Annotated in this window: 65 protein-coding genes, 5 tRNA genes, 1 other RNA gene and 1 pseudogene; 29 read left to right on the forward strand and 43 right to left on the reverse strand. The window is 43.7% G+C overall.

Annotated features, from left to right (window positions below; genetic code table 11):
- Position 1 precedes the first annotated feature (1 nt).
- From AYW75_RS16225 to AYW75_RS16250, 6 genes are all read right to left on the reverse strand, one after another.
- Positions 2–77, reverse strand: a tRNA-Lys gene (locus AYW75_RS16225).
- 17 nt (positions 78–94) lie between these two features.
- A tRNA-His gene (locus AYW75_RS16230) sits at positions 95–170 on the reverse strand.
- A gap of 27 nt (positions 171–197) precedes the next feature.
- Positions 198–274, reverse strand: a tRNA-Pro gene (locus tag AYW75_RS16235).
- Positions 275–276: 2 nt separating this feature from the next.
- Positions 277–352 (reverse strand) — tRNA-Asn (locus AYW75_RS16240).
- Between the two features lie 44 nt (positions 353–396).
- A tRNA-Ser gene (locus tag AYW75_RS16245) sits at positions 397–487 on the reverse strand.
- Positions 488–539: 52 nt separating this feature from the next.
- Positions 540–1,610, reverse strand: a complete 1,071-nt coding sequence (locus AYW75_RS16250) for a polysaccharide deacetylase family protein (RefSeq protein WP_082856569.1) — start codon at positions 1,608–1,610, stop codon at positions 540–542.
- A gap of 305 nt (positions 1,611–1,915) precedes the next feature.
- On the opposite strand from AYW75_RS16250, the gene tdh reads away from it, so the two are divergent.
- From tdh to AYW75_RS16265, 3 genes are all read left to right on the forward strand, one after another.
- A complete protein-coding gene (gene tdh / locus AYW75_RS16255; RefSeq protein ID WP_067101757.1) occupies positions 1,916–2,950 on the forward strand; it encodes an L-threonine 3-dehydrogenase in 1,035 nt (344 codons plus the stop codon).
- A gap of 90 nt (positions 2,951–3,040) precedes the next feature.
- Positions 3,041–3,844 carry an NAD(+) diphosphatase gene (gene nudC / locus AYW75_RS16260; RefSeq protein ID WP_067101760.1) on the forward strand — a complete coding sequence of 268 codons (804 nt, stop codon included), beginning with the start codon at positions 3,041–3,043 and terminating at the stop codon, positions 3,842–3,844.
- A gap of 56 nt (positions 3,845–3,900) precedes the next feature.
- Complete coding sequence (locus AYW75_RS16265) at positions 3,901–4,989, forward strand: zinc-binding metallopeptidase family protein (RefSeq protein ID WP_067101763.1); 1,089 nt, start codon at positions 3,901–3,903, stop codon at positions 4,987–4,989.
- Positions 4,990–5,056: 67 nt separating this feature from the next.
- Here AYW75_RS16265 and ppnN read toward each other — a convergent pair whose 3' ends face one another.
- The 3 genes from ppnN to AYW75_RS16280 all read right to left on the reverse strand — a co-directional run bounded on the left by ppnN (position 5,057) and on the right by AYW75_RS16280 (position 9,083).
- A complete protein-coding gene (ppnN, locus tag AYW75_RS16270) occupies positions 5,057–6,430 on the reverse strand; it encodes a nucleotide 5'-monophosphate nucleosidase PpnN (RefSeq protein ID WP_067101766.1) in 1,374 nt (457 codons plus the stop codon).
- 134 nt (positions 6,431–6,564) lie between these two features.
- On the reverse strand, positions 6,565–7,044 hold the full coding sequence (locus AYW75_RS16275; protein WP_067101769.1) for a peroxiredoxin: 480 nt from the start codon (positions 7,042–7,044) through the stop codon (positions 6,565–6,567).
- Positions 7,045–7,106: 62 nt separating this feature from the next.
- Positions 7,107–9,083, reverse strand: coding sequence for a methyl-accepting chemotaxis protein (locus AYW75_RS16280; RefSeq protein ID WP_067101772.1), 1,977 nt, complete (start codon positions 9,081–9,083; stop codon positions 7,107–7,109).
- A 445-nt stretch (positions 9,084–9,528) separates the two neighbouring features.
- Here AYW75_RS16280 and AYW75_RS16285 point away from each other — a divergent pair, with 445 nt between their 5' ends.
- Positions 9,529–9,939 (forward strand): PilZ domain-containing protein, encoded by a 411-nt coding sequence (locus AYW75_RS16285; RefSeq protein ID WP_067101776.1) that lies wholly within the window; start codon positions 9,529–9,531, stop codon positions 9,937–9,939.
- A gap of 8 nt (positions 9,940–9,947) precedes the next feature.
- On the forward strand, positions 9,948–10,469 hold the full coding sequence (locus AYW75_RS16290) for a DUF501 domain-containing protein (RefSeq protein ID WP_067101779.1): 522 nt from the start codon (positions 9,948–9,950) through the stop codon (positions 10,467–10,469).
- Positions 10,470–10,526: 57 nt separating this feature from the next.
- On the opposite strand, the gene AYW75_RS16295 is transcribed toward AYW75_RS16290, so the two are convergent.
- Complete coding sequence (locus tag AYW75_RS16295) at positions 10,527–10,811, reverse strand: hypothetical protein (protein WP_082856576.1); 285 nt, start codon at positions 10,809–10,811, stop codon at positions 10,527–10,529.
- A gap of 182 nt (positions 10,812–10,993) precedes the next feature.
- Between AYW75_RS16295 and AYW75_RS16300 the strand changes: the two genes are divergently transcribed.
- The gene (locus tag AYW75_RS16300) at positions 10,994–11,761 is read left to right on the forward strand and encodes a TSUP family transporter (RefSeq protein ID WP_082856570.1); all 768 of its coding nucleotides are present in this window, start codon (positions 10,994–10,996) and stop codon (positions 11,759–11,761) included.
- Here AYW75_RS16300 and AYW75_RS16305 read toward each other — a convergent pair.
- The 4 genes from AYW75_RS16305 to AYW75_RS16320 all read right to left on the reverse strand — a co-directional run bounded on the left by AYW75_RS16305 (position 11,753) and on the right by AYW75_RS16320 (position 15,588).
- Complete coding sequence (locus AYW75_RS16305; protein ID WP_067101785.1) at positions 11,753–12,673, reverse strand: LysR substrate-binding domain-containing protein; 921 nt, start codon at positions 12,671–12,673, stop codon at positions 11,753–11,755. The two genes, AYW75_RS16300 and AYW75_RS16305, sit on opposite strands and share 9 nt — an antisense overlap.
- A gap of 344 nt (positions 12,674–13,017) precedes the next feature.
- Positions 13,018–14,388 carry a glyceraldehyde-3-phosphate dehydrogenase gene (locus AYW75_RS16310; protein ID WP_067101788.1) on the reverse strand — a complete coding sequence of 457 codons (1,371 nt, stop codon included), beginning with the start codon at positions 14,386–14,388 and terminating at the stop codon, positions 13,018–13,020.
- 262 nt (positions 14,389–14,650) lie between these two features.
- Positions 14,651–14,983: a DUF3392 domain-containing protein gene (locus tag AYW75_RS16315; protein ID WP_067101791.1), complete on the reverse strand. Its 333-nt coding sequence runs from the start codon at positions 14,981–14,983 to the stop codon at positions 14,651–14,653.
- 5 nt (positions 14,984–14,988) lie between these two features.
- Positions 14,989–15,588, reverse strand: a complete 600-nt coding sequence (locus tag AYW75_RS16320; RefSeq protein WP_156490875.1) for a uridine kinase — start codon at positions 15,586–15,588, stop codon at positions 14,989–14,991.
- A 125-nt stretch (positions 15,589–15,713) separates the two neighbouring features.
- Here AYW75_RS16320 and AYW75_RS16325 point away from each other — a divergent pair, with 125 nt between their 5' ends.
- Positions 15,714–16,322, forward strand: a complete 609-nt coding sequence (locus tag AYW75_RS16325) for a uridine kinase family protein (RefSeq protein WP_067101794.1) — start codon at positions 15,714–15,716, stop codon at positions 16,320–16,322.
- A gap of 33 nt (positions 16,323–16,355) precedes the next feature.
- Here the strand turns inward: AYW75_RS16325 and dnaJ are convergent, their stop codons facing one another.
- The 3 genes from dnaJ to grpE form a co-directional block, all read right to left on the reverse strand.
- Complete coding sequence (gene dnaJ, locus AYW75_RS16330) at positions 16,356–17,492, reverse strand: molecular chaperone DnaJ (RefSeq protein WP_067033511.1); 1,137 nt, start codon at positions 17,490–17,492, stop codon at positions 16,356–16,358.
- Between the two features lie 116 nt (positions 17,493–17,608).
- Complete coding sequence (gene dnaK, locus AYW75_RS16335) at positions 17,609–19,525, reverse strand: molecular chaperone DnaK (protein WP_067101797.1); 1,917 nt, start codon at positions 19,523–19,525, stop codon at positions 17,609–17,611.
- 103 nt (positions 19,526–19,628) lie between these two features.
- Positions 19,629–20,189 carry a nucleotide exchange factor GrpE gene (gene grpE / locus AYW75_RS16340; protein ID WP_067101800.1) on the reverse strand — a complete coding sequence of 187 codons (561 nt, stop codon included), beginning with the start codon at positions 20,187–20,189 and terminating at the stop codon, positions 19,629–19,631.
- A gap of 207 nt (positions 20,190–20,396) precedes the next feature.
- On the opposite strand from grpE, the gene recN reads away from it, so the two are divergent.
- Positions 20,397–22,067: a DNA repair protein RecN gene (gene recN / locus AYW75_RS16345; RefSeq protein WP_067101803.1), complete on the forward strand. Its 1,671-nt coding sequence runs from the start codon at positions 20,397–20,399 to the stop codon at positions 22,065–22,067.
- Between the two features lie 18 nt (positions 22,068–22,085).
- On the opposite strand, the gene fur is transcribed toward recN, so the two are convergent.
- Complete coding sequence (gene fur, locus AYW75_RS16350; RefSeq protein WP_067101806.1) at positions 22,086–22,496, reverse strand: ferric iron uptake transcriptional regulator; 411 nt, start codon at positions 22,494–22,496, stop codon at positions 22,086–22,088.
- 70 nt (positions 22,497–22,566) lie between these two features.
- Here fur and AYW75_RS16355 point away from each other — a divergent pair, with 70 nt between their 5' ends.
- The gene (locus AYW75_RS16355; protein ID WP_067101809.1) at positions 22,567–22,884 is read left to right on the forward strand and encodes an outer membrane protein assembly factor BamE; all 318 of its coding nucleotides are present in this window, start codon (positions 22,567–22,569) and stop codon (positions 22,882–22,884) included.
- Between the two features lie 5 nt (positions 22,885–22,889).
- On the opposite strand, the gene AYW75_RS16360 is transcribed toward AYW75_RS16355, so the two are convergent.
- The 3 genes from AYW75_RS16360 to AYW75_RS16370 are packed head-to-tail and all read right to left on the reverse strand — an operon-like array spanning position 22,890 to position 24,961.
- Positions 22,890–23,180 carry an RnfH family protein gene (locus AYW75_RS16360; RefSeq protein WP_067101812.1) on the reverse strand — a complete coding sequence of 97 codons (291 nt, stop codon included), beginning with the start codon at positions 23,178–23,180 and terminating at the stop codon, positions 22,890–22,892.
- A complete protein-coding gene (locus AYW75_RS16365; protein ID WP_082856571.1) occupies positions 23,173–23,601 on the reverse strand; it encodes a type II toxin-antitoxin system RatA family toxin in 429 nt (142 codons plus the stop codon). The genes AYW75_RS16360 and AYW75_RS16365 overlap by 8 nt, the downstream gene beginning before the upstream one ends.
- A 1-nt stretch (position 23,602) precedes the next feature.
- Complete coding sequence (locus tag AYW75_RS16370; RefSeq protein WP_067101815.1) at positions 23,603–24,961, reverse strand: sodium-dependent transporter; 1,359 nt, start codon at positions 24,959–24,961, stop codon at positions 23,603–23,605.
- Positions 24,962–25,119: 158 nt separating this feature from the next.
- Here AYW75_RS16370 and smpB point away from each other — a divergent pair, with 158 nt between their 5' ends.
- A complete protein-coding gene (gene smpB / locus AYW75_RS16375) occupies positions 25,120–25,599 on the forward strand; it encodes an SsrA-binding protein SmpB (RefSeq protein ID WP_067101817.1) in 480 nt (159 codons plus the stop codon).
- Between the two features lie 71 nt (positions 25,600–25,670).
- Positions 25,671–26,033, forward strand: a transfer-messenger RNA (tmRNA) gene (gene ssrA / locus AYW75_RS16380).
- A gap of 103 nt (positions 26,034–26,136) precedes the next feature.
- On the opposite strand, the gene AYW75_RS18820 is transcribed toward ssrA, so the two are convergent.
- The 19 genes from AYW75_RS18820 to AYW75_RS16455 all read right to left on the reverse strand — a co-directional run bounded on the left by AYW75_RS18820 (position 26,137) and on the right by AYW75_RS16455 (position 36,160).
- Entirely contained in the window at positions 26,137–26,274 is a 138-nt protein-coding gene (locus AYW75_RS18820) for a hypothetical protein (RefSeq protein ID WP_156490876.1), read from the reverse strand.
- Positions 26,274–26,396, reverse strand: a complete 123-nt coding sequence (locus AYW75_RS19150) for a hypothetical protein (RefSeq protein WP_269447798.1) — start codon at positions 26,394–26,396, stop codon at positions 26,274–26,276. The genes AYW75_RS18820 and AYW75_RS19150 overlap by 1 nt, the downstream gene beginning before the upstream one ends.
- Entirely contained in the window at positions 26,397–26,543 is a 147-nt protein-coding gene (locus AYW75_RS18825; RefSeq protein WP_156490877.1) for a hypothetical protein, read from the reverse strand.
- 8 nt (positions 26,544–26,551) lie between these two features.
- Entirely contained in the window at positions 26,552–27,391 is an 840-nt protein-coding gene (locus AYW75_RS16385; protein WP_067101820.1) for a lytic transglycosylase domain-containing protein, read from the reverse strand.
- On the reverse strand, positions 27,372–27,836 hold the full coding sequence (locus tag AYW75_RS16390; protein ID WP_067101822.1) for a hypothetical protein: 465 nt from the start codon (positions 27,834–27,836) through the stop codon (positions 27,372–27,374). The genes AYW75_RS16385 and AYW75_RS16390 overlap by 20 nt, the downstream gene beginning before the upstream one ends.
- Positions 27,837–27,838: 2 nt before the next feature.
- Positions 27,839–28,609, reverse strand: a complete 771-nt coding sequence (locus AYW75_RS16395; RefSeq protein ID WP_067101825.1) for a hypothetical protein — start codon at positions 28,607–28,609, stop codon at positions 27,839–27,841.
- Positions 28,609–29,427, reverse strand: a complete 819-nt coding sequence (locus AYW75_RS16400) for a hypothetical protein (protein ID WP_067101828.1) — start codon at positions 29,425–29,427, stop codon at positions 28,609–28,611. The genes AYW75_RS16395 and AYW75_RS16400 overlap by 1 nt, the downstream gene beginning before the upstream one ends.
- Complete coding sequence (locus AYW75_RS16405; protein ID WP_067101831.1) at positions 29,427–30,095, reverse strand: hypothetical protein; 669 nt, start codon at positions 30,093–30,095, stop codon at positions 29,427–29,429. Before AYW75_RS16405 ends, AYW75_RS16400 begins: the two co-directional genes overlap by 1 nt.
- Positions 30,096–30,097: 2 nt before the next feature.
- The gene (locus AYW75_RS16410; protein ID WP_156490878.1) at positions 30,098–30,343 is read right to left on the reverse strand and encodes a hypothetical protein; all 246 of its coding nucleotides are present in this window, start codon (positions 30,341–30,343) and stop codon (positions 30,098–30,100) included.
- The gene (locus AYW75_RS16415) at positions 30,340–30,681 is read right to left on the reverse strand and encodes a hypothetical protein (RefSeq protein WP_067101837.1); all 342 of its coding nucleotides are present in this window, start codon (positions 30,679–30,681) and stop codon (positions 30,340–30,342) included. Before AYW75_RS16415 ends, AYW75_RS16410 begins: the two co-directional genes overlap by 4 nt.
- A 10-nt stretch (positions 30,682–30,691) precedes the next feature.
- Positions 30,692–31,555: a major capsid protein P2 gene (locus AYW75_RS16420; RefSeq protein ID WP_067101840.1), complete on the reverse strand. Its 864-nt coding sequence runs from the start codon at positions 31,553–31,555 to the stop codon at positions 30,692–30,694.
- Entirely contained in the window at positions 31,555–31,719 is a 165-nt protein-coding gene (locus tag AYW75_RS18830; protein WP_156490879.1) for a hypothetical protein, read from the reverse strand. Before AYW75_RS18830 ends, AYW75_RS16420 begins: the two co-directional genes overlap by 1 nt.
- 133 nt (positions 31,720–31,852) lie before the next feature.
- Positions 31,853–32,545: an ATP-binding protein gene (locus AYW75_RS16425; RefSeq protein ID WP_067101842.1), complete on the reverse strand. Its 693-nt coding sequence runs from the start codon at positions 32,543–32,545 to the stop codon at positions 31,853–31,855.
- Positions 32,542–33,030, reverse strand: a complete 489-nt coding sequence (locus AYW75_RS16430; protein ID WP_067101845.1) for a hypothetical protein — start codon at positions 33,028–33,030, stop codon at positions 32,542–32,544. The genes AYW75_RS16425 and AYW75_RS16430 overlap by 4 nt, the downstream gene beginning before the upstream one ends.
- Complete coding sequence (locus AYW75_RS16435) at positions 33,027–33,464, reverse strand: hypothetical protein (RefSeq protein WP_067101848.1); 438 nt, start codon at positions 33,462–33,464, stop codon at positions 33,027–33,029. The genes AYW75_RS16430 and AYW75_RS16435 overlap by 4 nt, the downstream gene beginning before the upstream one ends.
- Positions 33,457–33,675 carry a hypothetical protein gene (locus tag AYW75_RS16440; protein WP_067101851.1) on the reverse strand — a complete coding sequence of 73 codons (219 nt, stop codon included), beginning with the start codon at positions 33,673–33,675 and terminating at the stop codon, positions 33,457–33,459. Before AYW75_RS16440 ends, AYW75_RS16435 begins: the two co-directional genes overlap by 8 nt.
- 14 nt (positions 33,676–33,689) lie before the next feature.
- A complete protein-coding gene (locus AYW75_RS16445; protein WP_067101854.1) occupies positions 33,690–35,438 on the reverse strand; it encodes a replication endonuclease in 1,749 nt (582 codons plus the stop codon).
- A 9-nt stretch (positions 35,439–35,447) separates the two neighbouring features.
- Entirely contained in the window at positions 35,448–35,837 is a 390-nt protein-coding gene (locus AYW75_RS16450; protein ID WP_156490880.1) for a hypothetical protein, read from the reverse strand.
- A gap of 11 nt (positions 35,838–35,848) precedes the next feature.
- On the reverse strand, positions 35,849–36,160 hold the full coding sequence (locus AYW75_RS16455; RefSeq protein WP_067101860.1) for a hypothetical protein: 312 nt from the start codon (positions 36,158–36,160) through the stop codon (positions 35,849–35,851).
- A gap of 149 nt (positions 36,161–36,309) precedes the next feature.
- Between AYW75_RS16455 and AYW75_RS16460 the strand changes: the two genes are divergently transcribed.
- From AYW75_RS16460 to AYW75_RS18685, 5 genes are all read left to right on the forward strand, one after another.
- Positions 36,310–36,975: a S24 family peptidase gene (locus tag AYW75_RS16460; RefSeq protein WP_082856573.1), complete on the forward strand. Its 666-nt coding sequence runs from the start codon at positions 36,310–36,312 to the stop codon at positions 36,973–36,975.
- Positions 36,976–36,986: 11 nt separating this feature from the next.
- Positions 36,987–37,763, forward strand: coding sequence for a hypothetical protein (locus AYW75_RS16465; protein WP_067101862.1), 777 nt, complete (start codon positions 36,987–36,989; stop codon positions 37,761–37,763).
- Complete coding sequence (locus tag AYW75_RS16470; RefSeq protein ID WP_067101865.1) at positions 37,753–38,760, forward strand: phage integrase; 1,008 nt, start codon at positions 37,753–37,755, stop codon at positions 38,758–38,760. Before AYW75_RS16465 ends, AYW75_RS16470 begins: the two co-directional genes overlap by 11 nt.
- 5 nt (positions 38,761–38,765) lie before the next feature.
- Positions 38,766–39,554 (forward strand): hypothetical protein, encoded by a 789-nt coding sequence (locus tag AYW75_RS16475; RefSeq protein WP_067101868.1) that lies wholly within the window; start codon positions 38,766–38,768, stop codon positions 39,552–39,554.
- 225 nt (positions 39,555–39,779) lie between these two features.
- Complete coding sequence (locus tag AYW75_RS18685; RefSeq protein ID WP_197478972.1) at positions 39,780–41,480, forward strand: site-specific integrase; 1,701 nt, start codon at positions 39,780–39,782, stop codon at positions 41,478–41,480.
- A 513-nt stretch (positions 41,481–41,993) separates the two neighbouring features.
- Here AYW75_RS18685 and AYW75_RS16490 read toward each other — a convergent pair.
- Positions 41,994–42,236: a helix-turn-helix domain-containing protein gene (locus AYW75_RS16490; RefSeq protein WP_067101873.1), complete on the reverse strand. Its 243-nt coding sequence runs from the start codon at positions 42,234–42,236 to the stop codon at positions 41,994–41,996.
- A 106-nt stretch (positions 42,237–42,342) separates the two neighbouring features.
- On the opposite strand from AYW75_RS16490, the gene AYW75_RS16495 reads away from it, so the two are divergent.
- From AYW75_RS16495 to AYW75_RS16520, 6 genes are all read left to right on the forward strand, one after another.
- Positions 42,343–43,161, forward strand: a complete 819-nt coding sequence (locus tag AYW75_RS16495; protein ID WP_067101876.1) for a hypothetical protein — start codon at positions 42,343–42,345, stop codon at positions 43,159–43,161.
- Between the two features lie 134 nt (positions 43,162–43,295).
- A complete protein-coding gene (locus tag AYW75_RS16500) occupies positions 43,296–43,865 on the forward strand; it encodes a recombinase family protein (RefSeq protein WP_067101879.1) in 570 nt (189 codons plus the stop codon).
- A 100-nt stretch (positions 43,866–43,965) separates the two neighbouring features.
- Positions 43,966–44,505 (forward strand): hypothetical protein, encoded by a 540-nt coding sequence (locus tag AYW75_RS16505; protein WP_197478973.1) that lies wholly within the window; start codon positions 43,966–43,968, stop codon positions 44,503–44,505.
- Positions 44,506–44,644: 139 nt separating this feature from the next.
- Positions 44,645–44,845 carry a hypothetical protein gene (locus tag AYW75_RS16510; protein ID WP_067101884.1) on the forward strand — a complete coding sequence of 67 codons (201 nt, stop codon included), beginning with the start codon at positions 44,645–44,647 and terminating at the stop codon, positions 44,843–44,845.
- Between the two features lie 461 nt (positions 44,846–45,306).
- Complete coding sequence (locus tag AYW75_RS18920) at positions 45,307–45,645, forward strand: HNH endonuclease family protein (RefSeq protein ID WP_197478974.1); 339 nt, start codon at positions 45,307–45,309, stop codon at positions 45,643–45,645.
- Positions 45,646–45,743: 98 nt separating this feature from the next.
- Complete coding sequence (locus tag AYW75_RS16520) at positions 45,744–46,724, forward strand: hypothetical protein (RefSeq protein ID WP_067101889.1); 981 nt, start codon at positions 45,744–45,746, stop codon at positions 46,722–46,724.
- Between the two features lie 560 nt (positions 46,725–47,284).
- On the opposite strand, the gene AYW75_RS16530 is transcribed toward AYW75_RS16520, so the two are convergent.
- Together AYW75_RS16530 and AYW75_RS16535 are read right to left on the reverse strand one after the other, a co-directional pair.
- A complete protein-coding gene (locus AYW75_RS16530) occupies positions 47,285–47,998 on the reverse strand; it encodes a hypothetical protein (RefSeq protein WP_067101895.1) in 714 nt (237 codons plus the stop codon).
- Between the two features lie 206 nt (positions 47,999–48,204).
- Positions 48,205–49,254 (reverse strand): hypothetical protein, encoded by a 1,050-nt coding sequence (locus tag AYW75_RS16535; protein ID WP_067101898.1) that lies wholly within the window; start codon positions 49,252–49,254, stop codon positions 48,205–48,207.
- Between the two features lie 545 nt (positions 49,255–49,799).
- Between AYW75_RS16535 and AYW75_RS16545 the strand changes: the two genes are divergently transcribed.
- The 7 genes and pseudogenes from AYW75_RS16545 (at position 49,800) to AYW75_RS19245 (ending at position 55,773) form a co-directional block, all read left to right on the forward strand.
- Positions 49,800–50,012: a DUF1656 domain-containing protein gene (locus AYW75_RS16545; RefSeq protein WP_067101903.1), complete on the forward strand. Its 213-nt coding sequence runs from the start codon at positions 49,800–49,802 to the stop codon at positions 50,010–50,012.
- Positions 50,009–50,869, forward strand: coding sequence for an efflux RND transporter periplasmic adaptor subunit (locus AYW75_RS16550; protein ID WP_067101906.1), 861 nt, complete (start codon positions 50,009–50,011; stop codon positions 50,867–50,869). The genes AYW75_RS16545 and AYW75_RS16550 overlap by 4 nt, the downstream gene beginning before the upstream one ends.
- A gap of 10 nt (positions 50,870–50,879) precedes the next feature.
- Entirely contained in the window at positions 50,880–52,934 is a 2,055-nt protein-coding gene (locus tag AYW75_RS16555; RefSeq protein WP_067101909.1) for an FUSC family protein, read from the forward strand.
- Between the two features lie 106 nt (positions 52,935–53,040).
- Positions 53,041–53,688 carry a hypothetical protein gene (locus tag AYW75_RS16560; RefSeq protein ID WP_067101910.1) on the forward strand — a complete coding sequence of 216 codons (648 nt, stop codon included), beginning with the start codon at positions 53,041–53,043 and terminating at the stop codon, positions 53,686–53,688.
- A gap of 197 nt (positions 53,689–53,885) precedes the next feature.
- Positions 53,886–54,497 (forward strand): Yip1 family protein, encoded by a 612-nt coding sequence (locus AYW75_RS16565; protein WP_082856575.1) that lies wholly within the window; start codon positions 53,886–53,888, stop codon positions 54,495–54,497.
- 442 nt (positions 54,498–54,939) lie between these two features.
- Positions 54,940–55,359: pseudogene (locus AYW75_RS19240) on the forward strand (methyl-accepting chemotaxis protein); the annotation flags it as partial.
- Positions 55,360–55,395: 36 nt separating this feature from the next.
- A complete protein-coding gene (locus tag AYW75_RS19245) occupies positions 55,396–55,773 on the forward strand; it encodes a CZB domain-containing protein (protein WP_231886235.1) in 378 nt (125 codons plus the stop codon).
- The last annotated feature ends 117 nt before the right edge of the window (positions 55,774–55,890 follow it).

Genomic DNA, 55,890 nt, shown 5'->3' on the forward strand with positions numbered 1-55,890 from the left:
TTGGTGGGTCGTACTGGATTCGAACCAGTGACCAATTGATTAAAAGTCAACTGCTCTACCAACTGAGCTAACGACCCAAACTATGTTTGGCAAATGGGGTGGACGATGGGGCTCGAACCCACGACCGCCGGAATCACAATCCGGAGCTCTACCAACTGAGCTACGCCCACCATATTGCCATTTCATTTTAAAATTAGTGGTCGGAGTAGAGGGATTCGAACCCCCGACATCCTGCTCCCAAAGCAGGCGCGCTACCAGACTGCGCTATACTCCGAATGGCTCCCTGAACTGGACTCGAACCAGTGACCTAATGATTAACAGTCATTTGCTCTACCAACTGAGCTATCAGGGAATTACTAATTTTTAACTCGCTACAAACCAAATCCAAATAGGAAATGGCGGAGGAGGAGAGATTCGAACTCTCGGAAGACTATTAATCTTCGCCGGTTTTCAAGACCGGTGCATTCAACCGCTCTGCCACCCCTCCGTTGCGAGCGAGGTGTATATTACGGATTCTGAATTTCTGTGCAACTCTTTTTTTAACTTTTTTTAACTTTTTCCGTCACATAAGACTGATCGGCGGCGGCGCGGATCCAAACATTGGAAAACCAATAATAATGTCGTCCCGTTTTATCAGGCATCGTACAGTTAATGCGACCACGTCCGATAGGAAATGCACTCTTCGCCATTACGGTAAGCGTTGTCTCATCCTGCCATGTCAATGAAGCCTTACCCTGCCCTGACACATAGCACGATAATTCCTTTAGGCGATAATTCCCTTCTTTAAAGTTCAACGTCATTGAAACAGGATTACTGCTGGCAAAATCGCCGCCATCTTGGTAAGACACCAAAGGCATCGGTTGCGCATTAAGCTTCGTTTTCAAAGTAGACAGTTTGGCATATTTGCCAGCGGCAGGGAAACGCGGCAAGTTGGTAAAATCTGAATCTTTATTAACAACACCTGATTGCTGCCCAAAGGCAATCATTCCCTGTTGTGCCACTTGCTCACGAATCTCTTGATTGGATTCACCGTAAGGATAAACCAACATCTTTGGAGAATGGCCAAGCTTTTCAATCAGCAGCCTCTCAACAGTATTGACCTCTTCTGTCATGCGCTGTCGCCACTGAGCTGTTGATTCCCCTGCTTCCAGACGCAACATATATGGGTGATTGACCGTGTGATTGGCAAACACTCCACCATACTTTTCCATCTCTCTCATCTGCTCCCATGTTAAAAAACTACGATGTTTGTTTTCAATTGGGCCAGTGTTAATAAACACCGTAAAAGGGAATTCATGTTGCTTTAAGACAGGAAAACCATTTTGATAAATATTGCGATACGCATCATCAAACGTAATAGCGACTGCCTTGTCAGGCAACACTACGCCTTTCCTTATATTTGTCAGCGCTTGTGCCAAGTCCAAAACTTGAAAGCCTGCTTCTTTCAAGTAATCCATGTGCTCTCGAAACTCGGCGGGTGACACAGAGGTTGAACGAGGCGTCGAAGCATCAACATGGTGATACTGAAGGATTGGCAGATAATCCTGAGACAGCGCCGCTCCACTGAAGAGAAAAACCGCACAGGAAATCAACGATTTTTTAAACGTCATAGCAAACCTTAACAAATATTTTAGTTACTAACATTGTACGCGATTCAACCAATCACGAACAGCAACCCCTTTATTCCGCTTGTAGACTACATTTATTAAAAAGAAAGGAGTAGCAGCTCGATCAAACAATGTCAACCGCAATAAAAGATGATGTATTAGTGGTTGGTTTTTCCTATCCTATTGTCCCCAAGGGACAAGCTCGCATTCGTAGGCAAATTTCTGCCCCTCAAAAAATGACCTAATTGAGGCAACCTAAGCCTTTCACAAAGTCGCCCAGCAGTTAAAAATGTTGTAAGGAATACACTTTGAGAACACTTACAAAAAAGTATGCAGAAAAAGGCATTTGGCTTACTACCACTGAGCAACCTCATTACGATCAAAATGAGGTACTTATCAAAATCCATAAAACCGCGATCTGTGGCACAGACATTCACATATTCAATTGGAACGACTGGGCGCAAGAAACCATTCCCATAGGAATGACTATCGGCCATGAGTTTTATGGCACGATTGCTGAAGTAGGCTCTGCGGTGACGGGCTTAAATGTTGGTGATCGCGTTTCAGGAGAAGGCCACATTACCTGCGGTCAATGCCGAAACTGCCGAGCTGGTCAGCGCCATTTATGCAAAAGCACACAAGGAGTAGGGGTCAATCGACCAGGGGCATTTGCTGAATACTTAAGCATTCCTGCCGCTAATGTATTCAAAATTCCGGATAATATCACTGATGACGTCGCCGCGATTTTAGACCCTCTCGGCAACGCAACCCATACAGCACTAACCTTTGACCTTATTGGCGAAGACGTATTGATCACAGGTGCTGGCCCAATTGGAGTTATGGCCGCCGCAATTGCAAAACACGTAGGCGCACGCAACATAGTTGTCAGTGACATCAACGATTTCCGCCTTAAACTTGCGCAACAGCTTGGTGCCACGCGTGTCGTCAACGTCCAACAAGAATCGATAGCAGATGTCATTACAGAATTAAAGCTAGGTGAAGGCTTCTCCGTAGGTTTAGAAATGTCCGGCAACGGCAGTGCATTCGACACGATGCTGAAACATATGTCTCATGGCGGCAATGTTGCCATGCTTGGTATTCCTGAGCACAATACTCAAATTGATTGGAACCACGTAATCTTTAAAGGACTAACTATTAAAGGCATTTACGGACGCAAGATTTACGACACATGGTACAAAATGACCGCTATGCTTCAATCAGGTCTCGAAATCACACCTATTATTACTCATCATTTCACACTAGAAGAGTATCAAAAAGGCTTTGATATGATGCTTTCTGGCCAGTCTGGAAAAGTGATTATTGATTGGCAAATGTCGGTTTAATGTGGATTCTTTGTAATACAGTTGCACCCTCTTTAAGCTCAGAGTAGCGTAGCATATCGTAATAGAATTTTTTGCTGAAACGAGCCTGACATGCTAGAAATTGGAACCAAAAACCACCCAAGCCCTCACGGCAATGCGCGCTATATATTAATTGCTAAACAGAAAGTGTTAACGCTCGATAAGCACTTTCTATTCAACCTTTCAGACTTTCATCCAAGCTCTGACATGCGCAGCGTTTTCATCGGCCAATATGAAGGTATCGATATCTTTGTTTGTCGTTTTCCTCACCCACCAAAAGGGTTTACCGAAAATGGCCTACGAGATATGCTCTTTGACAGCAACGAGCAAGAGTTTGATTTACTCAGTCGCGCTCACCAACTGGCCACATGGGATGCTGATCATCAATTTTGTGGTCGTTGCGGCACACCTTTAATAAAGAAACATGAGAAAGAACACGCTAAGCTTTGCCAGCAATGCAATATTCGCCACTATCCAAGAATCTCACCTTGTATTATTGTCTCAATACGCAAAGGTAATGAACTACTATTAGCACGCTCCTTTGTTATGCCTGAAGGCCGCTACAGCAACATCGCAGGTTTTGTGGAAGCAGGGGAAAGCCTTGAACAGGCCGTGCAACGCGAAGTCTTAGAAGAAGTCGGTATCAAAGTTAAAAACATCCGGTACCAAGGAAGCCAGCCGTGGTCTTTTCCGCATCAACTTATGGTTGGTTTTTTTGCCGAATACGAATCCGGAGAAATCGTTCTCGCACCAGATGAGATCGCAGAAGCGGGTTGGTGGCGCTACGATGAATTACCAAACACTCCAAATCCAACCAGTATTTCCGGTCAATTAATCTTGACCCATACGAATATCATAGCCAATGAGTCAGCTTAGCTGACTCATTCTTTCATTAGAAGCAGCCTTCGGGCTTATGACAGGTAATACTCTGAATGAAACTTTTTAATTGCCAACAATGCTCGCAAACGCTTTTATTTGAAAATAACTTATGTGAAAACTGCCAATCAGAACTTGGTTTTTTACCTGAGCTGATGACATTAAGCGCTCTTACCCCTTTAGAAAGTGGCTTTAACGCCTTAGCGGATGATTCCGACAGTGTCTGGCATTACTGCCAAAACAAACAACACAATGTCTGTAATTGGATGGTTAAAGAGCAAGATGAACTCTGCGAAGCCTGTGACTTAAACCGTCACATCCCTAATTTAGGAAATCACGAACAACAACAAGCATGGCAAGAACTGGAATCTGCTAAACATCGTTTAGTGTATTCACTGTTGCGCTTGAACTTACCAGTTGTTAGCAAAAAAGATGCGCCTGAAGAAGGCCTTTCCTTTGACTTTATTTCAGAAGAAAACGTAGTCCCAGAAGATGCCCAAACCACCACTGGACACGCTTTAGGTCAAGTCACAATCAATGCTGCTGAAGCAGACAGCGTTGATCGCGAACAAATGCGTAAGGATATGAATGAGCCTTATCGGACATTGATCGGTCACTTACGCCATGAAGTAGGCCATTATTATTGGGACCATTTGATCGCTGAAAATGGCACTATCCTGAAAAGCTGTCGCCAGATGTTTGGTGATGAGCGAGCAGACTACGGCGAAGCTTTAGAAAAACACTATGAAACACCTGTAGCTAATTGGCAGGAGAACTTTGTCAGCAGCTACGCGTCTTCACATCCTTGGGAAGATTGGGCGGAAACATGGGCGCATTATTTTCATATACTGGATACGCTTGAAACGGCTTACGAATTTGGCATTCAAATACAACCAGTGCATGGTACACATCCATCTTTAGCCACTCAGATTACTCTAGACCCGTATCAGCATCAAAACTTTGATGAGCTTCTCAATCAGTATTTACCTCTGACGTTTGCGGCCAACAATCTTAACCGCAGCATGGGCCAACCTGATTTGTACCCATTTGTTATTGTCCCTAAAGTACGCGAAAAGCTTGGCTTTATTCACCAGCTGCTAAAACAGAATCAAGCCAACGCACTCAATGTCTCGCCTGATAAGTAATAGCCAAAATAAAGTCCAAAAAAAATGCCGCATTTAATGCGGCATTTTTGGTTCATATTCTGAGTTATTAGTCAGTAATGACTTTATAACAAGGTACGTAAGCGGTACCTGGAAGTTTCATTCGTTGTTGTTTCACGAACGCCTCTAATAACGCATCCAGCTTCTTCATCAGGCTCTTATCACCGTGAATCTCAAATGGACCATGCTCTTTAATGCTGGCAACACCTTGTGGCTTAACGTTGCCCGCAACAATTGCTGAGAACGCTCGGCGCAAATCTGCTGCCAACAGGTGCGTTTCTTGCCCAAAAAACAAGTTCAAACTGGCTACGTTTTCATGGTCCGGTTCGAAGGTGCGCTGGAACTCATCAGGTATGTGTAGTTTCCAGTTATAGTAGAATGCATCTTGATGTGCTTTACGATACAAACGCACTTCTTCCATACCTGCTTTCATTATGCGCGCCACTTTAACGCCATCATCAATGACAATTTGATATAGCGATTGGGCTTTTTCACCCAATACAGCACCAATAAACTCATTAATTTGTTCAAAATACGCAGCACTTTCTTTTGGACCAGTCAGAACCAACGGAAACGGAATGCCTTCATTTTTTGGGTGTAATAAGATACCAAGAATATACAGAATTTCTTCCGCCGTACCTGCACCACCTGGGAATACAACAATACCATGCCCCGTTCGTACAAAGGCTTCTAAACGTTTTTCAATGTCTGGCATGATCACCAGTTGATTAACGATTGGGTTCGGTGATTCCGCCGCAATAATACCCGGTTCGGTTAAACCAAGATAAACCCCATTTTGAATACGTTGTTTCGCATGGGCTATAGCCGCCCCTTTCATAGGACCTTTCATGGCACCAGGGCCACAACCGGTACAAATATTCAATTCACGTAGGCCTAATTCATGACCAACATATTTGGTGTAATCGTATTCGTGTCGAGCAATTGAATGCCCACCCCAACACACCACCATATCTGGATCTTGAATACGACGGAATACATTAGCATTACGCAGTAATTCAAATACCACGTTGGTGATTTTATCAGACGACGCATCGTTCAAGCCGCGTGCCACATTGTATTCATGGTAAGTAAATATAATGTCTCGTAACACGCTAAACAGCATTTCACGTACACTGCTAATCATTTTTCCGTCTACAAAAGCACTGCCTGGAGCATTGGTAAGCTCCAGTTTTACTCCACGCTCTTGCTGAATAATACGAATTTCAAAGTCTTTGAAAACAGACATCACTTCCGCGGGGTCGTCAGAATCGCTACCACAATTCAAAATAGCCAGTGCACAACGTCGAAATAACTCATGCAAATCACCACTGTCTTCCGACATACGAGCAATTTCTTCTTGGGATAACATTTCCAAAGCGCCTTTGGGGGATACCAGCGCGTCAACGCGATCTTCATTAATCATGATCGCTCTCCTTCTCTATGTGCTTGTCTTATAACTATATTGATCCTAGAAAATAAAAAAGCAAGTGAATTTATTCGATTAATTTGTAAAACAAATAAACATAAAAAAAGCCGCTAATGCGGCTTTCTTAATTGTTACAACTGATTAAGCACATGTTCTGCAGCACTTATTTCAAATGCTCCCGGCTCTTCAAGCCACATCTGCTGGACAATGCCATCTTCCACTAACATAGCATAACGTCGACTGCGTATACCCATTTTAGCTTTCGCCACATCGACCTCTAACCCTAATTTTTTGGTGAACTCCGCCAAACCGTCTGAGGCCATGATAATACGATTTGCATCATGAGCCTTACCCCAAGCATCCATCACAAAAACATCGTTAACAGATACACATACGATGTCATCAATATCACGTCCTTTAAAGGCTTCGTAATGCTCGACAAAGCCAGGTAAATGCTTCGCACTACAGGTTGGCGTAAACGCACCTGGGACAGCAAAAATAATGACCTTCTTATCTTTTAATAAGGCTGTCAAATCGACCTCTTGGGGAACGCCTTCCGACATCACCAATAAATTGCCGTGAGGCAACACATCACCAACTTTTACACACATGACTGTATTCCTACCCAGTATTATTAGCCCATCATAGCGCGAATAACTCCCAACAACGACCTTTAGGTTGTTTTGAACTGTCCCACTAAAGTTCTCTGATTTTGTGCTAACTCATTCATATGCTGACAATTATTTTGCCCTGCTAACGCCTCTTCCATAGCACCTTCAGAGCTGCTAGAGATTTCGTGAACACTGCGATTAATTTCTTGAGCAACATGCGACTGCTGCTCTGCTGACGTGGCAATCTGCATACTTAAGTCTCGAATTTCGACAATATACCCACGTAACTCAGACAATGAATCTCCCACACTTTGTGCTTCTAGCATGCTATCTCGAGCATGTTGGCAACTTTGATCCATGGTGCTTACTGTTGCTTTTACTCCACCTTGCAACTCAGCAATAACTCGCTGAATCTCTTCTGTAGAGGTATGTGTTCTGTTCGCCAGTGTTCGAACTTCATCAGCCACCACAGCAAATCCTCGGCCTTGTTCGCCCGCACGAGCCGCCTCAATGGCAGCATTCAATGCCAATAGATTGGTTTGCTCTGCGATGTCCTGTATTACTTCTAAAATTGAGCCGATATTCTGAGAATACTGCTCTACTTTCAACACCACTTGTGATGAAGATTCTAACTGAGCGACTAACTGTTCAACCTGAGAAATGTTGGTTGTCATTCGCTGTAAACTCGCGCCAGCACTGTCATCTACCTGCTGCACTTTTTCTAAAGATACCTCAGCATGATGAGCTACCTCACGAACAGTTGCAGACATTTCATCCATAGCCGTGGCAACAGACGTGGTTTTATCATTTTGCTCTTTCATAATCGATTGAGTATGGGAAGTGGATTGATAAACCGTATCAGCAGAGCTAACTACTTGGTCAGATGCTTGATCAATCTGCTTAATTACACCACTAAGCTTATCCACTAGGCTGTTCACCCAATACGAAAGTTGACCGAATTCATCTTTACTGGTCACCATAACCCGCTGGCTTAAGTCGCCATTGGCAATTTGATCTAATACTTTTAGTATCTTCGCTAGTGGCTTACGAATACTGATACTAACCCAATAAGCAATAAGTACCGCTATCACCACTGAAATAGCCACGACTAAGTAGGAAATTTGTTTAGCCGTATCAGAGGCTTCAAAGGCATTTCCTTTTGCTTGTTCACGTAATTGTCCAACTGAAGCAATCAGCTGAGCTTGCTCCTCTTGCATTGCTTGTAAGGAACTCAATAACAGTGCAGCCGCCTTTTCAGAGTCCGCTTGTATAAGATTGTACTCGTAAAACTCTTTGACGACGCCGTCATCTGACTCAAAGGCTTGTCGTATTTTATTAATGTTATCGTTGATCATATCGTCATTTAATTTGCCGATGACCTTGTCGACAGGGGCAAACGCTTTCCCCATCTCTTTACGAATATCCTCTAAAGCCGCCACACTGGTGGAATCAAAGTAGTCCCCAATCAACAAATGCAGACTTTCCATTTGTGTTTTAACAAGCCCCGCAGCAAACGCCTGTTCATCAGTTTCTGGATAACTAGCAAGAGACTCTAGGTCTTCAATGGCGTAACTCAGTTCATCCTTAAGGTCGAGCTTTTTATCTGCCATGGCTCGATCAAGCTCAACCATTCGGTTGTGATCAGCGACAGCTGTATCAGCAACAGAGAAAAAGCTCGTAGAAAGTTGTTCAATTTCAGACACTGAAGTCAAAACATCTGGAAAACTAGAAACCTGCTGTTTGAGAGACTCCGCTTCCATTTTGAAGTTCATTTTACCTGCTTGGTACTGATCGTAAGCACTTTCTAACATAGTGTCCGACGAAGCAATTAAGTATTGCAACGCAGCACTGCTGGTTTGCGCTAACGTCGCACTAACCTGCGTACTGCTGTCAGAAATGGACGCAATTTCTCCTGTGACTGTCTCAATTTTACTTTGCACTGAATTCAAGCCACTCACACCGGACCATGCCACAATAACGAGCAACAGTAGGAGCACTACAAACCCAAGCAGCACTCGCTGCACCACTGATAACGACATAGACGCCTCCAATTCCACCTAAAACAACTTTTTAGTGTAGGCCAAACACTACAATATTTTTATTGAATGCCCTTTTAATAAAAATACTGCCTGTTCTTTCCAGAAGGTGCAAGCCCTGTTCCAACTTTACACAAGACAAAAAATGCATCGCAAAACAAAAGAAACTCCAAAACTGGAGTGTTTTATGCATAAATCCTATTAATAAGTATCACTGAAATAAAGATTCTCTTGACCAAAAATACGACCAAGAAGCGGGATTTTTTGTTTTGAAGGAAAAAAAACTTGGCCAATTGAATCTAATAGTTAAAACTTATGTATTGAGTGAAATTTATCCTAAATTTCGTCTGTACAGTCAGGGTAAAAAGCGTACAATTCGCTTTCTTTTTAAACCATCTGGCTGTCCGGCCGATAGACTGATTAACTAAACATAAACTGGCTTGTTGCGATGGAATTTGTTGCACATCCGAAAGACTTACCCTTAGATATCCAAATTATCGAGGATCAGTCTTTTCCTACTGTTGGTACTGATCGGCTTGGCTTCGTAGGGATTACCTACTTGGCGCCATATGCCTTTCATGCAGGCACATCTGTGCGTATCACTTTACAAGAAATAGACCCTCACTTCTGTGTGGCAGGGCGTATTGTCTGGTGTGATAAAGAGCAGGACGAATATCGTATTGCTATTGAGTTCCCTAACAACGAAGATTGTTATAGTGTTCGCATGATTGAACAACTCTCGCAAATCGAACATTATCGCCGACAAGCTAAACATCAAGGCCGACGCTTAAACTATAACGAAGCCGCTGCTGAATGGATCCAACAATTCGCCGCTAGCTTCCCATCATTTACTCTTTAAAGTACCCAATGACAAATCCCCTATCTCAAGCTGACATCGACATCATCACTCAGCAGCTAGGCCGCACTCCAAGCGGTATTCGTAAAGTTGCTCACTATTCACCAAACGGCGTACCGCAAGTTCTTGAAATGGAAACTTGGGTATTTGATCAACCTTTCCCAACTCTATTTTGGTTGTCTAGCAGCGCCATTGACAAAGCGCTTGCACGCATCGAAAGTCAAGGTGTTGTGAAAGAATTAGAGCAGCGCATTAGAGATGATGAAGAACTTCGCGTGGCATACCATAAATCACATGAAGATTATGTTAACCGTCGTTGGCAAGCGATGAGCGATGACCATAAGCGCATCATTGAAGAAAGAGGCTTTACCCATTTATTTGAAACACTGGGCATCGGTGGTATTAAAAACTGGGATCAGATTCGCTGCTTGCACATGCAATACGCACACCACCTAGCGGGTGAAAACATCATCGGAAAAATTCTTGATGAAGAATATTGTATTCGCGAAATAGCAGATACCGAAGGGAAATAACCGCTTAACCCTTTCATAGGTCAGCAATCAAACTGGCCTATGTAGGGCTATATTTGCTTAGCTTTGCAAAAAAGCTTTAAGCTCTTCTTCTGTCGATACTTTTGCTAAGCCTTCACGTATTCTGTTAAATGCATTTGCTGCAACGACTGGTCTTTGAGCATAAGTAGTTAATGCCCCACCAGTCCAACCTGCCATTTTTAAAATTTCTTTTTTAAAGTTGTTGCCTGCAACACCATGCCCTGCCATTGCCATCAAATCGTCTTCAATATCCAAGTAGCTCAAACGATCGCCACCAAATTTCATAAAATCATCTTGATGTACTTCTGCGTATTGTTTAGCCATCAATACCATCCCTCAAAAAACCAATCGTAAAGTTATAAACTAGCCAGCATTTGCACTAACTACAAGCAGGTAAGCGTTTAAAAACGTAACACAGCGTATCCTTGAAGGCTTGCTAGCTTAATATCCTTAACATACTGTAATATGACCTATGGTTTCCATCATTTTTTATCAAAGGACTGAGCTTGGAGCTGTTTTCTGACTTTTCAATATGGGTTGTAGCTGGGCTTTTTGCTGCCGCTTTCATTGCAGGCCTTATAGACGCACTTGCTGGCGGTGGTGGATTAATCACCGTGCCAGTCCTAATTGCAGCAGGTGCATCACCTGTTGAAGCCCTCGCTACAAACAAACTACAAGGCTGTGCTGGCACCTTATCTGCCTCGTATCATTTTGTACGCACCAAGCAAGTTTCGCTGTCGACTATGCGCATTCCAATCTTGATGACGGCTCTCGGCAGTTTCAGTGGCACTCTATTAGTTTCTTATATCGACAGTGGCATTCTGATCAAAATGATTCCTGCCATTCTAATAGGAGTAGCGATCTTTTTTTTCTTGCTTCCGACCCTTCAACCTCTAGTCGCGAAGCTTGTTCGCATCAATATGACTCAATTTGCCTTCGTTGCAGGTTTCACAATCGGTTTTTATGATGGTTTGATTGGGCCGGGGACAGGCGCTTTCTTTTCCACTGCCTTTATCTGCTTAATGGGGTTTTCGATTATTTCAGCCACCGCCCATACTAAAATTTTAAATGCCACCAGCAACATTGCTTCACTCATCTTGTTTAGTTTTACTGGCAACGTCCTTTGGGGTATTGGAATTGTCATGGGGATTGGACAATGGTTTGGCGCTCAGATTGGCTCGCGCCTCGTCATCAGCCGAGGCCAACAGCTAATCAGGCCACTGGTGATTGTAATGTGCATTGCTCTGTCTATAAAATTGCTAACATCAAGCTAATGCTTCTTCTGGTGCATAGGATTGACATTCACTTATTAGCCAACTAAGTACTTGTTGAATCGGCTCTCGCTCGCGAAACTCATTTGGACAGGCAAACAAATACATATGACCGTTATCATAGATCTCATCAAATGGCTTTAATAATCGTCCTTCGCGAATATCATCCATAACCAGTGGCGTTCTTCCTAACGCAACCCCTTGTCCTGATAGTGCAGCTTGAACGGCAAGATCGCCTCGATTAAAGCTCATCGAACGACTGGGCCTCACACCTTTAACATTCGCTTTAGCTAGCCAAGCCTCCCATTCCGCATAGGGACTGAAAAAGCGCCACTCTGAATCATCATTAATCAGCGGTACCCTCACCAAGTCACTGGGCTCATGCAGCTGATTCTGCTCAGCAAAAGCAGGACTGCATACTGGGAACACCTTATCCATCAATAAAGGCATAGTATAAGCACTGCCAGTATGTAAGTGACTATGAATAATCGCAGCATCAATACGATCACGGGTAAAATTTACTTCCCGATCATTCGCTTGGATACGTAGTTGCAAACCAGGATATCGCTCCTGTAGCCGCCCTAAGCGTGGCATTAGCCAGCGTGTCGCTAACGATGGCATGACAGACAACGTTATAATATTAGAATCTCGCTCTTCACGTAATTCTTCGATAAGCCCATCTAGGTCAGAAAACATATGACGTAAATGCAGCGCTAATCTTGCTCCCATAGAAGTCAACTCAAGGCTGCGATGATAGCGCAAAAATAAGGCAAAACCTAAACGCTGCTCCAGCTGCCTTATCTGCTGACTTACAGCTCCTTGAGTTAAGAAAAGCTCATGAGCCGCTTTCGTAAAACTTAAGTGTTTAGCAGCAACGACGAAAGTATGTAGGAAAGGAAGAGATGCTTTGTTCATGGGTCACTCTTGCATTAGTTTAATTAATCCTAAAACGCAGTTTATATCGTTTGTCGCTCATTCATCAATCAGTACAATAAGCGCCATGTTTTGGTAGTACTGCTTCCATACACGGCGTTTTGAGCGATCACAAATGCCTTCCTAATACGTGTCCCCACAGCCATGTATTAGCGTGATGTTGGTGAGCGCCACATCACTGCAACTGCTAGTTACATTTAATCGGACTTCGGTCCGATTTTTTTTGCTTCAAATAAACCAAGGCTACAATCTAGTTTTATAAGGCAAAAAAAACGGCGACCCGAAGGTCGCCGAACTAACACACATGCTTAAATGTGTCCGGTCAGTTACGCTGCTGCAGTCTCTACAGCATTGCTATCAGCCAAAGCCATTTGCGCTAATTTTTCCATTAGTCGCACTACTTGACAGCTGTAGCCGTATTCGTTGTCGTACCAAACATACAATGTCGCTTGGTTACCACGTACTTTTGTAGATAAAGAGTCCAAAATACCTGCCTGCTCACTGCCAATGAAGTCAGAGCTAACAGCATCCGCTTCAGAACTGAAACCAATTTGACCAGTCAAGGCTGCACTTGCAGAGGCTTTCTGAAGCAACGCATTGATTTCTTCAACGGTTGTTTGTGCTTTTAGATTCAGGCTAAGAACTGCAATCGATACATTGATTACAGGAACACGAATGGCACTACCGCTTAGCTTGCCTTCTAGAGAAGGAATCGCTTTAGAAACTGCTTTCGCAGCACCTGTTTCAGTCATAACCATGTTTGTTGCTGCAGCACGGCCACGACGATCACCTTTATGAACGTTATCAATTAGGTTTTGGTCGTTCGTGTAAGCGTGAACTGTTTCAACGTGACCAGATTCAATACCGTACTTCTCTTCTAGTACAGACAGGATCGGTGTGATCGCATTGGTCGTACAAGACGCAGCAGAAAGAATTTGATCACTTGAATTGATGTCAGAATCGTTAACACCGTATACGATGTTCTTCATTTGTTTGCCAGGAGCCGTCAATACAACACGATCGATACCTGGACGATTTAGATGAACACTTAATCCATCATGATCACGCCAGCGACCAGTGTTATCAACTAATAGGGCGTTGTTGATGCCATGTTTAGTGTAATCAATTTCACTTGGATCAGAGGAATAAATAATTTTAACTGGCTGGCCATTAATAATCAGTTGCTCGTTCTCAGCATCTGCTTTAACGACACCTTCGTAAGTACCGTGAACAGAGTCAAACTTCAAAAGGCTGGCACGTTTAGCCAAATCTTTGTCGCCCGCCTTACGAACAACGATAGCCGCTAGGTGCATACCTGGTGTTGTGTGGCCTAAAGTGCACATGCGGCGTGTAAGTAAACGACCGATTCGACCGAAGCCGTAAAGTACAACCGGTGTTGTAGCACCCGCTTCAGCAAATCCTGCAAGAGAAGCAAAATCGGCATCTGCTAGTGCTTCTTCAAGCTCAACAACTGCATTGGAAGTTTGCTTTTCGATCAACTGCTCTAACACTTGATACACACGTGCTAGGTCTACACCAGGATATTGGTCAAATAACGCCACTAAACTTGTGACAGAGTCAGACATTAATGTTTGCCCAGCTAACTGAACTTTTACTGACTGCTCGCGACCTAACTTACCCAAAAGTGGAATCATTGATTCAACTTTGGCTACCGTTTCTAACCAAGTGTTTGCCATTTAACTGCCCCCGAGAAAACAAACGTTTCATAACTATTTGGGCGCAGTTTACCGATACCCTAACCTAAAAACAAATTGTAACCAGACTACAAAAAGCCAGTAAAATCACGGGTTACAGGCATTTTTTTATGAAAGCAACGTAACTAATTAAGCCTTGTCATAAAATAACAACATTTGCATTATTTGGTGTTTTTATATTGATGTTTTCTAATAAATTTACGTAATTTCACTACTGAAAATGAGGGAAAATTTCTTAAATTTTTTATAAATATCGTTTTCTTTCGGCCAATACGCCTAAGAACACAAAGCAGAGAAGAATGACAGACGGTCTAAAAACAGGTGAAAGGTGCGTCAACAACCAATAAACAAGGGGCTGCCCCCACAACGTCAGCAAGCCATACCCAAAGGTACACATCAACACAAATGCCGTAATACGGGCAAAGAACATCCAATTAGATACTGCACGTTTTAACGTTCGGTTTACGTGATCACCAAAGATCACCAACATCGTTGCCACCAATGCTAACGAGATATCATGTAAATGAGATGACAGCTTACGCGCAATATCCAAATTAAAGCTAAGTATTAAGTCCATTTATATCACTGATTTCGTTTAAGTAACGCTTCCACATCAATACGACCAGAAGCTGATTTTCGCTTCGGCACACGATCTACATAACTCACAGACACATCAAAGGTAGTATTGTGCAATTCAATTTCTGTTCCATCGACTAACATCCAGCGGGCACGACCATAGCCATCACGAATGAAACCAATCGAAGGAGGGCCATATTTTCGCTCGAGTAAACTGCCTAATTTTGACCTAAGCTCAGCGTCTTCTACCACACCAGACATTGTTGCACGCTCGACATACTCATAACGATTATAGACCACGGTCAGCTCTTTAATGCCTAAGATCCCAGTTGTACCTAAACTATAACTGGCCATCCCTTCGCGATAGGATGGATACTGTTCAAGACCCATTTTAGATAAATGCGCCTCGAACTTTGCTTTAGACAAGTCATTAAACTCTACTCCAAACAGCTCCGCTCCTTTTGAATAACTTGGCGCTGCGGGCGTCACCTCTCCCACAACCTCAGTTGAATCAGTTTGTACAAGGTCTTCTGCAACGCTTGTAAAAGAAACCAGCATAAAAACAGTGGTGCAGAACCCTTTTAGGGCCAAAGTATTTAAGTACATGAAAATCTCGAAATGTTCGTAATGTTAACCACTAAGTCAGGAAGCGATTTTAGCACTTCTCTGTTAAACTAAAGCTTAATTCTCCCACTCAGTTATGCAAATCCAATTTTTTCTTGAGGTAGCCCATGGCGCTCGTAATCGGCATCACCGGTATATCAGGCAGCGGTAAAAGCCGCCTATGCTCACTGCTAGCAGAAGGCCTTAGTAATAAGTTGACCGTCATTTGTCAGGATAGTTTCTACAAAGGCTGCGGCAACATTGATCCAGATGTTTATAACTTCGATGATTTAAACTCGCTAGACTTAGAGAGCATCACACTCGCTATACACAATTGTAAAAATCAGCAACAACCCAATGAAATTCCCGTTTACGATCATTCACAACACAAGCGTGTCGGCTATCGCAATTTGGCCCCTTCCAAAGTCGTTCTGGTAGAAGGGCACATGATGTTTCAAGACCCAGCCATCCGCGACGCGGTAGATTACCTGTTATTTGTGGATACCGATATGGATATTGCAATCGTGCGTCGTTTAAAACGCGACATCACAGAACGCGCCCGTGATGTTAATGAAGTGACTAGCCGTTATATGCGACACGTTCGTCAAGCCTCACTCAAAACCATCGAGATCCGCAATAAAGCAGATTTCATCATCCCTAATAATAATAGCTTTACCAATGCAGCCAATCTGCTACGTCAATATATTGAGAGTTTACTCATAGAAAAAGGAGCCTAATGGCTCCTTTTTTGTCTCACCAAAGAAGTTAACTTACTTTTTAATCTCTTCGAAAAATCGCTTCACCCCATTAAACCAGCTTTTTTGCTTAGGAGAGTGATCTGAATTCTCCCCCATGCTTTCAGCCAATTCTTGCAGCAGCTCTTTTTGTCGATCCGTTAGGTTCACTGGTGTCTCTACCATAACCTTACAAATCAAATCTCCCACTGGACCACCACGCACAGGCTTAACGCCTTTATTGCGTAGACGGAATAGCTTGCCAGTCTGGCACTCTTCAGTCACTTTCAATCGCACACGACCATTTAAAGTCGGTACATCAATCTCGCCACCTAGAGCTGCTGTCGCAAAGCTAATCGGCACTTCACAGTATAAATTTGAACCATCACGCTCAAAGATAGAGTGAGGCTTAACCGAGACTTGAACAAACAAGTCACCTGCTGGGCCACCGAAAGTCCCCGCTTCACCTTCACCCGTTAGGCGAATGCGATCCCCCGTATCAACCCCTGCAGGGATCTTAACGTTAAGCGTTTTGTACTCTTGTTTACGACCTTGGCCATGACAAGAGTTACAAGGATCAGAAATAACCTGCCCTTGACCATGACACTGAGGACAGGTCTGCTGAACTGAGAAGAAGCCTTGTGACATACGTACTTGTCCAGCACCATTACAGGTTGGACACGTTGTCGGCTTGGTACCCGGTTTAGCACCAGAACCTTCACATTTCTCACAATCAACCGCAGTAGGAATGCGAATTTTTTCTTCACAACCCCAAACCGCCTGCTCAAGGTCAAGTTCCAGCGTGTAGCGTAAATCGGAACCGCGACGTGTACGGCTTTGACCGCCACCACCTCCGCCACCAAAAATATCGCCAAATACATCGCCAAAAATATCACTGAAACCGCCTGCACCAGCGCCACCACCAAAGCCGCCTTGACCACCTTGGCCATTGACACCTTCGTGACCAAAACGGTCATACGCAGCACGCTTGTCTTCTGAAGATAATACTTCGTAGGCTTCTGCCAACTCTTTAAATTTATCCAGTGCTTCCGCATTGTCCGGATTCTTATCTGGATGGTACTTATTCGCCAATGAGCGGTAAGCTTTTTTAATATCTTTCTTATCCGCGTCTCGGCTTACACCAAGCACTTCATAATAGTCACGTTTACTCATTGCAGGTGTTCCTGAATATGTAGTGTGAGTTTAAATCCCTAGATACAGCAAAACACGGTAGCGTCCCGTGTTTTGCATAAGTCCCATCGGGACGACGACTTAACTAAGCACTAGGCTTATTTTTTGTCGTCTTTTACTTCTTCAAATTCAGCATCAACTGCATCATCTTGTTTTTCGCCAGACGCTTGTTCAGCACCTTCAGCAGCACCGGCATCAGCCTGCTCATATAGCTTTTGAGCCAGCGTACCAGATGCTTGAGTCAACGCATTGGTTTTCTCTTCGATCTGGTCTTTGTCGTTAGACTCTAGTGCAGCCTCAAGATCCGTGATCGCAGATTCGATCGCTTGTTTCTCTTCGTCAGTCGCTTTGTCGCCAGCATCTGTCAACGTTTTACGCGTTGCGTGGATCATGCCGTCCGCAGTGTTACGAGCCTGTACAAGCTCTTCGAACTTACGGTCTTCTTCCGCATTCGCTTCTGCGTCTTTAACCATTTGCTCTACTTCATCATCGCTTAGACCAGAAGAGGCTTTGATGACGATCGACTGTTCTTTACCTGTCGCTTTATCTTTTGCAGAAATGCTCAAGATACCGTTAGCATCAATATCGAAACTTACTTCGATTTGAGGCACACCGCGAGGCGCAGGTGGAATATCAGCCAAGTCGAAACGACCTAGAGATTTGTTTTGTGACGCTTGCTTACGCTCACCCTGTAGGGCATGAATCGTTACAGCGTTCTGGTTGTCTTCTGCCGTTGAGAATACTTGCGACTTCTTCGTTGGGATCGTCGTGTTTTTCTCGATCAGTGGTGTCATCACACCACCCATTGTTTCGATACCAAGAGACAGAGGTGTTACGTCTAGAAGAAGAACGTCTTTCACATCACCCGCTAGTACCGCACCTTGAATCGATGCACCGATTGCAACCGCTTCATCTGGGTTAACGTCTTTACGAGGCGCCTTACCAAAGAATTCTGTTACTTTCGCTTGTACCAATGGCATACGTGTTTGACCACCTACCAAGATAACTTCGTCGATGTCCGCCGCAGTAAGGTCTGCATCTTTAAGCGCTTGGCGACAAGGCTCAATAGAGTTAGCCACTAGCTCTTCAACCAATGACTCAAGCTTAGAGCGAGTCAGTTTAACGTTAAGGTGCTTAGGACCAGACGCATCAGCCGTAATGTACGGTAGGTTTACTTCTGTTTGGCTAGAAGTAGACAGCTCAACTTTCGCTTTCTCACCCGCTTCTTTTAGACGCTGTAGTGCTAAAGGATCGTTGTGTAGATCGATGCCTGTTTCTTTCTTGAACTCAGCAGCCAAGAACTCAATGACACGCATGTCAAAGTCTTCACCACCTAGGAATGTATCACCGTTGGTAGACAATACTTCAAATTGTTTCTCACCATCTACGTCAGCGATTTCGATGATAGAGATATCAAATGTACCACCACCAAGGTCGTATACAGCTACCGTTGAATCACCTGTTGCTTTGTCTAGACCGTAAGCAAGCGCAGCCGCTGTTGGCTCGTTGATAATACGTTTAACATCAAGGCCAGCAATTTTACCCGCATCTTTCGTTGCTTGACGCTGAGAGTCGTTAAAGTAAGCAGGAACCGTGATAACCGCTTCCGTTACTTTCTCGCCTAGGAAGTCTTCTGCTGTTTTCTTCATTTTCTTAAGAACTTCAGCCGAAATTTGTGGTGGCGCTTTTTTGTCGCCCTTCACTTCTACCCAAGCATCGCCATTGTCAGCGCTGATGATTTTGTAAGGCACCATAGAGATGTCTTTCTGAACGACTTTGTCTTCAAAGCGACGTCCAATCAAACGTTTAACAGCAAACAAAGTGTTTGTTGGGTTTGTTACCGCTTGACGTTTTGCTGATTGACCTACCAGTGTTTCACCATCTTCTGTGAATGCTACGATAGATGGGGTTGTACGATCGCCTTCAGCGTTTTCGATAACGCGAGCTTTTTCGCCGTCTAGGACAGCAACACAAGAGTTCGTTGTACCTAAGTCAATACCAATGATTTTGCCCATGGTTTTATCTCCAGTAAAAATTCGTTGTTCGTTTAGATAATTCTGTATTTGGGTGCTGCAATTTATATTTCAAGCTCTGGCTGTCAAAAAAATGACAGTATTTTTAGGCGGCGCTTGAAACGACTACCATTGCAGGGCGCAAAAGGCGTCCGTTCAGGGTATAACCTTTCTGAACCACATCCATTACAGTATTAGGTTCCATATTCGGATTTGGGACCATTGTCATCGCCTGATGTAATTCAGGGTTAAATGGTTCACCTTCAGGTGCCACCGCTTTAACTTCAAAGCGTGCCAACGTTTCCATTAGGTCTTTGTATGTCAGCTCAACACCTTCACGCATAGGATCTTTCTCAGAACCTTCATCTGTTGAAGACAAAGCACGTTCTAAGTTATCCGCTACCGTAATAATCGATTTAGCAAACTTCTCAAGCGCAAACTTATGAGCTTTCTCTACGTCTTGTTCTGCACGACGGCGAGCATTTTGCGCATCGGCTTGAGCACGTAGCGCTGCTTCACGGTAATTAGCCGCTTCTTCTTGCGCTTTCGCTAGTTCATCAGAGGCAGCGTCATCCACCATGCCTTCTAACACTTCTTCAGCAATGGCTGCATCTGCTTCGTTTAGCAGCTCTTCTTCTTGCTGTGCTTTATTCGTTTGATCACTCATTTTTATCTCCAAATAACAGAAAGTAACCTGTCTGTGATCGATATATGGGGATGCCTTTTAGGCTTTCAACACCTTATCCCTATTAAATGTGCGCATTTTTTTTCTTTTGACTACACTTGTCAAAAAACAACCAAATACTGTATAAAGACACATATAAAGTACTGTATAAATAACCATATCTTTTATTTGCTTTATCAGGAGCAGACCATGCTAACCAGTATTGCTATATCAAACTTTGCGATCGTTGAATCTCTAGAACTTGAGCTGAAATCCGGCATGACAGCCATTTCAGGGGAAACCGGTGCCGGTAAATCCATCATGGTTGACGCCTTGTCGTTGTGCCTAGGTGGGCGTACGGATGCTGGTGTCGTTCGCCACGGTGAAAAAAAGGCCGACATCAGTGCAACGTTTGACATTAGCACCTACCCCGCAGTGCAAAACTGGTTAGAAGAACGAGACCTTGAAAACGATCACTTGTGTATTTTACGCCGTGTCATCAGCAAAGAAGGTCGCTCCAAAGCCTATATCAACAATCGCCCTTGCACTTTGGCTGACCTAAAAGAAGCCGGTAGCTTTTTAGTCGATATCCATGGTCAACACGAACACCAATCTTTAATGAAGCGCAGTGCCCAACGTCAGCAACTGGATGAATACGGCCAACTGACCGAGTTAACACGCCAAGTTCGTGAGGAATACAATAATTGGCGTAAACTCAAAGATGAACTGCATGCTAAGCAAAATCGTTCGGCAGAGCTCGACGCCCGTATTCAGCTACTGTCATATCAGGCGGACGAACTCGCACAATTGGATTTAAAAGCCAGTGAATTGGAAGAGCTTGAAAATGAGCAAGCCTTTTTATCTAACATTGCTGACGCGCAACTTAAAGCCTATGCATCAGCAGGTATTTTACGTGACAGCGATGAGGGCAATATTTGCTCTTTGCTACACAAGGCCATTCAACAAGCGACTGCCATTCATCCTGCGACAAAAGAACTCGACAATGCGCTAGAAATGATGAATCAAGCACTGATCCAAGTCGAAGAAGCTGCCACCAGCTTAAGCCACTACCAAGATACGCTGGAGCAAGATCCAGGACGCCTGCAGGATGTAGAGCAACGTCTGAGTGATATTTACGACACCGCTCGCAAGCACAAAGTCTTACCCGAAGGCCTGCTGCCTCTTCGAGAAACTGTTGAGCAAGAATTAGCAGAACTGTCTGGTGGGGAAGAAAGCCTTGACGTTCTCAAACTGAATGAAGAAAAGGCGTATCAACAACTCACTAGCAGCGCAACACTCTTAACGGAAAAACGCACCCAAGCCAAAGAAGAGTTGGCCCAACGGGTGGAAGAGCAGATTCACGGTTTGGGGATGCCTTACGCCCGCTTTTATATTCATTGCGACCCATTAGATCAAATCAGCGCCCATGGGTATGAAGACATCGAATATATGATTGCATCAAACCCCGGCCAACCGGCGCAACCACTGCGCAAAGTTGCTTCGGGCGGTGAATTGTCACGTATTAGTTTAGGCATTCAGGTGGTCACTGCGCACACATCAGTGATCCCAACCTTAGTCTTTGATGAAGTCGATGTAGGCATCAGCGGCGGTACTGCCGAAGTAGTAGGTCGTATGTTACGTTCTGTGGGGAATCGTGGACAAGTCTTCTGTGTCACTCATTTGGCACAAGTAGCGGCGCAAGGCCATCAGCACTTCCGCGTTAGCAAAGAAGTCTTTAATGAAGCCACCGTATCGAAGGTAGAGTCTTTGGTGAAAACAAACCGTACACAGGAAATCGCACGATTATTAGGCGGGATCGAACTTACCGAGCAAACTCTGGCTCATGCTCAAGAGATGCTCGGCAACGTTCAACTTCAGTAAAAGTTTGACTGAAGTTGCTTAGCTCTTCTTTGGACGAACATAGAGGATCATGTTGTGATCTTCGATTTCGTAACCATGTGATTCTGCAATTTCGTGTTGACGCTGTTCAATTACATCGTCCACGAACTCAATAACTTTGCCCGTTTCTAAACAGATCATATGATCATGATGATCACCTTTTGCCAATTCAAATACCGCAGTGCCCGCTTCGAAATGATGACGCGCCACCAAGCCAGCGGTTTCGAATTGTGTTAGAACACGGTATACCGTTGCAAGGCCAACATCTTCACCTTGGTCCAACAGAGTACGGTAGACATCATCCGCACTCATGTGATGGTCACCGGCATTTTCAAGGATTTGTAAGATTTTCACACGTGGAAGTGTTACTTTCAGTCCCGCTTTTTTAAGTTCTTGATTTTCACTGCTCATGAGTCATTCTCTATTTCGATCTCGTTAATAATTACTTTATCATTGACCTAACCAATATAGGATAAGACCAATGAAGAAAACGATTCTCCTACTTTCAACACTTTTTACACTTAGCGCCTGTAGCTTACTGCCTTCACCGTACAAACCACCGGTTGAACAGGGCAACGTTATAAAAACCGAACAAGTACAGCAACTTCAGCTTGGCATGACACAATCTCAGGTCATGTTCGTACTCGGTACACCGATGGTAAAAAGTACATTCAATTCAAACCAGTGGCACTACTTATTCAGCAGTCTTTACACAGACAGCAAAAGTAAGCTGAGCGAAGTAAAACATCTTGTTCTGACGTTCCAAAACGGCGTCCTACAAGACATTCAGGAAAAATAATTTTTCTATTTGTCTGCTTTCGCTGCACGGTTGGCCCGAGCTTGTTTCGGGTCAACTTTTAATTCGCGATAAATCTCTACACGCTCGCCCGATCGAAGCGCTTGCTCTTCAGGCTTACGCACCGATTTACCAAAGATCCCCAGTTTAGGCGCGGTCAAATCCAGCTCTGGGAAAAAAGCGTCAATATTCGACATACGTACTGCATCCATTACAGTACAGCCTTCTTCCACATCAAGCGCCACTATTTTTTGCTTTTCCGGCAACGCATAGGCCACCTCAACTCGAATCTTAGCCATACACCACTTTCGCTCGTTCACTAAAGGCTTCAACCATTGCATTGGCGACCTGACCAAACACGCCGCCAAAGGCGAATTTGAGCATACCTTTCAACTCAAAATCGATACTTAATGCAATCTTACACGTTGTTTCTGACAAAGGCTCAAATGTCCACTCTCCTTGCAGACGTTTAAAAGGACCTTCAACCAAGCTCATCTCAACCAGGCTCGGCTCTGTCAGCACATTACGCGTCGTAAACGATTGTCGAACTGGCCCTTTGCCAACCTCTAACGTGGCAACGATTTCACGATCTGTACGTGTAATCGTGCGGGCTCCCATACAACCAGGAAGAAACTCTGGGTATTGCTCAAAATCATTTACTAAGTCATACATTTGTTTTTGACTGTAATTAACATGGGCAAATTTCTGAATATGACTCAAACTAAACTCCTATCCATCCAGCGACTGTAATCAAAACAGCAGCAGGAATGCTGATGTATTTCAGCGTAGTGTACCACCAACGAAAATGGCTGGGGTTCTTCGCAATCATTTCATTTTTTAACATTGGCTCAGGCACAACCCAAGCCACTAAAATAGATAAAGCAATGGCGGCAATCGGCAACATGATCAAAGACGTTACATTGTCCACCAATTCGAATAAATTCAAGCCGAATGCAAGTTTGTTATCCCAGTGGTTAAATGACAGCACAATGGCAACGCCACAAAACCAAATCACTAATCCAATAAGAAACGATGCCTTTAAACGCCCCACATAAAAACGCTCATGCAACCATGAAACAAACAATTCCATCAACGCAATCGCTGACGTCAGCGCAGCAAGCGCCAGTAGCGCAAAAAACACCAAGCCAATTACCTGCCCCCCGGGCAACAGATCAAAAATAATAGGCAAGGTAATAAATGGCAAACTCGGGCCAGAATCCACAGCGATACCAAAGGCAAAGGTAAGCGGAAAAATAATCAACGCAGACAAGACCGATACCAACAGATCCAAGCCGACTACAATGGTACACGCCTTAGCAATCGACATCCGCTTACTCATGTACGCACCATAGGAAAACATCGCCCCTAAACCCACACCCAGACTAAACAACGCGTGACCAATCGCAGACAACGCCACTTCAAAAGTCACTTGCTCCCAATCAAAACGCAATAAGAAGCTAATTGCTTCACCACTTGCGCCGACAATCAACGCATATACGGCTAACAGCACCAATAAAAAAATCAAAACAGGCAACAACAGCTTCACAACACTGGACAGCCCCCGTATGACCGACTGCCCGACCACCAACACCACCATTGCCAGAAACAAGGTATGCCAGAAAATCATCTCAACCGGTGCATGCAAAAAGTTTTCAAACAAGGCTTCTGACTGAACTTTGTCTAAGTTTTCTAACGCGCCAGTGATTGCGCGACGAGAATAGGCAAACGCCCAACCGGCAATGACACTGTAAAATGTCAAAATCAGCAGCCCTGTTACACCGGCTAAGTAAGGTACAAACACCCAATATTTAGGGACGACCTTCCGCTCCGCCAAATCATTGACCGTATCGACCGGATTGGAGCGCACAGTTCGGCCTAACGCTACCTCGGCCATCAGCATTGGTAACCCAACCACGACTAGACACAAACAGTAGATTAATAAAAATGCCCCACCGCCATTAGCTCCCAACATATAGGGAAAACGCCAAATATTCCCTAACCCAATTGCAGAACCTGCAGCGGCAAAAATAAATATCCAAGGGCTAGACCAAATCCCTTGTAAACAACGACTCTCGGGCATACATTAAGCTCTCAATGAGTTAAGCGAATTTTAAACATACGGCAGACCAATCAACTGTCTGTGCGAATTTACTTAAAGTTCTAAATTTTCTTATATTAGGGCGCATACCTCAAGAAAAGCATAGGCTTTTCGCCCTATCGACCGTATAATTTTTACCTATGAGTAAAGCAAAGAAAAAATCAAACAGTACTGGCACAATCGCCTTAAACAAGCGCGCACGCCACGAGTACTTTGTTGACCAGAAGTTTGAAGCCGGTTTAGTGCTATCAGGCTGGGAAGTCAAAAGTCTTCGTGAAGGGAAAGCACAACTGGTGGACAGCTATGTCATCATCCACCAAAGCGAGGCTTACCTCATCGGCGCACGCATCACTCCACTGTTGAGCGCATCGACACACGTTGTGTGCGAGCCCTTGCGCCAACGCAAACTACTGCTGAACCAACGCGAGCTTGACCGCATCATTCAGATTACCGAACAAAAAGGTAAAACCTGTGCGGCCATGGCATTGTATTGGAAAGGCAATAAAATCAAATGTGAGATCGCACTGGTCACCGGTAAAAAAGACCACGACAAGCGCGATACCGCAAGAGAACGTGATTGGGCGCGCGATAAAGAGCGCCTAATGAAACACAGCGTTTAATTTCCACATTGTGGAAACAGAGCGGTCCACTAGCTAAACGCCACAGTATTAGATAGAATGGCCGCAACTTCGGGGATGACATGGTTTCGACGCCGGTTACAAAACCTGAGGTGCATGTCGAGAGTGATACGTGATCTCGTAAATCCACATGTATCATTTATATAGTCGCAAACGACGAAAACTACTCACTAGCAGCTTAATACCCTGCTAGTGTGCTGCCCCTAGGTTGCTTGTAGCCCAGGATTCCGCAGTATCATAAATTACGAGATGCTATCCGATGCCCTGCCTGGGGATAAGGATATAAGACTAAACAGGCTCGCTGGTTACACCCTGTCCTTCGGGCGGTAAACAGTCAAATAATAGAAGAGACTAAGCATGTAGATCCAATGGCAGAGGACTGGCGGACGGGGGTTCGACTCCCCCCATCTCCACCAATCAAGCGCTTGATTTTAAAGGATATTTTGGCCTTGCAAATCAGCTCGACACACATACGACACACCCTGTCGACAGTGCGTCAACCAAAATAAAAAGGGATGATCATTTGATCATCCCTTTTTTTTGCTCGTCTTCTAGCGTTCTAATCCGTAGATCATGCCGCCAGAGTATGTACCCAACTAAAATAGTCATGCTGTTGGCACCCGCCCCAGTCAGCTGGTTAAGTAATTCTAGCTCCATTATTTGCCCACCTGCTCAGCGGCTTCGCTGCCTAGTTGGATGGCAAACGGCACAGGCACACCAAGGTGTATACCAACTGCTGCGACTAAGACGAGCGTCACCCCCTTAAACCATTTCTTCATTTAGACCATTCCTTTTTTCTTGAGCATCATGTAAGCGAATACAGCCAAGGCCACCCACTTAACCCATGAGTATTTGTCGTTGCTGAACCAGCCAGCCCCGAAACCCAGCACACCAGCGGCGACGGGTAGTATAAAAATTAACGGCATTATTTCCCCTATACCCGCACGTCAGCGGTGATTTGTTTAACGTAGTTCTGCGTTTCCTCTGGAGCGTATGACAGCCAGCTAGATCCGTGATTGTCTTTAGCCCGTCCAACATTGCCCATGCCCCAGTTGTACGCCGCTAGAGCGTCACGCCAGTTACCAAAGCGTTGCTTTAGCTCCGCTAGATATTCGGCGGCATAGTCAATGCTGGCAAATGGATCGAGCGGTTCGACAGATGGATGATACTTGCGCATGATCTGCGCTATACCTTCTGCCCCTGCAGGGGATTTAACCGCCCCCGTGATCACGTCTTGGCGGTAGTGGCTTTCCTGATGCAGCAAACGCGCAAGTAAGTTTTCAGGAAGTGAGTGTTTAAGCTCGGCTTTGTTAATAGCATCTAAGTAGGGTGCAGCACTTGCCGGCGGCACCCATTTAGCTTTTTTATCAGTAGCAGTACTCCCACTGATAATGCTGTCCATAACAACCAATTCTGCATGTTTCTTAGCCTTGTATTTAGCCCAGCCGAACAGGTGAACGCCTGTGTAGATTGCCTCGGCCACGTCTTGTGATACGCCGTCCAGTAGTTCACCAGCCTCAGCCAATAAACGATCTGCTTTGTTGCGTGGGTAGGCATTGCGATACAGCCAATCGTGCAACACAGCCGCCGCACGAATACGCCCTTTATACATGGCATACACAACGGGGATACGTGGCACACTGTCCAAATCCGTCACAAAACCAGCGGGGACGCTGTAGCGTTCCCCGTCTAATGCTGTGTAATGCCATTCCTCTAACAGCACCCAGCTTTCAGAGCTAGGAATAGGTGAAAGCTTAGGCATTTGTGACTGCATCACCACCCCCTAAGATTTGCGCCTTACGAGTTTCTACGTTCTCGACTTTACCCGCGTTGAACAGTTCGTTAATAACGTAATCAACGCCCTCAAGAATTGACGCGGCTGACAGATCAACAGCGGTTAAGCGTGAGTCATCTAGCAGTGAATAGAAGTCCTCTAAAATCGGGTCAGTCTTGCGTAGTTCTGCAATGGCGACACGTTCTGACAGAGTGAACAGCAATTTAAATTCAACGGGGGAAATGATCGACCGTTTTACCTGTTCCGGTTCGATTGGCTCAGGATCGGGAACAACTGTCGGCGCGTAGTCCGTGCCGTTGAATGTCCAACCCGCTTGTACCTCGTTAGGAATCTCGATAAATTCAGCCGCTAGAATAGGGTGAAATTGTGTGTTTGGGTCGACTGCAATATCTACAACAACGCCGTTTTTAATTCGTCCGTACATAATTAATACTCCACAGCTACTAGGCCGTTAGCGCCTAAACCCTCTGGTGAACGAGGACTAGCCCCACCGCCTGGAAATCCAGCCCCAGCCCCAGCCTGAGCAAATGTGTAATCAGTGCAAGCCCCGCCGCCGCTGGCCGCACGCTCAAAATCGGTCGAGCCAGCACCCGCGCCGATTAGATCCAACCCAAATTCTAGGCACTCTGAAAATGAATATTCATGGCCTGCTGTGACTCGTCCATAGCTTGAACCCGTTGTAACAGGAATACCCGCAGACGAGCCGCCGAAATATTCCTTACTAACTGCATCACCGCCATCACCAAGTAACGACGCTGCACCTCCGCCCACTTGTTGTGTTGTTGAGCCAGAATATTGGCCACGCCCCCCTTTAAAATTGACATCTCCTCCAACACCCTCGCCGCCGACTGCATGAGTCTTTTCAACAGGAATAACACCCGTTTCGCCTGATGTGGCAGAAACATGTGAACCGAATGAAGACGTGTTACCCAGCAACGACATGGCGACAGTAACGTTTACAATATCCCCTGCATTCAACTCGATAACTTTCATTGCAAAGCCACCGCCACCACCACCTTTATCACCCTTAGCACAACCACCAGCACCCCAAACACGGATGCGGTATTTACCCGTAATCGGGGCAGTGAACGCTTCATCTTTGAAAATGAGTTTGACTTGCCCCGTTCCGAACACGCCAGAAATAGGGTTAATAGCTGATTTTGCAGCGCTAGGCGCTTCAATTGCTGTTACTGGCATCAGTACACCTCTGTAACTGTTACAACTGCGTCAGAGCTGGAAGTATTCCAAATTCGCAACGCCGATTTAGTTCTAAGAATTGGCGACTCACCGAATAAGCTACCGCCACCGATAACCCACATACCAACCGCTTCAGTTTCGGCGGTATCAGACACACGGCATTTAGTTGTTGACTCACTCATGTTTTGAAAAATGATCTGTGAGCGATCACGGGCTGGAATGTCGATATAGTCATTTGCTGGTATTGTGTAGTCAGTTGAGAGAAACGCTGTCCCCGTCATATCAACGACTTCAACAGGCGTAACCACTTCAACATCAACAGTTGATGCAATCCCAGCAACAACAACGGGGGCAGTAATAGAGCTAACTGTCACGGGATTTGTGACCGATTCAATCACAACGGGGTCACTAATCGACTGAATAACAACAGGGTCAGTAATCGAGCTAACAACAACGGGGTCAGTAATAGAGCTAACTGTCACAGGATTAGCAATTGCTATTGCTGAGTCGATCCCAGAGATACGAACGGGCTGCACGATGCTCTGGATTAGAGTGCTGGTAATCGCTGTCATGTTAGGAGTGTATTTACCCCAGCCAATACGAATATCTATTAGCTGGTCCCCACTTCTCGACTGAATTTGTATGCGAGAAAATGACAGTTCTAATTTTTCACCCTGTCCTAATGTGACTGTTTTGATTGGTCCACCGTCAGCGCTGTAAAACGTGACATCCATGTCACCAACAGCTGAACGAATGAACAACCATTCGCCGCTATTTGATACATCAACGGGCAAACCCTGAAACACATTAACTTTCATTATTTAGCCCCTTTTTTCATAGCAACCAACATCACAGCTAGAGCGGCAATAGCTACTACCCACATCATGTATTTAGATGATGTTTTTTGTAATTCTGACTGCCCTTGAGTTAGCACATTTGTCAGTACGTCATTCATTTGATTTTGTGTTTTTTGTGCAGACGATGACAACTCATTGATTGACGTTTTAAACGCATCATTAGTTGATTTAACAGCTGTTTCACTGCTTTGCTGAACAGCATCAACGGCCACTTCTGAAAATTCAGAAACACGATCTAATGACTCATTTGAATACACAGCAAATGCGTTTAGCGCCTCACCTGATTGCGCAACGGCCACCCTAGCCATATCGGTAGTTGCAGCCATGGCGGCGGCATTAGCGGCGTTAGCTGCTGCTAGAGCATCAGCGTTTGCTTTTCTTACAGCTTCCATTGCTGCATTGCTGAGCGCTGTGTTGTTTTCAATAGCTGAATTACTTAGAGCAGTAGCATTGTTGCCCTGTTCATTCGCAAACGAAAGAGCAGCTACAACCGCTCCACCGTCTGTTAAATTGATTGTTGCGCCTTCCTCCGCGTTAAGGTTTGTAATGTCTCCGTACGTACTCTGTCCGGCTTGGCTTTTATTTATATTTTCTGTTGTTTTCTGAGACTTTGACGAGAACAAACCCATAATTAACGCCCCCGTTTCAGATAAAACACAGCAACGACGACAAAAGCCGCAACGATCATCCAGACTAAATAACCGCTACTGTTAATGCTCACAGAGTTACTAGACATTGATGGTAATGGGGGGATAGGAGGGATATAACCAAAATTAATGTTTGCCCCCCCTGACAGTCTGTCATTTCCTCCTGCGGAACTGCCTGCATCTAGACCCCCGCCGCCCGTCAAGCTCGATAAACTAGATAAATCCATCATTTACCCCGTGTTGTCATCAGCATCACAAACATAAACAACACAGCAACACCGACAATAGCGGCTGTCTGTTGATCCATACCTAAAATTTTTGGTGTTGTACTCGCCAGCGTTACATCTGTTGTCTGTTTTTGCGTAGGCGTTACAGGCTCTGTAACGCCGACGCTTGATGGAACAGGACTAGACATGCTTTCTAGCGCTTTATAAGAAGCAAAGCCCCCCACAGCCGTTTTTACAATGTCACCAAAAAAACCGCCCACTTCATCAAATAACGAATTGTTGCCAACGCCTGAATTGTCAGCGTCCCATTGCTCTTCATCCCACGAATAATATTCTGACATGAGTCCCCCTTTAGACTGTTTTCACATAGTCCGTTAGAAACTCAACAGGGCCAGCGGTTTCAACCTTGTACTTGATTGAAATCTCGTCATAGTTCGTGACCATTAAATCATTCTGAGCAAATCCCGTAGCGATTGGGTCTAAGATAAAATAGCCGTCAATGTGTTGTACTCCGCGAGACTGAGCGCGGACATCTTGCAGGTACTGACACAATTCTTTAGACACTTTCCAGTTGTGTTGAATCTGGCCATTACGCTTGCCTTCGAACTCAATTTCACTAACATCACCTTTTATATAGATGCGTCGAATATTGATATTCGGGCCTTTAATCAGCTTATCGAATGTATTGACACCGACCATTGTTGACGTAGCTACTTTACGATCAAATCGGCGCTCATATTTACGTACTAAACGCACTAAATCTAAACCACCTTTTCCATTATTCATTGCTTTGATCGGGCTAGCCACCTCACGCCAGACGTGTAAATACCAGCCGCCCGCAGGTACATTTTCAGTCGGCAGTGTGCCCAGTTCGATTTTCAGTAACCACGCATCCGACGGCATAGGGACCAATTGCGTCATAGTTTGAACGTCTAACAGCAAGGCGTCAGGATCAGAAAAGCGAATAGGAATATATTTACCTACTGTTCGGTTCTGGTGCTTTTCCAGTACGTTAACAATTTCACTACCGCTGGTAATAAGGTAATCATCAGAACCATTAACAACTGAAATTTTTGACAGCACAGAGGCGGGAATATTGGTATCTAAATACAGTGCTTGATAGATATAACCATTACCCATTGATAATTGAAGAGTGTTTCCAGATGCAATGGAGCCGTCTGGCGATTGCATACGATCCGTAGTAATGCGAGACATTAACGACCCCCTTTAGCGATTGCCGCAATTTGTTTGCCCATCTTGCCCATCTTACTCACTGCGTAGATGGCAAAACCCGCCGCGAAGACAGTAACAACGCCCGTTACCAAAAGCTTGGTATCGATGTTCTTTTTGACTTCATCTTTAATTTTGTTTGCGTCCATTATGTTTCCTGTTCGTGATATGTGTTGTTGAACAGGCTGAACTTTACAAAACCGCTCTAGGTATCCGTCAAGGCACAAAAAAGCCCCGATACCTAAAGGTATAACGAGGCTAAAATTTACACTTTCTTGACACTTAGGCCGCCAATTTTCGTAACTTGCCCGTGTCGAATTCGCCTATATTGTGGTCTGACTTTTTCATTAGGTAGTGATAGCGGGGTAACTTGATGATGTTATCAACGGGTAAATCCAGTTCATCAGCCAAGTATGCCGCATCCTTTTTGCGCTCTTGGCGTCCTACCCACTTGATAGAACATTGGCCCATAACGGTTTTAGGCACTTCCTGTCCGCGCTGGAAAATACAGATTGCATGAAGGCCAAACTTGCGGCCACCCGTTAGGATTTCCCCAAAGGCACCTCGCGCCGCGCCGCTGGTGTTAACACACTTGGCTAATTCTTCAAAGATCACCTTTAACGGCTTTTTATGTAAGCCATCCCCCGCGCCCCATATCACTTTCGAAAATGCTTCTAGGTTCTTTTGGTTGGCACCGTCTTTAGGGCTATAGGCGATCTTAAAACCTCGGCCAGCTTTAGCGGCTCGGGCGGAATACAAAGCACGGGCAAATGAAGCAAGCGAGGTATAGCGGCGCACTTCACGACCACACAAGGTTTCATAATCACTGTATGGGTCAAACAAGGCGACCTGATCGGTGGCCTTAATCACGCCAACTTGCTTAACCGCCGTGGTTTTACCGGAACCGGACGAACCTACAAAAAGCGCATGCTCTGCGCTTAGTCGGTTGTTTGGGTTACGTGGCTGTAAACTCATGCCGCGATACCTTGAGTCTGGTTTTCTTCTGCTTCACGCTTGGCCTTTTCTTCGGCCGCGTCTTTTGCCTTTAGCTTTTTGGTGGTTTCCATGCCTTCACTCGCCAATTTGCCTACGGCCATGGCCGCTTTAATTTCTGCGTCATACTGGCTTAACCATCCTGGCACTATGGCACCATACTTAATCAAAACCGGACTAAGATTTTCAATAGCATAGGCTTTTGTACTTTCCGTGAATTCAAACTCAGGGTGAAGCACACGACGCAATGCAAATTCAATGGTCCCTAAACCCATTGCCGCCGTCATGCCTGCGGTTTGTTCGTCCATTTCGGCTTGTTGTTCCGCCGCCGCTTCTTCGGCTTTGGTTTGCTCGGGGTCGATGCTTTCGGCGGCTTCTTCGGCTTCCAAAGCCTTTAGGTATTCCGCTTGATCGGTAGGTAGTTCGCCGGTGCTATCTAGTTCTAATTGCTCTTCGTTTACGCTCATGCTGTTTGTTCCTTTTGTGGTTTACGTGTGGCAAAAAATGCCGTGATCAATGCCCCAGCCAAGGCCAAAACGCCAAGCAAAACAGGTGGGGCAACGGGTGAGCCTTTAGGCTTGTTTTCGGTATCGCTTTTCGGCTTCGGTTCGGTATCCGCTGAAATGCTGGAAGCCGTATTTTCTCTAGGTATAGCGGCGGTTTCTTCGGTATCGGATTTGTACCCGTCAATTAAGTTATCTGCGGGTACGGTTAATTCATCGCGGGAAGCCTTTAGGTTATCCGTTAGGTATTTTTGACGCGCCGCGCCGTGGCCTTGATTGGTTCCGCAAGATGGGCAAACGGTATAAAGCGCCTTACGCTTTCCTCCTGCCTGCCTAACTTCTGCGATCTCGTTACAGTGCCTTTCTGAACACTGAATAAATCCGATTGGTTCAGCCATTAGCCAACGCCCTCCGTGCTAGTTCTGTGATTACCTTGTCGTTCAAAAACGCCACGCTTTCAAATTGCGCCGCGATCCCAGTCAAAGACTTAAAGCCACCCGTCATAATTGACATAGGGCTTACGCCATCTAAGCCTTTTAGGGCTTCGGTTAACTTGGATTGTGCTTCGATTCGTTTTTCTAACAGTGTTTCTAATTCTTGGTTTTCCACTTTGGTTGGTTCCTTTAGTGATAATTTTGTTGGTAATTCCCGCCCCAATCTGGAGGCGGGGAGTTATTGACACGAGTTCTAGGAAACGGCTCCGCCGCTTCTTGAAGATCAAGCCCAGAGCCAGACCCGACACGCTGGACTAGCCAGTCATATAAGCGCGTAGAGACGTATTCAGCAGTAGCGGCCACTAAGCCCTTAATGGCTTGTTTGGGTTCCCCGAACTGGTTTAATTCGCAGGATTCGTAAAGCGGTTTAAGCGTTTGTTTGCGGCCAGCATGAACGCCACCCATGAGCACTGTGAACTGTTTCCAGTCGTTCGCCATGGCCGCGTTGTAGATGTCTATAAAGGTTTCAGGAATTGACTCTTTTAAACGGCGGATTTCACGCCAGACCGTGACCGATGCCCCGCCGACAAACTGAAATTGGCGGATGCCGTGGCGAGCTTTCCACGCCTGTACACGTTCTGCAGAGTTGATAAAGTCGAGATCGGTTTCATCATCTACGCCGATGCATTGACCATCAGCGTCCACACCATCAATGTTCTTTGCGACATACTTGGCAACGTAGGCAACCGCACCGCCTTTTGCGGGGTCGAGCTTGCGCGCCTCAAAACGGCTTTTCTTTGCGCCTGCTTCCTCACCATCTACTTTGAACGCCTGCTTTTTGAATTCGGCCAGCATTGCGCCGCTTTGCTTCGGGTCAACGAATAGAATTAGATGCCAATGCGGGGTGCCATCATGGTGAGGTTCAACAACGCGAACGCCGTAATAATTGATGCCCTTGTTACTGCACGCTTTACCAAACGCCGCCCATACCTCTTTTAGATGGTTTTGAGCATCCCTAGGGGTTGGGCGTCCGAACTCGTAAAACTTGCCGTTTCGATGGCCTGTCTCTTTATGAATGGCGTGATACTTAGACGGACACGTCAACGTGATAAACCACCCTAAGTGGCCGTGATCAATCGCAAGAAATTGACAGCCTTTAACACGCACCATCAATTCAGCTTTGCAGTGAATAGGGTTTGAAATGCTCTTTTCTGCGAGCTGCGATAGTAGAAACTTTTGCTCATACTGGTTCACGGCCTCCATGCTTTCTAAGTAAGCGCGGTTGGCTTGCTTTTGTTTGCGGTGGCGTTGGATACCCCAGCGCGAGACGTACGCGCTTTGGTCGTAGCAGACTTGGCCGCATTCACGGCGGATGTTCTCAATGTGGCGATATTGTCGCTTCGCTTGGCGTTTCCACCACTCAGGGGTAAACATGCGTTGTATGAGCGCTTCTACTTTGTCCAGATCGTCCCAGCTATCAAACATGGAACCTGCAAGCGCGGCTTGTTCTTTCACGAATTCAAAGAAATCAGCGTGAAGCCTTACCAACTTACCTTTGGCCGACATTTCAAAGCGGCGGCTTTTCTCCGCCGCCCAGTCGTTCAACTTATCGCCCGTTAAATCCATGACCCATTCGTCACAGTAATACAGGCGAGCCACTACGCCCCGAACGTAGTCCAGAGCGGCGGCGGTGTTTTTACGCTTACTAATGCGCTTAGCCTCTTGGCCAACACACAAACGCATCGAACCGAGACGGGACAATAATTTGTCTATCTCAACACGCTTATCATGGTCACGTAGCCAAATATTCGCGGCCACATAGCCTTTTGTTTGGTCTAACTCGTCAAGACGCGAACGGTAGTAATCCGCGTATTGAGGGCTTAAACCATCTAAGATTTTGTCACGCCAAATAAGACAATGAGCCGTTGGAGTATGCATAATCATCCCCTACGGCCAGAACGGTGACGCCATCCAGCGGCGTACAATCTTGATTTCGTGTTCTTTCATTTGCTTCATGGCGTGCATGAAGTCAAAACGGAACATGTCAGAATTACCAAACCAGACCGAGCCGAAAAATGTCAAAAGCGCGCTTTCGTCTGGGTTGCGTTTGATCTCGGCTTGAATCGATCTAACTTTTGCCATGCTCTCTTTTTTATCCCAAAACTTTTCGAGCTCTGGCGCGGCTTCTAGCATTTTGAAAAAACGGGCTTCGGCTTCTTGATTGAACACAGTTTTTAGCTCCAAGAATTGCGCCCATAACTCGTGGAAGTTATCCGGCGCGGGGTATTGCTTGAGTTGATTGGACAGGGCGTTGTATTGCTGGGTTAGAGCGGACAAAGCGCCCTCCCCTAGTTCCACGGCTTAGCGTCAAGAAGACGGCGTGTTTCCATGATGACGTTGACGAATAAGTCACCACGGGGTGAAAACTGATGGCGAGCCATACGGCGATCATAGAGCGCCTGTTTTACTTCGTCCTCAGTCATATCTACGCGTAGTCCCCAAGCTTTTGGGGTGCAGTAAGGCCCAGGCACTTCGACAATAAATCCATCGGGAAAATGGATTTTCATAGGCTGGGCATTCATAGACTTGGCATCTGTTAGCTCATTATCGTTAACAGACTTGCGTCTTTTTGTGTCGTTCTCTGGTTTTGTTGCCTTCATCTTTCTATACTTCCCTTATATTTAACTGTTTTTAACGATATATCTATATTTGTCCCAATAATGGAACCCATACCGTGAATCGTAGTTCTACAGCTTTCACGTGTCAACACCATGGGTTCCATTTTGTTAACTTTTATAAAGGACTTTCCATGGAACGTAATACACTAGAAGTCATTGAGAGAATGATTGAAGCGGCAGGGGTAAAGAATTCTGCCGAGCTAGCACGCCTGTTCAACACCAGTTCATCAACCGTTACCAACTGGAAAAAACGCGACACCATCCCATACAAAGAGGTTTACGAATTATCGCGTCAATGTGGTGTTTCGATGGATTGGATTTTGACAGGGCAAGGCGATCAGCAAGAAGAGCGCATACAGATAGCACCAAAAGAAGATGATTACTTTCACCTCCCCCATTACAGCGTAGAGGCCAGCGCGGGGCATGGCTCATTGATCGAAGCGGAGAACATCGACCAGCATTTAGCCTTTCGTGAAAGTTGGGTACAAAGACTGGGGCTTAAGTCTGAAAACTTGATTGCCATTTATGCGCGCGGCGATTCCATGGAGCCAACCGTTTTCAGCGGTGACACACTGGTGATTGATAAAAGCATGAACACCGTCACCAGTGACGGCGGAATATACGTCATCAATTACGATGGGGAATTGTTCGTAAAGCGAGTGCAAAAGCAACTTAACGGCACCGTGGCAATCACGTCTGATAACAAAAACTATGGTGACATCGTAATAGCGTCAGCCGACCTCAACACACTAAAGATCATAGGCCGCGTTATCTGGTCTGGTCACCCGATGATTTAGGAGACGTATACATGGAAGGTAAAGCAACGAAAGATTGGAGGTTTTGGGTATTTCTAATTCTATCCATTATTTGGAGTATCAGAGTTTTCTGGCTACTAATCGAGGATCAATATTTCTCTAGTTTCAGTGGGGCAATGCCATTGAATGAAGTTGGTGATTTTCTAGCGGGATCTTTTAGCCCTCTTGCATTTGCATGGCTTGCTTATGGTTACTGGATGCAAAACAAAGAACTAAAATTAAATAGAAGATCTCTAGAAAAACAGATTGAAGAGTTTGAGAAGTCAGTTAAAAATCAAGAGGAACATTTCAATCTAGTTAAAGAAAAGGAAAACTACGATAAAAATGTAAAACTATTTCAATCTAGACCAATTTTATCTATTTCAAAAGCTTATCATTCAGAAGTAATGGATCAAAGTAGAGCGGCACACTATGACGTTGATCCTAATTATGACGCGGTAATATTCTTTATTAAGAATGATGGCGAAGAAATTTTTAACATTTCATTAAAGCTACATAATGATAAAACCATATCAAACCGCACACTAACAAATATAGGAAGATCCCATGAGATCAAAATCTATATTCAAGAACCTAAAATTCCTAAAAATTTCTTCTTAGAGGTTTCATATGACTCAAAACTTGGAGAAAGAGCTTTGGAGCATTATAGCTTCGATGAATATGTGAATGAACACAACCCTCCAGACTTTATTGAACATGAGCAAGGCCATCAAGAGGTTCAAATAAGCTTAACTGTGAATAAGATTACGGACTCAAGTGATGGCAATTAAAAAAGTTTCCAATGGCTATGAAGTCCGCTTCCGTGTTGCTGGACGCGGTAGCCGTTCATATCGCAAGACTTTCCCAACTAAGGGCGAGTGTGAGCGTTTTATGCGTTTCACTATTGCCCAGCATGAAACACAGTCGGGTGATAAACCTTGGTTAGAAAAGCCAAAGGACAGCCGCAAGTTATCCGAGCTGATCGAGACTTGGGACGAGTTACACGGGCATTTCTTGAAAGATGGCAAACGCCGTAAAGCGAAAATGTTAATGATTGCCGACCAGCTAAACGACCCCGTAGGCTCCAGTTTAACCAGTATTGAGTATATCCGCTGGCGATCCAAACGAGCGCAGGAAGGCAAAGCCCCTAAGACGTTAAACAATGACCTGACCTATCTGTCAGCCATGTTTAGCACCTTGCTTAGATCAAAGGAAATACACTTCCCTAACCCATTGGCCGAAGTGCAAAACGTGCGCGTACCAGATAACGAACTGGCGTTTTTGACCTATGACCAGATCAAAGAACTACTAGCCGCAACGGATGATTGTGATAATCCACACGTTACCCTTATAAGCAAAATATGCCTGGCAACGGGCGCACGTTGGGGCGAAGCCGAAGCCCTCACCATACAGCGCGTTCATAACAACAAAGTCATGTACACGGATACCAAAGGCAACAAAAATCGCAGTGTACCGATCAGCCCCGAACTATTCGCCGAGCTAACCGAACACGCCAAACGCACACGCGGAAACCGATTATTTACCAGCGCAATATCAGCTTTCCGCCGAGCCCTAAAACGCACGACAATCGAACTACCCGCAGGGCAAGCCAGCCACGTACTACGCCACACATTCGCGAGTCACTTCATTATGAACGGCGGCAACATACTCACCCTGCAAAAAATACTCGGCCACACTGATATAAAAATGACCATGCGCTACGCACACCTAGCGCCTGATTTTTTAGAAGAGGCCACGAGATTAAACCCATTGGACAATATGAGGTAACTAAAATGGATGCTGTTATCAACTCTATAATAGATATAAATATTGCATTTATATGTCTATTAACCAGCTACTTTTTTGCTAAAAAAATATTTTATCATGAAAAAATTAACGCATTGAAATTAGATTTAGAAAAAGATCTAACCTTTATATGGTCTTTTTTTGAACTTGACAACATCCACTCAGAAAACAAAAAAGAAATGACATTTGATTACCCAAGAGAGAAGTATGATGAGGCAATATCTCTTTTATCTGATGTAAGAGAAAAATCAATATGGAGCAATGAAATCGAAGTAGACAATAGAGAAATATTAATAGTCTGCTCCCAAGCTTTATCTATGTTAACAGCATTTAACGATGGAGATTTAAAGAATAGAATAGTAAACAGAGAATACAAAAAGATAAAAATTGAACTGGAAAGCTTCCAAAAAAGAGCCAACGATATTTTCTTAGGATTATCTTTATTAAAAAAAGAAGGGGGCATATATAACTTCATTGAAAATTACAATATAAATTCCAAAAAAGTAGGTGAGATAATAAAAAAATTATTGAAACTAGAAAATATAGAAAATCATGACACTATTGATAAAAAAAATCTTCTCATACTATCCATTATATTTTTTGAGTCTATAGTAGGTATAGCTATTCCTATAATGTTTCAGTACTACATTGAAGAGGAGTTACCTCTGAATAAGAGTTATGTCTTTACTGTAGTAGCCATGTCTATGGCGCCGTACCTGACCTTTATTCTCTATTACATTTGTAGTTATATACCTAAAAAAAAGACACACAAGTGACACACCAACCACCTTAACAAGCCACAAAATACTGTATAAAAGAACAGTATTCAATTCTATAAAAATCAATAAGTTACTGTTTCAATTGATATTTTAAATAGGGTTCGACTCCCCCCATCTCCACCAAACGCCCTCAACTGATTGTATTCCTTACAATTAGTTGTTTCTCAAGGATTCCATCTCCTATTTGGTACACCATAGTGGTACACTTAGGAGATGGATGACTTGGCTAAAACTCCCTATCTTCTAAGACGAAATGGAAAATGCTATTTCCGCATTAAGGTCCCTTCTCACCTTAAAAAAACTCTCAATAAAAATGAGATCAAAGTTAGCTTGCGCACTTCAGACTTGAAATTAGCAAAGCAGCGAATCCCACTACACCTTCTCGAAGCTCAGCAGTTATTTAGCAATGCTGAAAAAGAGTTAATTAAGCTAAGCAACCAAAATCACTCTAACTCAAGCTCTGACATATCTAACATTGAACTTGAGAGAATTGTCGCCCTCTGGTTCCAAGAACTAGAACAGCAAAGTGAGGAGTACGACTATTCTGCTCGCGTATCTATGAGCGCAGATGAAAGATACGAAGTCTTAGATTCATTAAGAGAGGACTTAGCAGGTTATGAGAGTGAAAGTGAAAACGTAATTGGCCCAGCGGTCCAACCCCGAGCAGAAAAACTTCTGATTAAGCACAACCTGTGCTTAGAAAAATCTGATAAGCAGTTCCATTACCTTTGTACACTTATTCAAAGGGCACTAATTCAACATACATATAATAGACTTAGTATTTATGGCGACATGTACAAACGCCAGTCTGATAGGCTATTCCAAATTTCGCACGCTACACCTATAAGTAAAGTCACTGTGACAACAAAAGATGAGATGACCATTACTTGGAAAGTTGTGCTCAAGCAATTTACAGAAGTTAAGAAGTCTGACGGTGTTACAGATAAGACATTAGCCAGTTACAAACTTATTAAGGATTTCACTAGTGAGTTTTTTGGGTCAGACAGAGATATCAAGTCCATAAATACAGCTTTGTGTAGGGATCTTATCAAGCAACTTTCTCAGCTCCCTTCTAATGCCAGAAAGCACCACCCTAACCTTAGCCTTATCCAAGCCACCAAACTCCCCTTAGAGGCGATCTCAAAGCGTTTGAGCGCCACTTCCATTAACAACCAAATGCAGTATCTATCAACAATATTCGCCTTTGCAGTAAATGAAGGATGGATTGATAGAAACCCTATGTCTGGAATTAAGAGAATAAAAGCAAACCACAGTGAAACGACATCAAGAGAGCCATTTACTGTAGAAGAGCTTAATAAGCTTTTCCGATCATCAATCTACAGATCTGAACGAGCACCATACAGAAGCCATAAATTTTGGCTTCCATTACTATCTCTATACTCTGGGATGCGCTTAAATGAAATCTGTCAGCTATTCGCCCATGATATCGAAATAATTGAAGGCATCCCCGTAATGCATTTAAGAGTAGACGCAGACGGAATCAAAAGCTTCAAAAATAAATCTAGTTTAAGAACTGTACCAATTCACCCAGAACTACAGCGCTTGGGGTTTGTAGATTTTGCGCTAGAAGCTCAGCACAGATTACAAAAACTACTTTTCTCGGATATCAAGCCAAGTGCAGCAGGAAGCTACTCAGACAACTTTTCCAAATGGTTTGGTCGAGCGTTAAGGTCAGAAGGGTTAAAACGAAACGGGCTCGTATTTCATAGTTTCCGTCACACATTTAGAGATGCAGCTCGAAATAGCAACTTAAACAGAGAAATTACATCTAAGATAGGTGGCTGGTCTGTATCTGACGACGTTATGGATAGATATGGCAAGGGACATAGTATTCAGAGGCTTTACGAAGAAATTTCAAAAATTAAATACCAAGGCCTCGATCTTAGCCACCTAGGAAGTTGAATGACTGCGAATCAACAGATTCGCTATCGTTTTCTTTAATTTCCTTTTCTTTATTCTTCTTTATATATAGTGGTTCAGAGGTTGAACTACCAGTGGTGCAAACTTTGCACTTCCGTGGTGCAACCTTTGCACTACCAGTTTCAAAATCAGAGTCTTTAGTTTCAAATTCCCATCAGACGATGACTGCGAATCACCAGATTCGCTATCATTTTCTTTAATTTCCTTTTCTTTATTCTTCTTTATATATAGTGGTCGCATCCTGCTACTACCAGTAGTAGCTTTCTGCAACTTCCGTAGTCGCGCTGTGCTACTACCAGTTTCAAAATCCGTGTCTTCAGTTTCAAACACCATACGATGACTGCGAATCACCAGATTCGCTATCGTCTTCTTTAATAACGTCTTCTTTATGCTTCTTTATATATAGTGGGGTAGCAATTACCCTACCAGTAGGGTAATTGCTACCCTTCCGTAGGGTAATTGCTACCCCACCAGTTTCAAAATACAACTCTAGAACTAACTTACTTTGGAGAGGTAGCGGCTAACTAATAAATCAGGCTCAAGGCCCAAAATCTCAGCAATATCCAGAACTTCAACAAAGTCTAGTTTTCTCTCCCCACTCTCATATTTAGATACATAGCTCTGAGGCTTTCCAAGATTGAGAGACACTTCCACTTGAGTTAACCCTTGTTCAACACGAGCCTCCCTTAGAACCGCTCTCAATGCTTCTCGCTTCTCATCCCAAAGCCTATTTACCATGTCAGATACTCCGCACAACGAAATATCCCAAAGTAGAATATTGAACGACCTATCCCATTTTGGGATAATTGGAGGCTAAACAGCTAACCAAAAGGGATGACAAGTAATGGGAAACGACACAAACAAGTATTACGCCAAGGTTCACGGGTTTAGTGACTCACTAAAAGAACAAGAACTAGAAAGGTTAAAGAAGGACCTTGATAAGCAAGGATGTTCATACGTTGATTGCGATAAGAGCCTTAATCCATGGGTTGCTACATTTGAAGCTCCTGAAGGCTTTCAGCCTATGAAATGGTTTGACAGAAAAGGTTATGTATTCTTTTGGTTGTTTCTATTCGCTCCATTAGGAATCTATGGGCTTTTTAAGAGCAACACTTTCAATGCCCTCACCAAAGCAGCACTATCCAGCTTAATTATTCTTATTTACTCTGTCTCCATTTACTCGGGGCAAGCAAGCGAATCTGAAGCACAGGGACTTGGCTTTAAAAACCGTTCAGATTACGAAAGAGCTATGAACTTGAATATCGCAGACGCTAGCAAATACTACAAAGTTATCCAGCAAGAGGAACAACAGAAGCAAGAAGCAGCCTTGCAGAAAATTGAGCTTAAACGTTTAGCTGAAGAGGAAAAGGCCTCTCAAGAACTAGCCCAGAAGGACCTATCAAATACAGCTATGGTTATGTGTAAAGAGTTTGTTAAAAGCTATCTTGTGTCACCAAGTAGCGCTGACTTTGGGTGGCCCGATGAGTTTTTAAAATTCCGCAAAGAGAACCAGCGCTACATAATAAAGTCCCATGTCGACAGTCAAAATCAATTTGGAGCTACTATCCGCAGCAACTGGCATTGCCAAGTCAAATATATTGGAGATGGAAACGATATCTATCATCCCCAAAATTGGAAGCTAGAAAAAATGGAAATAATCTAATTCATGCATTGAGTGTAAATTAATTTATAAATTTATTTACACTCATATTTAGACCCAATATAGTGTTAATTAAATCAAATAAACAAACTTAATTTACACAAATGTAAATAAATTGATTTAATGGACACCTACTTATGGCTACTCTAGGTTATGCCCGTGTATCAACTAGTCAGCAACAACTAGACCTTCAAATTAAAGCTCTCATCAGCGCTGGTGTAAAAGATCACCCAGACTACTTATTTACAGATAAAGCCTCTGGAAAGAACAGTGAACGAGAAGGCTTAAAGTTACTAATGATCAAAGCTAGAGAAGGCGATCACATATTAGTGAAAAAGCTTGATCGACTTGGCCGAAACACTGCTGACATGATTGAAATAATAGAGACCTTGCACCAAAGAGGTATCACTGTTCAATTCCTTGATGATGGGATAAGCACTGAAGGCTCTATGGGCAAAATGGTTGTCACAATACTCGCAGCGGTAGCACAGGCAGAAAGAGAGCGAATTTTAGAGCGAACTAACGAAGGTAGAAAAGACGCTATCTCTCGTGGTGTCAAAATGGGCCGCAAACCAAGCATCAATCACAAAACCAAACTCGCTATAATCAAAGATATTGAAGAAGGCATACCTAAGACCAAAGTTGCTCAAAGACACGGAGTCAGTCGTCAATCGCTATACAAAATCATCAATGAGTTATCCAAATAGAATTTGAAACCAGTTTCAAAATTTGAGGGCCTACATGCCATTGCAAAACAGAGTCTCACCTTGGGGGACTCTACATTCAGTTTCAGCCCGAGGTGGCCTGATGGGAAACCGTGGCAGGTTACATAATCAAGCCAAAGAGATCACGCGGCTTTATCAAGGAAAAAGCTGGATAACCTGCTCCCTTATCTACAAGAACGTTTCCCGTGAAGTAATGTCACCTAATTCCTACACAGAGCTATTTTTCCTTGATGAAGCTACGGCCTTTGCTGCGGGACATCGCCCCTGTTCGCACTGCCAACATGAGCGGGCAAAGCAATTTAAAATGTTTTGGGGAAAGGCATTCGGCCAATCGAAAACGACTTTGAAAGAGATTGATGCAATACTCCATAACGAGCGAATAGATATAGCTAATGGCGTGTATCAAAGAGCAAAAGTAAACACATTACCCAACGGTACATTTATTGAACTTGATCACTGTGCTTATCTTGTTTGGGGAGGGGAGCTATTTAAGTGGTCATTCTTAGGCTATCAATCCAAGCACAATATAGACTCTAATTCAGTAGTAAGTCTTTTGACGCCTTGTTCAATTATCGAAGTTTTCAGAGCGGGATTTTTAACTAGACCTTCGCTTTGTATTTAGAGCATTAAGCTCCAAAGTGACATAGCCCTTTAATACTTACTGAAGACATAAATTAGAAGCTTGTTATGACCAGTATCAAGACCTACTACCATAATCCTCCCTAGTATTAAAACTCATTGCTATGTTCAAGGAGGAACAAATGAACAGATTAGAATCCCTACTATCAATACTTTGCTCAATCAGCATCGAAGACATCGCTCAAGCACCACGAGAAGAACAGCACCTTCTTGTGGACAATATTGAAGACCTTCAAGATCGTCTAAACGCAATTCTTCAAGCTACAGATCAACCACTATTTCCTATAATGCTATTGCCCTCCCCCCCTTCAACCATTCACTAACCATGCAAGATTATCGGGAGTGTCTCATCTATAGACACTCTCTAAGCTTACTCTCAGACCATCAATTAGTTACACTCATAACATCACCTAAGGACAACTGTGAGCGTCACCATATGCAACTCATGAAGACACTGCTAACTTCGATCATCCTTTTATGCCTCACCCAACCAGCTTGGGCGAATCAGCCTGTAAAGAAATCTAAGTCATCTATCTGCCATAGACCAGACACGGAGTATTACTCTCGAACAAAAAACTTTACTGTTTATGAAACGATTGAAGCCTGTCTTGCAAGTGGAGGAAGATTACCCAAGGGGCAGTCTTTAAGTCCTTCTCAGAGCCCATCAAGAGTAACGAAGGAAAGCTCGTCAAAGACAGCTAAATATAGTCGAGATCAATTTGGGCATGGTTGGGATGACGAAGACAGGGACTGTCAGAACACACGCCAAGAAATTCTAATCTCCATGTCTACTAACCCAGTAAGATTCGCTGATGATAAACAGTGCCGTGTAACCTTTGGCCGTTGGATTTCGATGTACTCGGGGGAGGTTATATTTGATGCGTCCAAGCTAGATATTGACCATGTAGTTCCTTTGAAGTGGGCTTGGGAACATGGGGCTCAATCTTGGAGTAAAGCTAGACGTGAACAATTCGCGAATGATCCTATCAACCTCGTTGCTGTAGAAGCTTCGTTAAATAGGCAAAAAGGAGCTAAAGGGCTTGATGAGTGGCTCCCCCCTAAGAATCAGGAACAGTACAAAGTACGTTTTCAGAGAGTAGTTTTGAAATACGGCTTAAAGTAGATATGCAAGATAAAACTTAAAGCCTGTATTATCTTCCTTGGACATTAGGCTTCAAGATGATAGAAGTGGTTTATTATTCTTTGTAAAGGACTATCTTTATGGCAACCAAAGTAAAGTTTCTAGGTTTCAAATTGAATTTCTGTAACAACATGGCACCTCAGGACTTCTACAATGAATTATTGGCTCTTAACTCACAGCAGCATCCATTAAAGCTGTATGATTATGAATATGAAGCCATTGTAGGTACACATCAAAAATATTGGGTAGGGGTTGTTACATGCTATAAAGGTGATAAGAAACTAGTTGTAACACCAACCAGTAACAACCAAGCCAACAAACGAGAAGTTAAAAAAATTGATCTTTCTAATAACGCCAAGAGCACTCAAGCCACCATTTTTTGTATAAATCCTAATACGTTAACTGGAATGTACTATTCTTATTCAGGAGGTGTTAGCAACTCTGCTTTTGCAAAACTCCTAAAAGCGGTACATAAAAACGCTCAAAAAAAATTGGAAGATAATTATGTAACTTCAAATACCACTTCATCATCTCCAACTAAAAAAGAAGTTACTCGAATTAGAAGAGAAGCTAAGGCGCACTTTGCTAATGACTTCAAACTGGAAATGATGATCCGAAACTTAGACTTCAATACGATCCTTAATGATTTCAAAGAGATAAATTCTTTTGATCTTACTATAAGTGCCGCCGCACCTTCACCAAATACAAGCATTTTTCAACCAATTTCTGAAATGTCTGATCGTTTACGGGTGCATGCTGTGATCTCCAAAAACGGTCAAGCAGTAACAAATAAGCACAATGTAAAGCAAAAGCTAGACGGTATGATTAAGGGCGCTCATTCAGGTGATATCGACGCTTTGACTATATTTGGTAAATCCCTGACGAATGAAGATCTACAAGCTAGGTTTGGTGAAAACTTAAAGCATTTTGGTGTTATTTATCTTGATGACTTTATTGATTTACTGCCAGATCAATACTGGGAAGACTATACAAGTAGTGATGCAATGAAACGACTCATTGAAACTATGGATTTATCACCTACACTTTTCCCAAAACCTTAGATTAAAGAGTAATTAGAATGGACTCAATAATAGAGATGTACGAAAGATTTCAGGTTCCATTATTCTTATCAAGTATAACCATTGGAACTTTTCTCTTCTCGATGAAAACTTTTATAATTCAAACATTGAAGAAAGAAGTATACGATACAGAAGAGCATAGAAATGCTGTAGATGAAATAAACCAACACTACTCTAAAAAATCAATAACTTATTATCGTGGACTGAAGAACTTATCCAATTTAATTTTTTACACCATTATAAGCTTTTTATTAAATTCTGTTCTTAATATAACGATTGGAAACTTTCCAAACACTCTAACCCTTACGATTTGTTTCTTAACAACAATTGTAGCTTGGACACTATTAGCAATATCATTATTCAATGTTGGATCGAGCATGCAAAGAATGATAGATTTTTCAGAAAGCAAATATAATAAAAAATAAATAAAACAATATATTAAATAAAAAAGATAAAGCCACCATGAGTGGTGGCTTATTATCTACCCTCATTGCCAAAAAAATAGAGTTTCAGGAGAACAATAATCAAAATTAAAAATAGTTTTAACTTAAAAATTTCATCAAAATAATTACACTAAAAGGAGGAACATCGTTACTAAAAAAATTCTCCTCATCATAGCTGTCCGAGTAGCAGATTCTCTGCCAACTTTCTCTCCAATGCCCATTCTTTTCATGAAAGTTTTCCATATATTTCTTAGGAACTCCCAAAAACTCCTGCTGTATCTCTTTTATATCAGATGATTTAAGAAGAGAAATCCGTAAATCAGAATCATAGAAAACATTATAATTTCCAATTACACCTAAATTTCTCACACACCTTAGCTCAATAGAGCTAGCCTTTACATATATAGGATCATATAGCCAATCTCTAGTCTCTTCCCTCATATCAGCCGTAATTCCATAGCCCATGAAAAAATTTATCATTAAAATCGCAACAGGAATTAATGCTAAAGAGAACAACTCAAAAAACATATAAATAAAAAGTGAACATTGTATAAGCCTACTCCTAACTTTTTTGTACATGTCAACTATAGGAAAACCAACAAAAGCAATGAGAATAATTATAAAAAAAAACAGAACAGGGTTGTTAAGCAAAAAACTAAAACCACTATCAATAGTAGCAAGCTTCATGTAATCGACACCTAATGTATCATAATAAGCCCATGCAAAAACGTGCCCCAACGTAAAAAGAATAGCACTTCCTAAAGCAGCAACCAAAGAAACTAAAGCTAAAACATTATTTACACTTTTAAACATAAACTAAAATTCCTTTTATCATTAAACCCCGAAAGTAAAATCCTGATTAGACTGATTTTTTATAAAAATTTTTCAAAAGACTCAATTTGCAACCTTCTTTAAATAAAGATTTGAAACCCACCCTTGAAAACCGCCAGAATCATCTTCAATTTCTACCAAAGACCATTTACGACCACTTTCAATTAAACAAACAATTTCTCCAATTTCTAAAATATAAATAATATTATTTTATTTCTTTTTGGTGTTTCACGTACACGAACCCCTTTTCCAGAAATAATCCTATAGTCTTCCAATAATGCATAATCAATGCTTTCAGGAGCGTTTTTTATCCCTTTTTTTATATCAATATAGTTAGTTATCCGAAGATGTTCCCAGTAATAGGAAAAATCAGTTTTATTTGCATCGTAAATAGCTGCACATAATAAAGACAACATAACTTGGGCAAATAGAATTAGAACTTTCTTTGCTGCGAGACTGATCGAGGAAGAGCCAACCTCATTTCCTTCTGCCACGGCAGATACAAAAGAAGCAATCTCCTCAGCAACGTCTTGGCTATCTAGTGACTCTCCACGAACTTGTAGTAAGAAGTCTTGATCTATTTCACCAAGCAGCTTGGCTACACTAGTGTAGGAAGACTCAGGGATTTCTTCTAGTGCTCCTCCAAACTCAACACTAATCGCACTGCTGTCGTAAAAACTTGTTCTTGATAATGCTTCGAATACTGAACCAATAGGCTTCTCAAATTGCTTCATAGATTGGGCAGACAGAGCAGAACCAACTAAATAACTGAAATTGTTAGGCACAACATGCCCGAGCAGGTTTCTACTAAGAGGCTCGTTAAAGCTTTCAAATAAGGAACTAAGTGCCCCCACTTTAATCACACTTTCAGCATTAAAATCTTGTACGCACTTAATTAAACTTCCCTGAAATGTACTTGATCTACTAAGTCTAAAGAAACTATCGAAGTTCATAGCAGAAAAGGTCTGCCCTATACTTACCAAGCTAGAATCTCTTACTAACGCTGAACTACTAATGTCAGCACTACCTCGAACAAGATCACCTATTCGCTGCACCGTTGAATATTGAGAACTCAATCTCGTAATACTTTCCAATGCTGCGCCTCTAAAGATTCGATTTTGCTCACTAACAACTCCTAAAGAGTTATTGAAGCTAGATAAACAAGAAGTGCTTTTCTTGATATCTTTCATTAACTTATCCAATCTTCTGTTTGAGTTGAGCTCATTCTTATCTTTCACTGCTACATTCCCTATAGATGGCACAAGCTTCAAAAACTATATAGGTATCATTCATTCATCAGTAAAAACAAGTACTAGAACATCTATATGAAACAGCTTTGAAACCAGTTTCAAAGTAAAGGCAAAATCTGTTAAATTATGGGCACATAATACTGGTACACCAATAAAAACATGAGCCACAAAATACCTATAAGAATCAATATATTGAGTGTAATGAGATCGACTCCCCCCATCTCCACCAAACATCTGAAAAGGCCGCTCAGCAATGAGCGGCCTTTTTTTGTCTATCAAATATCGCATTTTTATCTGCCTCAATAAATTAGTCTATTATTGAGTTCTCACCTCTACAGAGTTCAGGGGGATCGTTATTAAAATCAAGACTTTTCTCCCCTCTTCTGCCCTGAGTTTGCGCTGTAATGCCTCAGTATGTACGCCATTTGCTACTTTATAGTCTGCTAAGATAATGGTTCTTGAACGCTTTACTATGCGCCACTCACGCCAAGCGCTTGGGAACATCACTTCGACGATATGGGATATTTAACGCTATGTTTCAAGAATTAGCATTGGGCGGTTTGCTGTTTAGCCCGTTGGTCTTGTTTGCGCCGTTGGCCTTTATCCTCTCTTGGCTCACTCGGTTTGTGCTCTACAAAACGGGCCTTTATGTGAAAATTTGGCGCGTGGCGTGGTTTGAGGTGGGCTTATACGTCTGCTATCTCGCGCTCGTTGTCTACTTACTTGGGAACCCATCACTTTTATGAAGCATTCCTTACGCGTTGCCCTAACCGTCGCTGTTGTGCTGCTGGCGATTTTAGCGGGCTATTGGATTTGGCAGCACTATTTGTATTCCCCTTGGACTCGTGACGGCCGTGTTCGCGCAGAGGTGATTACCATTGCACCCGATGTGTCGGGCTGGGTTACCTCGCTCAATGTGACGGATAATCAAGAAGTGAAGCAAGGCGATGTGATTCTTAATATCGATGACGCCCGCGCTCGAACTATGGTAGAACAGCTGGAAGCACAAGTCGCAGGCAATCAATACGCGCTAGAATTAGCGCAACATCAGTATGAGCGCCGACGTCAGCTGAGTCAGACAGGCCAATTGGTGTCTGACGAGACGATTGAAAGCGCTCGCATTACAGTAAAGCAGGCAGAGGCGACATTAAAACTCAGCCAAGCAAAGCTCAACGCCGCTAAGTTGGATGTAGAACGTTCACAGGTCACAGCGCCGCAAGACGGTTATATTGTGAACTTGAACTTGCGTGAAGGTAACTATGTTAGCCAAGGCAAACCTGTATTGTCGCTGGTGAAAAAAGGCTCGCTGTATGTGACAGGTTACTTTGAAGAAACCAAACTGCCGATGATCCATGTTGGTCAACAAGCCAAGGTTCATCTTATGAGCGGTGGACAACCGCTAACAGGAAAAGTCACTAGTATTGGCCGAGCCATTGCTGACAGCAATACCGCGAGTAACGGACAGCTTTTGCCGCAAATACAGCAAACGTTTAACTGGGTTCGCTTAGCCCAGCGTATTCCGGTAGACATTGAACTGGACCCGTTTGATGGCGTGCAGTTGAGTGCAGGTATGTCGGCGACAATTAACCTAGCGGCTGAGTAACGGACACATTATGCAGGCCTTGCTCAACAGTATTCTGTTCCCCACAAGTGATGCGATCAAGTTTGCCATTAAAGGTGTGCTGGCAATGGCTTTGGCCTTATATGTGGCGATGTTCTTTAACTTAGATCGACCTTATTGGGCCTTGATCGGGGCGATCTTTTTGCAGATGCGCCCTGAAAGTGGGCTGGTGATTGAAAAAGGCCTGTACCAGATCATCGGCACGGTGGTCGGCGGTGCGTTCGGCATTGTGTTATTGAACAACTTCTATAGTCAGCCAACTTTGGCAATGAGCTGTCTGGCACTCTGGTTGGGGTTGAACTCAGGGCTATCGGCGTTAGTGCGCCGTGTCAACCTTGTTTATGCATTTGCCATGGCGGGTATGACTGCCAGCCTTGTGGTGCTGTTGGTGATGGTTCAACCCGCCCAAGCTGGCAGTGCGATGATTTTTGACATTGCCCAAGCAAGGGTCAGTGAGATCATTGTTGGCGTGGTGTGTGCCGCGCTGGTCAGTACGCTGATTTGGCCCAATAAAGTCAGTAAAGTTTTGCATGCCAACGCGCGTACTACGATTAATTTGACGCTTGATTACTTGGCTGTCGAGCTGGATTCGAACGGTTCCCATGACAGTCGTCATAAGTCGATTGATGGTATTTTAGAATCACTGGCAGCTCTGAACGATGACTCGTCTGCAGTCCGCTTTGAAGGGCCGCATGGTCCTGGGCGAACTCGCGCGTCCAATTTGTTGACCAATAAAACCCTGTCTTTGTTGGCATTGATTCAAATTTTTGGTCGGTTGCAACGCAATCATTCTGAACTTATTTCATCGTCTATGCGCGCCATGATGGACGATATGCACGACACCTTTGGCGAAATGGCCAGCGCCACCACGTTTACTGAGGCGCATCATCTCGCTCAGGCTTTGCGTCGTCGTCAAAGCCAGTATGCTAAAGATGCAACCAATGAATCGGCTCTTGGTCTACGTTTATTTAAAATTGCTCAAGACCTAAGTGCCGAATTGATTGTCATCCTTAAAAGCTACGATGCACTTACAGGCCACCGACAGCCCCGCTTAAATGCGCCGCGCATTAAGTCTCATCATGACCCCTTAGTTGGGCTGGCCACTGGATTACGCAGTGCAGTGATGTTTACGGTGGGCGCGGTGTTGTGGCTTGCTACAGGCGCCTCAGCGGTGGTTATGATGATGATTCTTCCGGTGGTCTTTTCCATCATGATGGCACGCTTCCCGATGCCCTTATTAACCATGGCACTGCGACGCATTCTTGTCGGTGTGGTCATTGCTGTTGTGTTAGCTGTGTTTTACGCCTTGCCATTATTGGCGCAAAGCAGCGGTGATTATGAGCTATTAATTCTGGTGTTGGCTGGCCCCTATTTTATTGGTTTGCTCTGCATTGCCAATCGCGCCACTCTACCCTTAGGTCTGGGTATTTCCATTCCCTTTAGTATCTTCGTTATGCCAGGGCCGAATATGACGCGTGCGTTTCAAATTGATTCAACAGTGAGTAATGCTTTAGCGATTTTTGTAGGTGTCAGTTTGCTGTATTGGCTGTTTAAGTTAATTACTGGCCCTAGCCTGCACATCATGATGCATCGTTTGATCAAGAATACGTACCAAGATTTGATCGATTTACCGAACCGTTCAAAAGCCGATATGTGGTTCAACGCTCGTATGGGGGACCGCCTGCTGCGCATCGCCACCTATGAAAAAAGCATGATGGAGTCACGCAATTTGATTGATCTTGCGCTGACTGGATTAAATTTGGGTCATGTTTCGTTGCATTTACACAGCTTGGTAAGAAGTCGCTGTGGTGACCATTTAGAAAATGAGCTTCATACTTTACAGCAGGCTTTAGCACAAGGGTTTGTAAACAGTTATCACGGCCAAAATACACAGGTCTTTGATCAAGCGGCACAGCACTTTCTAGCACAATTGTCACAGTCGGCGCTTTCTGATGAACAGCTAGAACTTATTCGCGGTAGCTTTGAGCGCATTTCGATGTCTCTTGAACGCTCCACAAATATGATTGCTTCCCAAGCTAGACAATAGTTGAGCTTTTTATCAAAACGCTTAATGAATGTGTCATATCTCTCATAACGCGCATTACTTGGATTTTCGATTAGAATAATAAACATCATTAACGTTGAGGGATGCTATGAAATCGCTTTGGGGTGTAATCTTATTACTGGTCGTCACGGGTTGTTCTTCAAATGTGGTGCTGTCAGGTCGTCAAGTCAGTAATGTGGATCCAGCGGCTATAATCACCCCTGAGTCTCGCATCCGTGTGGAGGCCATGTCTTCAGGTGACTCATTGACCCAGAAGCGCTATCTGCCTCAAGTGGTACAAGCCTTCCAAGCCAATGGCTTTCACTATGTTGGTCCGCTGATGAGCAAGCCCGATTTTATCGCGCGCTTTGAACTCAGTAGCCAAATGGTTACACGTGATGAAAAAGCGCCTATTTACAAAGACATACGTACCGGACGTAGCACGCATTGCTATAAAAACAAAGACGGTGAGCATTACTGTGACACCGATTATCACGTCATGCCTTATGTGGTGGGTTACGAAACGATTCCGTACTCGGTGTTAGAAGCAACTTTTCGTTTAGAGCTGGTAAATCAAGACAATCAGGTCGTACTACACAGCACCAGCACCGTGGAAAATAAAGATTGCTCTCGATGGAAGTTGTACGAGTTTCTCGTGTCAAACAGTCTTCAGCGTCTGGACCTCAGTGCCCCCCTCGACCAACCATTCCGTATCGAGATGCCAGAAACCTATCAATGTACGGACGACCAGAACTAAGCGAAGGAGCCCTGTGTTCGTCCGTTTCAATATAGCCAAACCGTCTATTACACCTCCTTCTTATAAGAAATCATTATCATCCAGTCCTGCTACTTGCTCGTATGCATCTATACTGAACGTTGTAGACGTTACTTGGGTACGTAATTAAACGTTTAAGTAAACTCTAAATTTTTACAGTCGATAGCGAGGAGGACAGCATGATTAATCATGTTTGGGGGTTGTTACACCATCCTGATCGAGAATGGCGAGAAATTAATAGAGAGCACGAATCTGTTAGTCATATGTATGCGCATCACGTGCTGATCATGGCGGCAATTCCTGTGGTCAGTAGTTTCATCGGTACGACGCAGGTAGGTTGGACGTTAAATGGTGAAGAAGGCGTGAAGCTTGGTGTGATGACCGCTTTGGGTTTGGGAGTATTATTTTACGCATTAATATTATTAGCGGTCGCGGGGGTTGGGTCGGCAATTCATGCTCTGTCGCGCCAGTACTCACATCGTCCTAGCCGAGCGGAGAGCATTGTTTTTGCCGGGTACATTGCAACACCAATGTTTTTGAGCGGTTTGTTTGCTATTTACCCTATTGCTTGGCTATGCGTATTAGCCGTCTGTATAGGGGTCGTCTATTCAGGTTACTTACTTTACAAAGGTACCCCACGCTTTTTGGGTATCAGCCATAAAGAAGGTTTTATCTTATCAACCGGTACACTGGGTATCGGTGTTCTGATTCTTGAATTCTTGTTAGCTGTTGTAGTGCTGTTGTGGAGCATGGGCTCTGAACACAGCCCACTTTGGGCATTCTTTGGATAATTACTCATCAATGAAAATCTCGTTACATTAGCCTGCTTCAAATAACCCTTAGTTATTGACCCGAAGCAGGCTTTTTTATGTCGCTTACAAATTTAGTACAATCTATAAATAAATATCTTTTATCCTAATCGTATTAAGCACACTATAACGTTGTGCCATTTATAAAAAAGCCATAACGGAGCCAGCTTAGACGATGTTTTTTTCATCTCATAAAAACCGTATTGCCGATCTAGAGCAACAAATAGAACAAGAACGTACGCAAAGCCAGCAACGTATCTCAGCACTTGAATCTGAACTGTTTCAAGCCAAACAGGACACGGCCATCAATACGGCAGATGATTACTGCTCTGAATTATTAAGCTACCAACTTCGTGGTGGCGATATGCTCAATTCTATTCGAGAAGGCTTGGCCGAAAGTGCGGAGACGCTGATCAATGAACGTATGCAACTAAAAGAAGTCGATACGCTTTTTTCAGACACACGTACCGCACTGTCACGTCTAAACGATCGTGCCGAGATAATTAATGAAGAAGCCAGCTCTAGTATGGACGCGGCTGTTGTGCTGGATAAGACTGCCAGCGGCATCAGTCAATTGGTTTCTAGTATCCAAGAAATTTCTGATCAAACCAATCTATTAGCCTTAAATGCGGCGATTGAAGCGGCTCGTGCTGGTGAAGCAGGACGCGGATTTGCAGTGGTTGCAGATGAGGTTCGTAACCTTGCCAGTAAAACCCATGCAGCCAGCGAGCAAGTGGAAGACTTGGTGCGAAAAGTGCTCGATCAGACGCAAAAAATTAAAGGCATGGTGGATAAAAACCAATCCAGTGCCGAGGATGTCGCAACGTCCGCCGGACAAATTGACAGCATTGTTGAAACCGTGATCACGACCTCTCAGAAAATGCAGAGCGTTATTAAATTGGCCGCTACGCAAGCCTTTCTTGATACGGTTAAACTTGATCATTCTGTTTGGAAAAATCAGGTGTATAACAAGATTGATAAAAAAGACTTTCGTGAAGTGGTTAACACTCACACGGAATGTCGCCTTGGTAAATGGTACTATCAAGGTTACGGCCAAAAACATTTCCAGCATTCGAACAACTTCCGTGCGATCGAAGCGCCGCATAAAACGGTACATGACTCAGGTCGAGCAGCTGTTGCCGCCGCTGAGCAAGGAAAGTCTGCTGATATGCTGCGCCATTTAGACAAGATGGAGACCGCTAGCTTACAAGTGGTGGTAAGCATTGAATCGTTGATGGAAGAAGTTAAGAGCCAATGAACTTAATCAATTGATTTGAGTCTATAAACAAGCGCTGAATTAAATTCGGCGCTTTTTTTTAATAAGAGTGCAAGACGTTATTTTTGTTACTTTTTATCGTTAAGTTTTTAAAGAAAA

The organism is Marinomonas atlantica (assembly GCF_001639725.1).
In the GTDB taxonomy this organism is placed as follows: domain Bacteria; phylum Pseudomonadota; class Gammaproteobacteria; order Pseudomonadales; family Marinomonadaceae; genus Marinomonas; species Marinomonas atlantica.

Coding starts and splice junctions, on each gene's coding strand:
- AYW75_RS16250 (WP_082856569.1), bottom strand. CDS start 1,610: ATGACGTTTAAAAAATCGTTGATTTCCTGTGCGGTTTTTCTCTTCAGT.
- nudC (WP_067101760.1), top strand. CDS start 3,041: ATGCTAGAAATTGGAACCAAAAACCACCCAAGCCCTCACGGCAATGCG.
- AYW75_RS16265 (WP_067101763.1), top strand. CDS start 3,901: ATGAAACTTTTTAATTGCCAACAATGCTCGCAAACGCTTTTATTTGAA.
- ppnN (WP_067101766.1), bottom strand. CDS start 6,430: ATGATTAATGAAGATCGCGTTGACGCGCTGGTATCCCCCAAAGGCGCT.
- AYW75_RS16275 (WP_067101769.1), bottom strand. CDS start 7,044: ATGTGTGTAAAAGTTGGTGATGTGTTGCCTCACGGCAATTTATTGGTG.
- AYW75_RS16280 (WP_067101772.1), bottom strand. CDS start 9,083: ATGTCGTTATCAGTGGTGCAGCGAGTGCTGCTTGGGTTTGTAGTGCTC.
- AYW75_RS16285 (WP_067101776.1), top strand. CDS start 9,529: ATGGAATTTGTTGCACATCCGAAAGACTTACCCTTAGATATCCAAATT.
- AYW75_RS16290 (WP_067101779.1), top strand. CDS start 9,948: ATGACAAATCCCCTATCTCAAGCTGACATCGACATCATCACTCAGCAG.
- AYW75_RS16295 (WP_082856576.1), bottom strand. CDS start 10,811: ATGGCTAAACAATACGCAGAAGTACATCAAGATGATTTTATGAAATTT.
- AYW75_RS16305 (WP_067101785.1), bottom strand. CDS start 12,673: ATGAACAAAGCATCTCTTCCTTTCCTACATACTTTCGTCGTTGCTGCT.
- AYW75_RS16310 (WP_067101788.1), bottom strand. CDS start 14,388: ATGGCAAACACTTGGTTAGAAACGGTAGCCAAAGTTGAATCAATGATT.
- AYW75_RS16315 (WP_067101791.1), bottom strand. CDS start 14,983: ATGGACTTAATACTTAGCTTTAATTTGGATATTGCGCGTAAGCTGTCA.
- AYW75_RS16320 (WP_156490875.1), bottom strand. CDS start 15,588: ATGTACTTAAATACTTTGGCCCTAAAAGGGTTCTGCACCACTGTTTTT.
- AYW75_RS16325 (WP_067101794.1), top strand. CDS start 15,714: ATGGCGCTCGTAATCGGCATCACCGGTATATCAGGCAGCGGTAAAAGC.
- dnaJ (WP_067033511.1), bottom strand. CDS start 17,492: ATGAGTAAACGTGACTATTATGAAGTGCTTGGTGTAAGCCGAGACGCG.
- dnaK (WP_067101797.1), bottom strand. CDS start 19,525: ATGGGCAAAATCATTGGTATTGACTTAGGTACAACGAACTCTTGTGTT.
- grpE (WP_067101800.1), bottom strand. CDS start 20,189: ATGAGTGATCAAACGAATAAAGCACAGCAAGAAGAAGAGCTGCTAAAC.
- recN (WP_067101803.1), top strand. CDS start 20,397: ATGCTAACCAGTATTGCTATATCAAACTTTGCGATCGTTGAATCTCTA.
- fur (WP_067101806.1), bottom strand. CDS start 22,496: ATGAGCAGTGAAAATCAAGAACTTAAAAAAGCGGGACTGAAAGTAACA.
- AYW75_RS16355 (WP_067101809.1), top strand. CDS start 22,567: ATGAAGAAAACGATTCTCCTACTTTCAACACTTTTTACACTTAGCGCC.
- AYW75_RS16360 (WP_067101812.1), bottom strand. CDS start 23,180: ATGGCTAAGATTCGAGTTGAGGTGGCCTATGCGTTGCCGGAAAAGCAA.
- AYW75_RS16370 (WP_067101815.1), bottom strand. CDS start 24,961: ATGCCCGAGAGTCGTTGTTTACAAGGGATTTGGTCTAGCCCTTGGATA.
- smpB (WP_067101817.1), top strand. CDS start 25,120: ATGAGTAAAGCAAAGAAAAAATCAAACAGTACTGGCACAATCGCCTTA.
- AYW75_RS18820 (WP_156490876.1), bottom strand. CDS start 26,274: ATGGAGCTAGAATTACTTAACCAGCTGACTGGGGCGGGTGCCAACAGC.
- AYW75_RS19150 (WP_269447798.1), bottom strand. CDS start 26,396: ATGAAGAAATGGTTTAAGGGGGTGACGCTCGTCTTAGTCGCAGCAGTT.
- AYW75_RS18825 (WP_156490877.1), bottom strand. CDS start 26,543: ATGCCGTTAATTTTTATACTACCCGTCGCCGCTGGTGTGCTGGGTTTC.
- AYW75_RS16385 (WP_067101820.1), bottom strand. CDS start 27,391: ATGCAGTCACAAATGCCTAAGCTTTCACCTATTCCTAGCTCTGAAAGC.
- AYW75_RS16390 (WP_067101822.1), bottom strand. CDS start 27,836: ATGTACGGACGAATTAAAAACGGCGTTGTTGTAGATATTGCAGTCGAC.
- AYW75_RS16395 (WP_067101825.1), bottom strand. CDS start 28,609: ATGCCAGTAACAGCAATTGAAGCGCCTAGCGCTGCAAAATCAGCTATT.
- AYW75_RS16400 (WP_067101828.1), bottom strand. CDS start 29,427: ATGAAAGTTAATGTGTTTCAGGGTTTGCCCGTTGATGTATCAAATAGC.
- AYW75_RS16405 (WP_067101831.1), bottom strand. CDS start 30,095: ATGGGTTTGTTCTCGTCAAAGTCTCAGAAAACAACAGAAAATATAAAT.
- AYW75_RS16410 (WP_156490878.1), bottom strand. CDS start 30,343: ATGATGGATTTATCTAGTTTATCGAGCTTGACGGGCGGCGGGGGTCTA.
- AYW75_RS16415 (WP_067101837.1), bottom strand. CDS start 30,681: ATGTCAGAATATTATTCGTGGGATGAAGAGCAATGGGACGCTGACAAT.
- AYW75_RS16420 (WP_067101840.1), bottom strand. CDS start 31,555: ATGTCTCGCATTACTACGGATCGTATGCAATCGCCAGACGGCTCCATT.
- AYW75_RS18830 (WP_156490879.1), bottom strand. CDS start 31,719: ATGGACGCAAACAAAATTAAAGATGAAGTCAAAAAGAACATCGATACC.
- AYW75_RS16425 (WP_067101842.1), bottom strand. CDS start 32,545: ATGAGTTTACAGCCACGTAACCCAAACAACCGACTAAGCGCAGAGCAT.
- AYW75_RS16430 (WP_067101845.1), bottom strand. CDS start 33,030: ATGAGCGTAAACGAAGAGCAATTAGAACTAGATAGCACCGGCGAACTA.
- AYW75_RS16435 (WP_067101848.1), bottom strand. CDS start 33,464: ATGGCTGAACCAATCGGATTTATTCAGTGTTCAGAAAGGCACTGTAAC.
- AYW75_RS16445 (WP_067101854.1), bottom strand. CDS start 35,438: ATGCATACTCCAACGGCTCATTGTCTTATTTGGCGTGACAAAATCTTA.
- AYW75_RS16455 (WP_067101860.1), bottom strand. CDS start 36,160: ATGAAGGCAACAAAACCAGAGAACGACACAAAAAGACGCAAGTCTGTT.
- AYW75_RS16460 (WP_082856573.1), top strand. CDS start 36,310: ATGGAACGTAATACACTAGAAGTCATTGAGAGAATGATTGAAGCGGCA.
- AYW75_RS16465 (WP_067101862.1), top strand. CDS start 36,987: ATGGAAGGTAAAGCAACGAAAGATTGGAGGTTTTGGGTATTTCTAATT.
- AYW75_RS16470 (WP_067101865.1), top strand. CDS start 37,753: ATGGCAATTAAAAAAGTTTCCAATGGCTATGAAGTCCGCTTCCGTGTT.
- AYW75_RS16475 (WP_067101868.1), top strand. CDS start 38,766: ATGGATGCTGTTATCAACTCTATAATAGATATAAATATTGCATTTATA.
- AYW75_RS16490 (WP_067101873.1), bottom strand. CDS start 42,236: ATGGTAAATAGGCTTTGGGATGAGAAGCGAGAAGCATTGAGAGCGGTT.
- AYW75_RS16495 (WP_067101876.1), top strand. CDS start 42,343: ATGGGAAACGACACAAACAAGTATTACGCCAAGGTTCACGGGTTTAGT.
- AYW75_RS16500 (WP_067101879.1), top strand. CDS start 43,296: ATGGCTACTCTAGGTTATGCCCGTGTATCAACTAGTCAGCAACAACTA.
- AYW75_RS16505 (WP_197478973.1), top strand. CDS start 43,966: ATGGGAAACCGTGGCAGGTTACATAATCAAGCCAAAGAGATCACGCGG.
- AYW75_RS16510 (WP_067101884.1), top strand. CDS start 44,645: ATGAACAGATTAGAATCCCTACTATCAATACTTTGCTCAATCAGCATC.
- AYW75_RS18920 (WP_197478974.1), top strand. CDS start 45,307: ATGTCTACTAACCCAGTAAGATTCGCTGATGATAAACAGTGCCGTGTA.
- AYW75_RS16520 (WP_067101889.1), top strand. CDS start 45,744: ATGGCAACCAAAGTAAAGTTTCTAGGTTTCAAATTGAATTTCTGTAAC.
- AYW75_RS16530 (WP_067101895.1), bottom strand. CDS start 47,998: ATGTTTAAAAGTGTAAATAATGTTTTAGCTTTAGTTTCTTTGGTTGCT.
- AYW75_RS16545 (WP_067101903.1), top strand. CDS start 49,800: ATGTTTCAAGAATTAGCATTGGGCGGTTTGCTGTTTAGCCCGTTGGTC.
- AYW75_RS16550 (WP_067101906.1), top strand. CDS start 50,009: ATGAAGCATTCCTTACGCGTTGCCCTAACCGTCGCTGTTGTGCTGCTG.
- AYW75_RS16555 (WP_067101909.1), top strand. CDS start 50,880: ATGCAGGCCTTGCTCAACAGTATTCTGTTCCCCACAAGTGATGCGATC.
- AYW75_RS16560 (WP_067101910.1), top strand. CDS start 53,041: ATGAAATCGCTTTGGGGTGTAATCTTATTACTGGTCGTCACGGGTTGT.
- AYW75_RS16565 (WP_082856575.1), top strand. CDS start 53,886: ATGATTAATCATGTTTGGGGGTTGTTACACCATCCTGATCGAGAATGG.
- AYW75_RS19245 (WP_231886235.1), top strand. CDS start 55,396: ATGCAGAGCGTTATTAAATTGGCCGCTACGCAAGCCTTTCTTGATACG.